Genomic DNA, 57,671 nt, shown 5'->3' on the forward strand with positions numbered 1-57,671 from the left:
TATCAAAAAATAAGGAGCATGATTTCTATGATAAGGTTAATTTAGTAAGTTTTGAGCAACTTATTTTAAAAGTTAAGGATACTAGAAATTATTTGGTCGATTAATAACTGATTAAATTACATGAAGACTTTATTTACTATAGCCGTTTTGTTTTTTATTGTCAATACCAATTTCGCCTATTCGCAGTGCAGAGAATTGGCTAAGAAGGATTGTAAGCCTTTATTGGAGAAATACATACACGACGGAAACTATAATGGAGTTGTTTTAAATGTTGATGAAGAAGTTGAACTTCATAAAGCATTTTTTAGTGGACAAAAGTATAGAATGGTAGTTTGCAAAGAAGATTTTCTACCACCAATTCATTTTAAGGTTCTAAATTCCGATTTCGAAGTTATTTTTGATAATAAAGATGATGGATACAATAACAAATACGACTTTGAAGTGGAAGAATCACAAACTTTAATTATCTCCATGAAATTTGTGACTGAAAATAAAGAATACGATAAAAGTATGAATGGTTGCGTTGTTATGCTTTTTGGATTAGAAATGTAACACCTAAAATCATAAAGAAGACTCCTTAGTAGGAGTCTTTCTTCTATAATTTTTCTTTTAAATATTGTCCTGTATAAGATTGTTTGCATTTGGTAGCTTCCTCAGGAGTTCCTTCAAAAACAATTTTTCCTCCGTTATTTCCACCTTCCGGACCAAGATCGATTAACCAATCAGCACTCTTAATAATTTCCATATTGTGCTCAATAATGATCAGAGTATGTCCTCTTTCTATTAGAGCATTAAACGCATCCATCAATTTGTGAATATCATGAAAATGAAGTCCTGTTGTTGGTTCATCAAAAATGAAAAGGCAAGGTTCTGCTTTTTCTTTTGCAAGGAATGACGCCAATTTTACCCTTTGACTTTCTCCACCACTTAAGGTGCTCGATGATTGTCCTAATTTAACGTATCCTAAGCCAACATCAACCAATGGTTTTAAACGTTGAGCAATTTTCTTTTCAATGCTGCCTTTTGATACACCAAAGAATTCGGTGGCTTCATTTACGGTCATTTCCAATACATCATGAATGTTTTTGCCATTGTATCGAATATCTAAAATATCATCTTTAAACCGTCTGCCTTTGCAGCTTTCACATTGAAGGTAAATATCAGCCATGAACTGCATCTCAACCTTTATAATTCCTTCTCCCTGACATTCATCACATCTTCCGCCATCAATATTAAAAGAGAAGTGTGAAGCTTTAAAACCAGCATATTGAGATGCTTTCTGATCTGCGAATAGCTTTCTGATTTCATCATATGCTTTCAAATAGGTAACAGGGTTCGATCGTGAGGATTTACCAATCGGATTTTGATCAACAAACTCAATGTTTTTCACCAATTGCAAATCACCTTGAAGTAGATCAAAATGACCACTTTTATCGGAGTAACCACCATAGTGTTTTTTAAGAGCAGGATACAAAATTGTTTTCACCAAGGATGATTTACCAGAACCACTTACCCCTGTAATCACAGACATAATATTAAGAGGGAACTTGATATTAAGTCCTTTTAAGTTATTTTCTCGAGCGCCAATAATTTCTATATAATTGTTCCATTTTTTTCTATTTTCAGGAACAGGAATAGTTCTTTCTTGCGAAATATATTGTGAGGTTAAACTTTTGTTTGATTTTTTTAAAGCACTTAAGTCACCTTCAAAAACAACTTCACCGCCAAGTCTGCCAGCATGTGGACCAATATCAATAACATGATCTGCAGCTAGAATAATATCTTCATCGTGCTCAACTACAATTACCGTATTGCCTAAATCGCGGAGTTGTTTTAAAACCTTAATCAACAAATCAGTATCGCGTGAGTGAAGACCAATGCTTGGTTCATCAAGAATGTAGAGAGATCCTACCAGACTGCTTCCCAATGATGTTGCCAAATTAATTCTCTGAGATTCACCCCCAGATAAACTACTTGAAAGTCGATTTAAGGTAAGATATCCCAAACCTACATCGGAAAGAAATTGTAGTCTGTTTCTGATGTCTACCAAAAGCCTTTTGGCAATTTGTTCTTCGGTTTTGCTTAACTCTAAATTTTTGAAGAAATCGTTCAGATCGGCGATTGGCATTAGCACCAAATCTTGAATGTTTTTCCCTTCAATTTTTATGTAACCAGCTTCTTTTTTTAGTCGAGTGCCTCTACAATCAGGGCAAGTGGTTTTGCCTCGATATCTTGATAGCATTACACGATATTGAATTTTGTATTGTTTAGATTCCAGATATTTGAAAAATGTATTTAATCCTTTAAAGTGTTTGTTTCCGGTCCACAATAAAAGCTTTTGTTCATCACTCAATTCAAAATATGGTCGATGAATCGGGAAATCAAATTTATCGGCAGCATAGATTAATTGATTTTTCCACTCCTGCATCTTTTCGCCTTTCCAGCAAACCACCGCATCATCGTAAATGCTTACTGTTTTGTTTGGAATAACCAAGTCTTCATCAATTCCAATTACTTTTCCAAAGCCTTCACATTTCGGACAGGCACCCACTGGGTTGTTAAAACTAAAAGTATGAACATTAGGATCTTCAAATTCGATTCCATCGGCTTCAAATCGATTCGAAAAAGAGTAGGTTTCTCCTTCAAACATTACCAAACATTCACCCTTTCCTTCGTAAAATGCAGTTTGCAACGAATCGGCTATTCTGTTTTGAGTATCTTCATCGGACGAGACACGAATTCTATCGATAACAATATGAATTGACTTGTCTACTGGAATGATTTCAGGAGCTTCAAGTACATCGAAAATTTTATAAATTTTTCCATCAATTTCAATACGCGAAAATCCTTGCTTTGAAAGCACTTCAAGCTGTTCTTTTTTGCTTCTGTCACCATTTAGCATTTCTGCTAAAATCATTACAGGCAAATCTTCTTTTTGCTTTAGAATAAAATTAACAACATCGCTAATCGTATGGCGTTTTACCAATGTATTTGAAATTGGTGAATAAGTTTTACCAATCCTTGCAAAGAGTAACTTTAAATAGTCATATATTTCAGTGGATGTTCCAACCGTGGATCTAGGATTCCTTGTGTTCACTTTTTGCTCAATAGCAATTGCCGGTGGAATACCTTTTATAAAATCTACTTCAGGTTTATCTATTCTCCCAAGAAACTGACGTGCGTAAGCTGATAAACTTTCCACATATCTTCTTTGGCCTTCGGCGTACAAAGTATCAAATGCAAGTGATGACTTTCCCGATCCTGAAAGTCCTGTGATCACAATCAATTGATTCCTAGGAATCTTTAAGTCGATGTTCTTTAAGTTGTGAACTCTTGCACCTTTTATATGAATAAAATCTTCTGAAAATTTCTCTGCCATCTGTCTTTTATATAATTCTATAAGGAGTTGAATTTATATCTTGAAAACGAATTTCCAAAGTTATTTAACTTCTAAAGATTTTCAAATCTCAGGAAAAATTAGTTTATTGCAAACTGTTACCAGTTTATGAAACCCAAATAAAGGAGATACTGCTTATAGAAAAATTTTTACGCTGTTTAAAAAATAAATAGTTGTGAATTTGAGACAAAATAATCCTACCGATTATGATCTCGTGAAGCAGTATATTGATGGTAACCAAGAATGTATTGATAAATTAATCAATCGTCATAAGGATAGAGTTTATACCTACATCTATCTGATCGTAAAAAATCATCAGCTTACCGAGGACATTTTTCAGGACACTTTTATAAAAGTGATCCGATCGTTGCGTTTAGGCAAATATCAAGACAATGGTAAATTTTTAGCCTGGGTTTTGAGAATCGCACACAATCTGATAATTGATCATTTCAGAAGAGAGAAACAAAGTAACACTTTCTCGAAGGATGATTACGAATTGGATATATTCAATTCCAATAAATTCTGTGAAGGCAATTGTGAAGATGATTTGATTCGTGATCAAATTCATGATGATATAAGAGAGTTGGTTAAGGAACTGCCGGCAGATCAGAGAGAGGTAGTAATCCTTAGGCACTACAAGTTTAAGCTTTAAGGATATTGCCGAAGAAACCGATGTGAGTATTAATACTGCTTTGGGTAGAATGCGATATGCATTAATTAATATGAGAAAGATTATGGAAGAAAGAAATATGAGTTTAACTTTTCATTAGTTTTTTATTTGATTTTAGTAGGCCGGAAATATTTTCCGGCTTTTTTTGTTTTTGGAATACTAAATCAAAATCGTAGGCGTTTTAAAATAAAACAAATTAGCTAATGATGCCTATGAATGAAATTTACTCTTTATTACAACATGATGTTTTATTTTCACCTAAAGAAATGCTTAAGTTGCTTGATAGAATTTCGGATTTAAACCTATTTGATTCATCAGATTTATACAATTTATTGGATGACTTTAAAGTGAAAGCGTCAGGAGAGATTGTAGAACGGATAAAAACATTTAATCGGTCAACAGTTAATGTTGATATTAAAATGCCGGATATTAGGGAATTGATGATTGAATTAAAAAAAATGGAACGACCATCGTTCCATTTTTTTTGTGCCTTATTTTGCCAATTCAAAAAAATCCTTGTAAATTGATATCAAAATAATATCAAAAAGATTTAAATATGAAACAAGAACAAACTTTTTCGGCAATCTCTGGTTTTGCAATGGTATTTGTGTGTTTTCTTCTTCTTTTAGGAGGAATTCTAGGTATTATCTTTTTAAGAAATCCCGTATTTGCACTTCTAATCCTATTGTTTATACTTTGTATGCCTGGATTTACAGTGGTTAATCCAAATCAATCTGCAGTATTGATTCTTTTTGGAGCTTATAAAGGCACCATTTTAAACAACGGATTTTTTTGGGTAAATCCTCTATTTGTAAAAAAGAAGATATCTTTACGCGCTAGAAACCTAGACAGTGATCCAATTAAGGTGAATGACAAAATTGGTAATCCAATAATGATTGGGGTTGTTTTGGTTTGGAGAGTTAAGGATACTTACAAGGCAGCTTTTGATGTAAATAATTACGAAAATTTTGTTACCATTCAATCAGAAGCGGCAATTCGAAATATGGCTGGCGCATATCCTTACGACAATTTCGAAGATGAGCAAGCTGAAATTACTTTAAGATCGGGTGGTAATGAAGTTTGTGAGTTGCTAGAAAAGGAATTAACAGAAAGATTAGCAATAGCTGGAATTGAGGTGATGGAAGCAAGAATTAATTATTTGGCTTATGCTTCGGAAATTGCAGGAGCAATGTTAAGACGCCAACAGGCTACAGCTGTTGTAGCAGCAAGATTTAAAATTGTTGAAGGTGCTGTAAGTATGGTAGAAATGGCATTGGAAGAACTTGCCGATAAAGATATTGTAAATTTGGACGAAGATAAAAAAGCTACCATGGTTAGTAATTTAATGGTTGTACTTTGTTCAGATAAAGATGCAACGCCTGTATTAAATACTGGTAGCTTGTATCAATAATTAATAAAATATGACTAAAAAAAAATCATTTGTTTTGCGTTTGAGTCCTGAGATGTTTAAGAAGTTGGAAAAATGGGCTGTGGATGAATTTCGTAGTACTAACGGTCAAATTGAATGGATTTTAAATAAAGCTCTTAAAGAAGCAGGCAGGTTGAAAGAAGAAAAAAAGAGTGATGATCACTCTGAATAAATAGCTAATTCACTTATGCGAAGACCATCTAATATGAAGTGAACCCCAAATATTGGACGGTTATAAAATAAGTTAATGATATTGAGTTCGGTATTTTACCGGACTCAATCCGTTTAAATGCATCTTAATTCTGGTGTTATTGTAATAATACATGTACTTCTTCAATTCCTTCAGAAAGTGTTGCATAGAACTAAACTCCTGCAAATATAACAACTCAGACTTCAGTAGGCCGAAAAAATTTTCAATAACCGCATTATCCAGACAGTTTCCCTTTCTTGACATGCTTTGTCTAACCCCTTTGTTTTTCAGCTTGTGCCTGTATGTAATATGCTGATAATGCCATCCCTGATCGGAATGTAATGTAAGATTGGTATTGTTAGGAATGACCTTAAAAGCTGCATCGACCATATCTGTAACCAAATCAAGCGTTGGTCTGTGAGTTATATTGTAACTGATAATTTCCTTATTGTATAAATCCATAATCGGCGACAGATAACATTTAGTACCAAAAAGAGAGAACTCCGTAACATCCGTGACCCACTTTTGATTAGGCCTATCAGATTTAAAGTTTCTTTCCAGAATATTAGGTGCAATTCTTCCCACATCTCCTTTGTAAGAACGATATTTTTTTATTCTGACCTTACATTTCAAGCCAAGTTCTTTCATTAGCTTAAGAACGGTTTTATGATTTAACTGCAGACCTCTGTTGCGCAGTTCAAGTGTTATGCGCCTATAGCCATATCGACCTTTATTCTGGTGAAAGATTTCTGTAATCAGCTTCTTTTCCAATGCATATTTGTCTTTGGTAGAGAGAAGATTTCGATGATAATAGAAAGTACTTCTAGCCATTCCATCCACATTCAACAGTATTGAAAGTGAGTGTTTCTGCCTTAATTCCTGGATGGTTAAAACTCTCAATTGTTTTTTTGAGTTTTCTGTTTCTGAATTAAGGCTTGTAACTTTTTTAAATAATCATTTTCAGCACGTAATCGTTTATTCTCCTGAAGTAATTTTTCATACTCACTTATAGAATCTATTTGCTTATTTTCTGACTTCTTTTTCATTTTGGGAGGTCTGCCTCTACGAGTTTCTTTAAACAATGCTGATGCTCCATACCTCTCAAAATCTCTTCTCCATTTAGATATAAGGGACTGAGTGATTAGATATTTTGCGGAAATTTGATCCAAAGATAAGCCTGTTTTAAGCATTTCTTCAATTAATTGCAGTTTAAAATCGCCAGTGTAGCGTATTTTATTTCTTAACGATAAACCATTTTTACCATGTAGCTTATAGGCATTAACCCAACGCCCAACTACTTTGGGACAGGTTTGCAATTCTCGTGCAACAGATAGGCAAGATCTTCCTTCGTTCTGTATTTTTAGAACTGCTTGTTCTCTATCCTCAATACTAAATTTGTTTCTCTTTTTTTTAGTCATAAAAACACCCCAAATGTTGTGTCCAACTTTTGGGGTGCAGTTCAATATTAGGTGGTCTTTTTAATTTATATCCATGTGAAAATATTATTTTAAATTAAACAAAAAGCACTTGCTCAAATTTCATTTTACTAATTTTTTGATTTTGTGTATCTTGTATATAAAAGATAGGGGACTTATACTATAGATATGAATAAATTGAGCACGTTTTACAAGAAAAGATTTGATGCATTTTTATTGCATCTGACAGAGGCTAAAAGTCTGAATGAGGATAGTGTACACAAGTTGCGCGTTGACATTAAATATATGAGAAGCCTGCTTTTACTTGTGGATGCGCTAGGCTTGGATACAGACATTATAGGAAAGTTGTTAAAGCAGTTAAGACCTGTTTTTAAATATTCTGGCCGTTTACGAACAATTCAGGTTTGTAGAAGTTTGGTTCTTCAGTGCAATGTAGAGAATCAGGAAAAAGTAATTCAGATTTTAGAAGAGGACCAGTTGATAATATCGAATGACTTCACTTTGGTATTGGAAAAATTCAAGCTAGATAAGTTTAAAAAACGAATGGAAAAGCTCTATCAAGTTATGGAAGGCATTCCTGCAACTGAATTGAGAGAAAAGGCTGATAAAATCATTCTTGATGAGCTTGACTTGATATACAAATTATGGGCATCTTCGCGAGGAGAAGAGAATTACCATGATATTCGTAAGTTTTTCAAAATTATTAAATCCTTACTTCAGTTATTAATTGCTGTGGAAAGTTCGGAAGATCTGGAAAGAGAATATAATATTGTGAATGAAACTGAGTGTACGCTAGGTAATTGGCACGACCGTAATGTTCTGGATGAGAAGTTAGCTAAAATTCAAAGCTTTGCTCCAAATTCAGAATTCAAATCATTGGTACGTGAAATAAAGAATAAAAACAGAAGTGAAAAGAATATTCTAGTTAAAGAATTCAAACAACAAATGCTGACTAACTTTTTAAAGTATTAAGCTGAATTATTCACGGCAAAATTATCTTGTTATTCTACATTAAATTACCATATATGGAGTTTAGCTTCAGTTCTATAGCTAAACTTTGGTAATGCTTGTCATTCTTTGCGCAGCTACTTTGTTGTTACAAGCTTGATTTATCTATTTCTCTTTGTCTTTAGAACTCTTGTATATTAAAGTAGTAACTGGGTTAGTCCTTGTTCTTCTTTTTGAAAATGTTCTTAATTCGTTGATATATCGATTTTCTATTTTCCTTTCTTTTTTCTTTTCTCTGTTTGCGTTCCATAAGCTTATCGCGATCCTTGGCTTTAACACCAAAAATATTCTTGAAAAATCCTGAATCTTTTGGCATGTAGTGTGGAATGTTTAATTGTGCAAGAATATCATTTTCTGGCTTTCTAATGGATGCGTAACTGTAGTTCGAGAAATTTCGATTGCTGCTCATTTTACTCATGAATTTGCCATAAATAGGCAAAGCCATACTTGCACCTTGTCCTAAAGTTAAGGAACGGAAATGCACACGCATGTCATCAGCTCCAACCCAGGCACCAGCAACCAAATTAGAATTGTAGCCAATATACCATCCATCAGCATGAGAATTTGTAGTACCTGTTTTCCCAGCCAAATCTCCTTCTAATTTAAAAACATTTCGCAGTGATTTACCGGTTCCATTATTTACAACAGCCTGCAGCATATGATTGATGATATCTGCGTTCTGAGGAGACAAAACAAATCTGTTTTCACCTCTTTCCTTCGATAAATCAGCAATTAAATTTCCATTTTTGTCTTCAATTTTTACCAGGTAATAGGGCTCAACATGCACACCGCGGTTGGCTAAGGTGGCATATACTTGAATCATTTCGAATAAGGAAATGTTTGCCGTTCCCAAAGCCAAAGATGGAACTTTAGGCAGATTGCTATCTACACCCATTTCCTCAGCCAGAACAATCGCATCTCTAATGCCAGTTTGCAAAAGTACATCTACTGCAATGGTATTTACCGATTCGGCCAAAGCACCTTCCATACTGTAGCTTCCTTCATATTTATTATCGGCATTTCGGGGTGACCAATTATCGTATTCTTCGTAAACTTTTCTCTCGTTTGGAAAATATTCAAATGGAGAAATTCCCTCTTCCAAGGCCGCTGAAAAAACTACAGGTTTAAATACAGACCCAACTTGTCTTTTTGCAGTAACATGGTCGTATTTAAAGTGATTAAAATCGATTCCTCCAACCCAGGCTTTTATTTTTCCTGAATGAGGCTCCATAGCTAAAAAGCCTGTGTTTAAAAGTTGAACGTAGTGTTTTATCGAATCGTTAGGGGACATGCTTACATTCTTTTCTCCAGACCATGTGAATATTTTCATGTCCACTTTTTCATTGAAAATCTTGTTGATTTCTTGTTCCGATTTGCCTGATTTTTTCAGCTCCTTGTATCGATCAGATCGGTGTTTGGCATCGTTAAGAATGTCTTTTCTATTGTCCCAAGGTTTTGAGCTTCCCCAATGCTTGTCAAATAAATTTTGAAGTTGCTTTAAATGTTCACTAACAGATTGTTCAGCATATGTCTGTAGCTTAGAATCCAGAGTTGTAGTGATTTTTAAACCATCTCTATAAATATCATAATAGCTTCCATCTTCCTTCGGATAATCTGCCAAAATCTTATTTGCTTCAATTCTGATTTTTTCTCTTAAATAGGGTGCTAAACCATTTTTCGAAGCCTGATTGTTATACTTTAATTCCAAAGGCAATGCTTTCAGTTGCTTTGCTTGCGATTCTGAAATGTATTCATATTTGACCATTTGATTCAAAACAACATTTCTTCTCTGTTTTGATCTTTCAGGATGTAATCGTGGATTGTAATAGGTTGGAGCTTTAAGCATTCCGATTAATACAGCGCATTCATGTGTTTTTAAAGCAGAAGCCTGTTTGCTGAAAAATTGTCTGGATGCACTCTCAATTCCAAATACATTTTCACCAAAGGAGACGGTATTTAAATACAGCTGTAAGATTTCTTTTTTGGAATAAATTTTCTCCAATCTCGATGCAGTTATGGCTTCCCTGATTTTATTAACAGGCATTGTTAGGGCACCATAATGTTTTCTGTTATAAAGATTTTTTGCAAGCTGTTGACTCAAGGTACTTCCTCCACCTGAGCTACGATCTCCCATGATCAAAGATTTTACCAAAACGCGAAGCATACTTCTTTGATCTACGCCTTGATGTTCGTAAAAACGTGCATCTTCAGTAGCAATTAATGAGTTAATTACATTGGGTGAAATATCCTTAAAACTGACATTGGTTCTGTTTTCAGCATAAACTCTACCCAAAATAGCACCATCTTCGGAGTAGATTTCGGAGGCATCTGCATTTTTAATGTTTCGCAAAGTGTAATAATCTGGCAATTTACCCCATAACCCAAGGTATACCGATGAAAACAACAAGCCAAGCCCAACAATAGCACACGTTATTGCTAGTAATCCCAATCGAATGATGTACGATTTAATACTTCTTTTTTTAGTTTTTCTTTTTGTAGAAGTTCTTCTTTTGGAATTCGGTTTTCTGCTTACTGTTTTTCTTGTTTTCGCCATATTTAAAATTCTTGATGCTACTATTATTCAACGAATAATCACGATAAAGATTATATCTCTTTGTAAAACATTACTCACTGAAAGTTCAAAAATAGTTATAAAAACTAATTTTTTGATTAATTTATGAAACAGACTTTATTATGAATCGTATTAAAATGTTGATGAATAATTTAAAATTCACCATAAAGTGGAATTCTACTACTCATTTATACCTATAGAATGAAAATTGATAAGCTGAGAATTAATTCAATTGATGAATTGTTAAATATTAAGGAACCATGTCTTAAAACAGACTTGATAATTGTTTTTGGATATAGAAAATTAATATTGAACAAAGAATTTACATTAGCGCTGAAGAATCATTATCCTGAAGCAGTTTTATTTGGGTGTTCTTCTGCAGGTGAAATCTCAGGAATTGAAGTTGCAGATGGTTCTGTAGTGATTACAGCAATTGAATTTGAAAATTCTAAGGTAAAATTAGAATCCATTAAAATTGAACAGAATACTGATAATAAGTTGCTAGGTGCAAAATTATTAGAAAAACTAGATAAGGAAGGATTAAAGCATGTGATGATTCTTTCTGATGGATTGAATATCAATGGTGCAGAACTTGTAAATGGCATAGAAAATGCACTGCCAGGAAATGTAACGGTTACCGGAGGTTTAGCGGGGGATGGTAGTGATTTCAACGAAACCGTTGTGTATGATAAATCGGGTAAACCTGTTTCTAATTGTATAGCAGCTTTAGGTTTTTATGGCGAAAAGGTTTCTGTAGGCTATGGTTCAAATGGAGGATGGGATAGCTTTGGCCTGGAAAGATTGGTAACCAAATCGAAAGGAAATGTACTTTATGAATTGGATGGAAAACCAGCTCTGCAACTTTACAAGCAGTTTTTGGGTGAAAAGGCGAATAGCTTGCCGGCATCTGGTTTACTTTTTCCTTTAAGCTTGCGAGAGAATGGTATACAGGAACCAGTGGTTCGTACCATTCTTGGTGTTAACGAAGAGGATCAATCCATGACTTTTGCAGGTTCTATTCCCGAGGGTGCCAATGTAAGGTTGATGAAAGCCAATGTGGACAGATTAATAAACGGAGCCGAAAATTCTGCGATTACCACTACCGAAATATTACCAAAGGACAGAGCCGAATTGGCCATACTTATTAGTTGTGTAGGGCGCAAATTGGTTTTAAAGCAGTTGATTGAAGAAGAGGTAGAAGCTGTTGCTGATGTAATTGGTAATGATGTTTGTATTACCGGATTTTACTCTTATGGAGAGATCTCTCCATTTCGCAAAAACACCCCGTGTAAGTTGCATAATCAAACCATGACAATCACTACAATTTCTGAAAAATAAAGCAATGCATCGACTACTAAAAAGACAAATCAGGAAATTTTTATCAATTGAGGAGCAAGAAAAATTCAAAGACTTTCTTGATGTCATCAATGATGCATATGTTGACTTTGATTCTGATATCAAGCAAATTGAAAATATTCTGGAAGAAAGTTCGCAAGAATTGTTTAATGTCAATCGTGAGCTAAAGAAAAATTTGGAAACCAAATCTGCTGAAATCAAAACAACAAGCTCAAGATTAGAGTCAATTGTTGAAAACATTAAAGAAGTGATTTTCCAAACCAGCTTCGACGGAGAATGGATGTATTTAAATCCGGCCTGGACGAAAATAACGGGCTTTGATTTGTGGTCGAGTGTTGGTACAAATGTTTTTGAATTTATACACCCCGATGATATCGAATTGTGCAAATTGAAATTTAAATATTTGCTGGATAATAAGGAGAAAACCAATCACTTCGAGGTACGCTTTGTGACCAAGTCGGGGAGTTACAAGTGGTGCGAAATAGAGGAGCGATTAATCATAGGAGAAGATGGTAAAGCAACTGGGGTATCAGGTTTTATAAAGGACATTTCGGATCGTAAAACTTTAGAAGAAGAGAAGAATTTAACCACTGAAAAATTCAGGATGATATTTGAAAAATCATCGGTGGCATACCTGATTATTAAAGAATCGAAATTTTTAGATTGCAACCAGGCTTGTTTAGATCTTTTTGGAGTGAAAGAGCGAGGAGACTTTATCGGTAAGTTTGTAAAAGATTTTTCACCGGAATTCCAGCCTGATGGCATTAAATCATCCGATAAGGCAATAGATTTAATTTACCAAGCCAGAGAAAAAGGCTTTAATAAGTTTGATTGGATTCATATGAAGAAGGATGGAATGGAATTTCCTGTTGAAGTCATTTTGAATCCTATACATTTGGCCGAGGGAAATATCCATTTTGTAGCGCTCAACGACCTGTCGGAACGAAAAAGGGTAGAATCGGAGTTGATTGCTGCCAAAGAAAAAGCAGAAGAGGCTACAAAAGCCAAGGCGCAGTTTCTTTCTACCATGTCTCACGAAATACGGACTCCAATGAATGCTGTAATTGGTGTTACGCATTTGTTATCTGAAAATGAGCCAAGAGAAGATCAGCTAAACAACCTGAATATTTTAAAATTGTCAGCTGATAATCTAATGACATTAATAAATGACATTTTGGATTTCAGTAAAATTGAAGCAGGTAAGATTGAATTGGAGAAAATCGACTTTAATTTCAGAAATTTTATCAATAATGTGACTGCCGGATTTTTTATGAAGGCAAAAGAAAAAGACCTCGAGTTTATTGTTGATATTGACCCTAAGATTCCGACATATCTTACGGGTGATCCTACCAGGTTATCTCAAATTATTACCAACCTGTGCTGTAATGCCATAAAATTTACCGATGAAGGTAGAGTAGTTTTAAAGGCTGATTTTAAAGGAAACTCGGACGATAGGGTGAGCATACAGTTTAAAATTAGCGATACGGGAATTGGTATTCCAGCAGACAAAAAAGATCAGATTTTCGAATCATTTTCGCAAGCAGATTCCAATACCACCCGATTGTATGGTGGAACAGGTTTAGGCTTGGCCATTACAGGAAAATTAATAGAGCTGATGAATGGTAGCATTGACGTGGAAAGTGAAACAGGAAAAGGAACCTCTTTCTTTGTAAATGTCGATTTAAAGATCAGCCTGAAATCCAAACCTAAGGTAAATTTTTCAGATGAACATTTTGCAGATTGTGAGAAACTGAAAGGAATGCACATATTGGTGGCGGAAGATAATCCAATGAATGTGCTAATTATAAAACAATTCCTTAAGAAATGGGATGTTACCTACGATGTTGCGAAGAATGGTAAAATTGCTTTGGAAAAAGTGCAGGAAACCGATTATAATATGGTGCTTATGGATTTGCAAATGCCTGTAATGGATGGGTATAATGCTTCTGAAAACATCCGAAAACTGAAAGGAGAAAAGTATCAGAAGTTGCCAATTATTGCGGTTACGGCATCTGCTTTTAACGAAATACGAGCCAAAGTTATTGGTGCAGGCATGACCGATTTCGTAACCAAGCCCATAAATCCTGAAGAGTTGTGCGTGAAGTTGGAGAAGTATGCTGATCGAAGTTACAGGCACTAGGCTTTTACCTTTTAGAGGAAAGCTATAAATATAAATCAAGGATCGAGATAACTGTATTGATTAGGCAATAATGAATTTTAGAGCATTTTCAAGTTGAATTTTTCCTTTTTAGGGAACCGTAGCGAAGCGAAGCTCGTGAACACAATTGAAAATTGAGTTTAATGTGAACAAAATCCCGACAGGGAAAAGGGTGAAAAAAGAAAAATATAACCAAAAATACACCCTTCTGGCTGTAGCCATCTTCCCTAAGAGGGAAGAATTCCTAAATTAAGCTAATTATAAATCCAAAAGCTAAATCTAATTTGTCGAAAGTCTTATTCTTTTGGTAATTTACTCTAGAAACTTGTAGCTAAACAAGAATCCAGTCTTTCAAATCCATCATGATGCACTGATTGGATAGATTTTCCTGTTCTAAAAACGGATATTTAATTTCTGATAGATACAAGCCCTGAGGATAGGCCAGATTTAATGGGGAAGGAGTGATTTGCTGATGCAATTGTTGCTCAAATTCCTCCAGGCTCAGTTTTCCTTGTCCAACTTCGAGCAACTGATGAACAATGATTCGAATCATTCCTTTTAAAAAGCGATTGGCAGTAATCTCGAATCGCAAAGAACCTGCATCAGCACTCTTGTAGATTTGCGCCTTGCTTACCTTACAAATGGTGTGGTTGTGTCGATCGGGCGTTTTGCAGAAGGCACGAAAATCCTTTTCGCCAATCAAGAGTTGGGCAGCCAATTGCATTTTTTTACTGTCCAGATCAAGAGAATAAAGCGAAGAGATATCGCTCAAATAGGGATTCTTGCTGGTGTGAATAAAATAATTGTAAGTGCGCTGACTGGTGCTGTGTTGTGCATGATTTTGTGGCTCAACCTGCTGAAAATCGAAAACAGAAATATCAGGCGGTAGCATTCTGTTAATGGCAAACAATAGCTTTTCATCAATCTGGCGACTCACATCGATATGGAAGTAATATTGCGATGCATGAACACCCGCATCAGTTCTGCCACAACCCATGCAATGTATTTTTTCCTTCAGAAACTTGCTCAATACATCCTCGATGCTTTCCTGTACACTGGTGGCGTTAATTTGCTTTTGCCAACCTCTGTAATTGCTGCCTTTGTAGGCGATATGAAAAAAATACCTGTATTTCGACATGAATTCTTATTTGTGCCCAAAGGTAGAAATAATTCTATTGAACGAGTAGGGAGGGTAATTTCTATACCTAAGCCTAGTAAAAATATCACGCAGATTTACAGGTTTGTTTAGGATTTGGAAAGTGAAAACTTTTAGAGTGAAAGAGTGATTTTTTATCTATCATAGATTTTAATTGCAATGCTTAGGCATATACTATTAAGTTAGTAAAGTCTTGGGATTGCAAAGTGTTTAAGGATGGGGTGAAAAGAGGTGTATCTCTAGAGTGATAATAAAAATAGAATTGGAAATAAGGAAGATAAAATAAGAGTGTGTGATTTGTGAAGTGCTTCGTTTGCTAGTGAATTATGAAATCAAATAAATGATTAAATTACTTTGTTAAATAAAAATAATAATATAAATTTGATAGGCTTGGAGAGTGGAAATTGTGGGAAGTAGGCATGAGAATAAGGAATTTTATGCCATGCTCATTTAGGCAAAGGCCAAAAATTGTCTTTTTGACTCGTACCTGTTTAGGCAAAGCTCAAAAAATAGACTTTTTACCCAATGCCGATTTAGGCAAAGCTCGAAAAATTGATTTTTTGCTCAATGCCAGTTTAGGTAAAGCCCAAAAAATGGATTTTTTGAACGATGCCAGTTTAGGTAAAGCTTGAAAAATTGACTTTTTGACCCATGCCAGTTTAGGCAAAGCAAAAAATGACATTTTGGAATGCCAGTTTAGGAAATGCAGAAATCAAGTTTTGAAATAATCAATAATTACTAACTAAAAATCACACACTATGACATTGATTAAGAAAGTTTCAACAAGTAGTCGCAATGGCGATGTTAGTGCATTGTTAACCCTTATTGTAGCTGCATTTGCAAAGAACGACTGGACTGCCGATACCTATTTAAGCTCGGTAATTAAAACAATTGGCGAATATGATACTTCGCTGACAGAGGCTTTGAAGCGATTGCAAGTTTTTTCGCAGATGGCCGATAAAGACCATGCTCGCGATATGGTTATCCGCTCTTTATTTAAATTGGTTGAGGGATATACTCATATTCCAATAGCAGAAGTACAAGAAGCTGCTGTTGTGGTTTATGATGTTTTGGATCAGTATGGTTTAGGTATTCAGTTTGATGACCAGGCAAAAGAATCGGCTGAAATCAATTCCTTACTCAACGATTTGGCTAAACCTGATATTGCAGCAGCCAATGCCAAATTGCAAGGTGTTGCCGATTTGGTTGCTGCCTTAACTGCCGCTCAAAAGGATTTTGAAACGGTGGCATTGCAACAAGCCGAAGGCGAAGGAGCCAAGCAAGATTTGGCAACAGCCAGTAAGCTAAAGAAAGCTGCACTAAAAGAATTGAACGACAATATGGTGGGCTACATGAATACCATGACAAAGGTTAAGCCTGATACTTACAAGGCTACCGCCCAAACCATTTCAGAATTAATCGATAGTAACAACGAAAAGGTAAAACGCCGCCGTACCGAAAGTGAGACCGAGGCGGATGCCGAAGTGATTTAAATTTAGAATAACAAAGCTTAAGCTTCCACTTGGTGGGGGCTTTTGTTTTTGGGTGAAATGAGGAAAAGCAATCGACTAGATTAGACATTTCAGAGTTAAGTTTGTAACATTTGAATTTATAACAAATAAGTAGAAAATTAAACTAATATAAAATTATATGGAAACTCAATTACATACAGACCCGAATGAACATGACGTTGACGTTGATGAAAGAACTGAAAAAATCGAACAGGAAAAACAAGAACTTTTAAGAAAAGTTTTGAGTGGTAATCTTGAAACTAAACATGATCAGGTTGGTTTCATTTTAAATAATAATAACGCAGCAAGAAATTCAGACATTGAACTGGCATGGTTATATTGGTCGACTTTTGAAAGAGATTTATTTAACGGAGAATATGTTACAAAAAACGATCTGAAAAAATTAACTAAAATTGGGTCTTTAACCCGTTCTAGAGCGCGTATTCAGAATGAGTATAAACTCTTTCAGGCTGATGATAAGGTTAAAAGGTATAGAGGGGTATTGGCTGCCGAAATGAAAGAGGAGGCAATTGATGAGAAGCCAGAAGGTCTTCCAATGTATTCAATATATGTTGATGAAACCGGTAAAACACAAAGCTTTTTATCAGTAGGTAGTTTGTGGGTAATAGATGGTTTTGTGACATTTCAGGCTAATAGAGAAATTAAAGCTTGGGTTGAGCAGAAAGGAATTGATTTTGAGTTCCATTTTACTAGAGTAAGTAGAAATAGAATTGATTTATATAAAGAATTTTTCTTAAAGTTTTTAACACTAAATCCAACAGTTGGTTTCAAAATTATTGTAATTGATAATAGTGGCATTAGAGATGCTAGTAGTGCAATAACTGATCTCACATTTCATTTAATTAATAAAGGTATTAATCATGAGAATAGCACAGGTAGAGCACCATTGCCTAGATTATTGCAAGTTTGGCTAGATGAAGAAGAAAGGGGAAGTGATCAATTAAAAATAGAAAATTTAAAAGAGCGACTTTTAAGTCAACAAATTGAAGGGCTTTATTTAGGTGATTTTTTTGCAGTAGACTCAAAAGATAATTATAACATACAAGCTGTTGATTTATTTACTGCCGCCGTAAATAGAAAAATTCATAACCCTAATAGTGAAGGACATGTTAAAGATGAACTTGCAAATTATATATTAGAACTCCTAAATTTTGATGTTAATAATATTGACTTAAAAAACTCAGATACTGATAAATCAACCGTGTTTAATTTATCTTTTAAGGATTAGGTCCCTTATTCGCCCCCTCGCTGTCGTAAGAATTCTTTCGGGTGGTATTTAGATTTAAGTAGATATATCATGTTTAAAACGAAACCAAAAGATAAATTCCGCTCAGACTATTTCCATTTATCTCAAGCTTTAGCTGAGGGCAGAATATTATAAAAGAAAAATCCCGAACCTGTTCAAAGTTCGGGATTTTCTCTAACCACTATTTACTAACCTAAATCTAATCTATGAAAAAACTTCTCTGTTTTGTGTGTTACAAATGTAGGGAAGAAGAGTGCTAAATGGTTTAAACAAAAGTTAATGAAACTTAAAAGTGATTAGAATATGTGATTTATATCACGGTGCGCTGCACCTTGTATAAAATTCTAATGCGTGGCTCTATAAATATTTCGCAGCTCTGCTGCTTTATTCTTAAAGAAATTTAGGTACGGAGTACCGGAATATTTATAGAAAAATTGCATCAAGAAATTCAATAAAAAACAATCAACTGTTTAATTTTTAAGTTAAGTTTTTCCCTCTTAGGGAAAATGCCGACAGGCAAAAGTGGAGTAAACCCATATCAAATTCAATAAAATTAGAATCTAATTGTTGCCAAAGAAAAATCCCGAACCTGTTCAAAGTTCGGGATTTTCTCTAACCACTATTTACTAACCTAAATCTAATCTATGAAAAAAACTTCTCTGTTTTGTACATTACAAATGTAGGGAAGAAGTATGCTAAATGCTTTAAACAAAAGTTAATGAATCTTAAAAGTGAAGTTTTTTGAGTTTGTTTTGCACCCCTTCGCCTATCGGCACTTCCCCTAGCAGGGGAAGGCTTAAAGTTTATAGGACAGTGCTTGATTTTAAAATGCCATTAATCTTAGGGTTTGCCTTCTAGGGAACCGGAACGAAGAGGAGCTCGTGCAAACATTAATGCGAAAATTGTATGTGAACAAACTGCTGACAGACTAAAGGGTGGAGGAAATATATAATCGGTATTTATTCAAATGGTAAGTTTCCACCAACAAGTAGGGTGTTGAACCCATAAATGCATACTTGTTTAAAAGCATTATCAATCATTTTGTTGTACAATTGGAAGAATAATGAGAATAAATTACTTTTAGAGCTCAATTTTAAAACTGAGGCATACATTTAAACAACAAACACATGAAAAAGTTACTATTCGCAGCATTTGCCATGCTTTGCATATTGCCGGCAAGTGTTGTTGCACAAGGAGTTTTAGATCAGGTAAACGATCCGTTTTTTGGAGAGAGTTGTACCAGTATTATGGTGGGTAAAAAGGCATCAACCGATGGATCTGTAATTACAAGTCATACTTGTGATGGACGATACAGAACCTGGTTAGAGGTTGAAAAAGGACAGAAGTTCGATAACGATACTACCATGGAAGTGTACAAGGGTAGCCTGAAAACTGAAACTGCTTGGGATCGAAGAAAAATGAATGTTGTAGGTACCATTCCACAAGCAAAAGAAACTTACGCATATTTAAATACAGCTTATCCATGTTTGAACGAAAAGCAATTGGCAATTGGTGAAACTACCATTGTTGGTCCTAAAGAATTGGTGAACGAAAAAGGAATGTTCCTGATTGAAGAGTTGGAGCGTATTGCTTTACAGCGTTGTACTACTGCTCGAGATGCCATCAAATTAATCGGCAAATTAATCAAAGAGTATGGTTATGGCGATTGGGGTGAGTGTATCACCATTGCAGACAAGCATGAGGTTTGGCAAATGGAAATTTTTGGCGAAGGTCCTGATAATATCGGAGGGGTTTGGGCTGCTCAGCGTATTCCTGATGATCATGTTGGTGTATCGGCAAACATTTCAAGAATCGGTAAAATCGAGAAAAAGAACAAGGATTACTTCATGTATTCAGATAATGTATTCTCTGTTGCAAAGAACCTTAAAAGATGGGATGGCAAAGAAGATTTCAAATTCTGGAAAGCTTATGGTAAGGTAGATAAGCCATTTAAGATTCGTGAGTTTTTCATCTTAAATGCTTTGGCTCCATCGTTAAAATTGGATTTTGAAGCAGATGAATTGCCATTCTCTGTAAAGCCAGATCAGAAAGTTTCTGTACGCGACGTTATTGCATTGTATCGCGAAACTTACGAAGGGACTGAGTATGATATGACTCAAAACCTAAAAGTGGTGAAGAAAAAATACAACGATAAGAAAGAGGTGATTGGTGCGGATACCATTATCGCTCCGAATGCTCACCCTTGGCCAACAGGAGATCACAGAAACTTGCGCAACTTCCTTAAAGAGGGAACTATCGAGTATCAAAGAACGGTTGCTGTTGCATGGTGTTCTTATTCACACATCATTCAGTTGAGAGATTGGTTGCCTGATGAAATTGGTGGTAGAGCTTGGTTCTCTTTTGATAACCCAGGACAAAGTCCACGTATTCCAATTTACTCTGGAACAACAAAACTTCCTGAGAGCTTTAATTTCTGTGGACAAAAACGCTACAGAGAAGATGCTGCAATCTGGCAATACAGAAAGGCTAACAAATTGGCTACTTTGCAATGGCAAAAAACCAGAAAAGGCATGATGGAAGAAGTTGCTTACTTTGAAGACAAAGGTTTTAGCGATGCTGAATATTTTGAAGCTAAAATCAAGAAGCTTTTAGAAGAAGGCAAGAAAGAAGAAGCAAGTACACTTCTAAATAAATTCACCAAAGACTTTACAGGAGCTACAATGCTGCGCTGGAAAGAATTGGAGAATGAATATTGGGGAAGATTTGGTTTAGGATTCTAAAAAAAGTACAAGACTGCTGGGATATTTCTCGCAAAGGTCGCAAAATGCATTAACGGAAAGAACGCAAAGTTATGAGCTATAAGAATCTCATCTTTGCGTTCTTTGTTTATGACTTAGCGTTTCTTTGCGTGAAACTTTATTTCTAAATATCTTATTGCTCTTCTGCAAACTCTTTAAACATTTGCAGGTATTTTTCGGTTTGCTTTATACTAAGTATTAATTGTAAGCTTCAACAATTAAAGGCATGCTGTTTTCTGTGAGATTTTCCCGTTTAAAATTTCCGAAAAAAGAAATGTTTGTGAATCCTGCTTTTTGCAAAAGTTCTTCCACTTTTGATTTTCTAAGCGCCAATAAAGCAATGCAATTTCGAATGCTGTTCTTGTTCTCTTTAATGCTTAGTATGGTTTCAAAATCAACTTTCTCCTGTGAGGATGATACTTATAGTTGCGTTCAAATTTTATGACATCATTTTCAATGGTAGGCAGGTGGTCAATCTTCTGATCGATGATTCTGTCGTAATTGATGATTTGAAAAAGTAGTTTCCCATCTTTCTTTAAAACGGCTTTTGCATTTTGAAAGAATTGTAATACTTCATCATCTGAATTCAAATGCACCAAGGTATTCCCAAAGCAGGCTATAATATCGAATGAATTTGATTCAAAAGCAGTATCAAGCTCCAACATATTCTGCAAGTGGAACTCAAGGTTTTTGTAATTCTTTCCTTTTCTGATTGCCTGGTCAATCATTCCTTTATCCAAATCGATACCAATTACCTTCTGATAGGTTTTAGCGAGTTCCATCGATAAATCACCAATGGCGCAGCCAATATCCAAAATGGAAAGTTGATCTTTTGCCTGTGGATGGTTTTTGTCCAATAAAATCAAGCTGCATTTTATTCAAAGGAAATATGTATTGGTAATATTTTGAGATACTCTGGTAGAAGTCCATGATGTGATATTCAATTTAAATGTGAAAATTAGAAATATTTGTGAATTCTATTGTCCTGTTTTTAGTTAATCGATGGTTTTTTTCAATTTTTCCGATACAAGGTATTTTGCAAACGCAAAACTACATGTAAAAGCCGGCGACACTGCATTTAGAATATGTAGAGAATTTGAATCTCCTTCTATAATAAAATCCATTTCCAGCTTTAATGTTTTTGTATTGAGCAATTGAGCCCTGATTCCGGGTTTAGACCAGGTATCAAAAGATGTAGGATCACAATTGTGTGATAAATGTTTGGCTAGTCGAACAAAATATTTTCGATTGTACTTTTTAATTTCGGAAATGGCCAAACGTCTAAAATTAAATGAATTGAAAAGAAATAACTTTGACTCATAGTATATAATTTGCAAGAATTCCTGAAGATTGAATCTGGATAATCCCTTGTAATTTTCTCTCCAAAATGCAGGTGTTGATGTTGGTCCCAATTTTAATTTATTGTTTACCGTTAGAGTGTAATGCACACCTAAAAATGGATTTAAAAGATTTGGAACCGGATAGATATGTGTTTTTATTGAATGCTTTTTACTGCCATACACCAGATAATTTCCCCGAAAAGGAATTATTATTCGGTTCTTTGCGAATCCGAATTGTTTGGCAATTTTATCAGCATACAAACCGGCTGCATTGATTAAAAATTTACAAGCGTATTGTCCTTTGTTGGTGTATATGATATTGTTTTTTATTCTCTTACACTTGGTTGAGAAATTGATTTGAACACCTTGTTCTATTAAAATACTCTTAAGTTTCGAGCAAACCAATTTTGGATCAACACTTGCTGTCGTAGGAGAGTAGAGAGCCTTTTGGTAGGTTTTTGCATTCTGATCAATCTCTTTTAGTCTATTTAATTCAATCAACTCAACATCAACACCATTTTTTTGCCTCGCTTTTCCAATTCGTATAAACCTTTTAATTCTTCATCATTGGCAGCAACAACAACTTTACCGCATTGGTTTACAGGAATATTATTTTCCTTACAAAATGATTTCATCAATTGATTTCCTTGTACACAAAATCGAGCTTTTAAAGAGTCCGAAGTATAATAGAATCCTGCGTGTAAAACACCACTATTCAAGCCACTTGCGTGTTTGGCAACATCCTCTTCTTTTTCCAAAATTGCGATAGTTCTTTGCGGATATTTAGATATCAATTCCTTGGCCAATGTTAATCCAATTATACCTGCACCTATGATGATGTAATCGTATTGATAGATTTTATTCATAACAACTGGAATATTTTATAAGCTAAATAAAAGTTACGAAAACTTTGCAATTTAAGAGAGTGTGCAAATCAGTCTGGGCAAATAAATAATAAATCCTATCAGGAAAGCTGTTATAGCACTTAGTAACACGGCTGCAGCTGAAATATCCTTTATTTTCTTGATTTGTTTGTGATCATTTGGTTGAACAAAATCGCATAGATTTTCGATAGCTGTATTGAAGAGTTCTGCTACTACAACAAATCCAATTGAGAAAAGTACCGCAACGATTTCCATTTTTTTTTAGCTTTAAAACAGCAGACAGTATGTACATGATAATTCCAATACCCAAATGAATTTTGGCATTATCTTCTTCTTTAACTACGATTTTTAAACCTCGTAGAGCATGTTTAAAACTATTCAATCTAGCCTTTATGGAGAATTTGCTTTTTTTATTCATTTCTCAATCGGATTTTAAATGGAATTATTCAGCACTCACATGTAATTTGTACCAATTGATATTTCTGGTAAAGAACATGGTTATGGCAAGAATAACTGTCAATCCTATGCTACCCATTAGTAAGGCATAATCAGCAAGTTGAAGCGTTACAAAAAGGAAAGTGTAGATTCCTAGAATGGTAGACGATAGTATAGCCGTAAATTTTAATGACTTAAAAACACTTGTTGAATAAAGAGAAATGAGCAGGGAACTAACTCCCGCAGAAATAAGGTATGCGATATTAAAATTGGTATGTTCCGAAATGGATATCAGCAAAACATAGAAAAGACAAAGCGCTAATCCTACCAAAGTATATTGAAATGGATGGATTTTTTTTCCGTTGAGAATCTCTACCAGGAAGAATACCAAGAAGATTAGAGAGATGGTCATTGCTGCATATTTAGCCGATCGAGTGGCTTTTTGGTAATCATCCAAAGGCATAATTAAATCTACACCAAAACTTGATTCCTGCATTCTGTCGGCCATGTTTCTATCTACATGATTGAGGGTAGTTTCGGTTAAGCAATAAAGCTTTCCACTTGGCTGTAAAGCTTGATCGCTAACTTCACGAGTTTTAGGAATAAAGTTTCCATTAAAACTAGGAGAGGGCCATGGAGATTGCAACTCAACTTGTGTGCTTCCTCCCACAGGTATGAAGGAAAGATTTTGACTACCCTGTAGATTTAAATCAAAGGAAAAGTCAACCATTTTGGTAAAATCTTCTGCCAAATTCGGCACATCAAGACTTACACCAGAGGGCATCATATTGGGTAAACGTGATCCAGGTTGAACAGATATTTTTTCTTTTCCCCATTGGAGTTGAACTTGATCCTCGATTCCCCTTAGGTCAGAAATACCTATGCTTATAAAAGCTTTGTCGAATTGAATCTCTTTCAATCCACTTTGATCAATTTTTGCATTCAAATCAAATTTTCCGGCAATATTTAGCTTACTGAGGTAAACAACCACCTCGTAGATACCACGTTTTAAAGTTTTTGGTTCGATATTTCCATTAACATTTAATTGATCTGGTAGGATGTGAAGGAGTTTGGTTTGCTTAATGATCTCATTTTTATTGTTGAGATATTCATATACCAGAGGAATAGTTAATATAGGGCCATTAATTTGCTGCTCATTGGCCCACTTGGAGCTTACCTCATGAAGTACCGATTTGTTTAAACTTTCTCTTTCGTGAATGATAGATTTAATCATGCTTGCTGGAATAAGAAGCAGAAGCATAAGAATGGTAATTGTAGAAAGTTTTAATCCAACGGATTGTTTTAACCAGCGGCCAAATTTTTCGAATGGTGATTGTTCTGTATTCATGTTTTGTGTTTTTAAAAGTACTTTGAAATACAAAGTAAAATGATAAAAAAAATTATTTCAATAGTTGCTCAATGGCTTTTATGTGTTTTAAGAATGCTGCTTTTCCTTCGTTTGTAGCACTATACTTGGTGTTTGGCTTGCGATCTAAGAATTCTTTTTGAACGCGAATGTACTCAGTCTTTTCCAGAGACTTTAGGTGGCTGGCCAAATTACCATCAGTTACGCCTAAAAGGTTTTTTAAGGCATTAAAATCCAGGTAATCGTTTACCACCAAAGCCGACATGATTCCAAGTCGAATTCGGTTCTCAAAAGCTTTATTTAAATCTTTTAAAATATCTTTCACGACTTGTATTTTACTTCCATTATAATGCCATAAACAATGTGTAGGATTCCAAATCCAATGCACCAAAATATCAAGCCATAACCAATAAAGTATGTAGCAATTAATCCTAATATAATTTCTAGGATTCCAAGACTTCGAACTTCTGTTAGGGTGTATTTACTTGCATTTACCAATGCCAAACCATAAAAAAGCAAAGTTAAGGGTGCAATTAAGCCAATGTAACCTTTAAGTAATATCAACAGACAAAATACTCCACCACTTAAAAGGGGGATAAGTAAATTGATTAGCAATCTTTTGGTTTGAGAATCCCATATGTTTTGCTTGGTCTTTTTGGTTTTTAGGCGAGTAAAGAAAATTCCAAAGGCAACAGCAAGCAGTAAGGTGATTATACCAATCCCTAACAGTTGGATAATTTGTTCCCAACTTAATTTAGCGCGATCAAAATTTTGGTAGCCAGTTTCAGAGTAGATGTTGATCCACGCAAAATAGGCACCTGCCAAGGCGATAATTCCTGCCGAAATTCCTGATAAACCGCTCAATGAAATAAATTTAGATGACTTGTTCATCATCTCTTTAATTTCATTTAAATCATCAATGTATTTTTGTTGATTCATAAGAAGTACTTTGAAATTCAAAGTAAAAATATGTAATTTTTTTTATTCTCCAAAAATAATATTCAAATATGCTTAAAGTTTTTATGATTATAGTTATTCAAAATAGGTGTTAAGGTTTTTGGAATGAGATGCTTCACTGCGTTTGTGTAGTTTGATAAATCAGGATGAGCAAAACCAAATACATGATGCCAAATGGTAATGTATGACTTTAGTTCGTAGAAAATTTCAGGATAAAATTCCATAAGTTATTTTAATTCCACCATTTCAATATTTCGTACATTTGATGTTCTGATTGTACAGATACCACATAATAACAACACTATGAAAACGATTTATTCTATTTTATTAACGGCACTGGTAATGCTTAGTGCCTGTAACAATCAAAAATCAACAAATAAAGAAATTACTTTGGGTGACACCATTCAAACTGCCAGTGGTTTAAAGTATTTCTATTTGAAAAAAGGTGAGGGCCGAAAGGTTGAAACCGGATGCAAGGTAGGTGCCTATTTAAGCCTTCAGGTTGATGGGAAAGTAGTTTGGAATACCAATGAGTTACCTGATTCTTTATTTACTTATATAGCTGATTATTCACGCTTGATTAAAGGTTTTACAGAAGTGAGCATGTTGCTTCGCGAAGGAGATGAAGTTGTTGCGATTCTTCCAGATTCTTTGGCATATGGTTCCAGGGGAGCGGGAGATGTGATTCCTCCAAATGCTACTTTGGTTTACGATCAGTTTAAAGTAATTCAGGTAGAGGCTCCCAAAATGTTTTTGTCTGATTTATTGTATGCCGATATGAATGAGAAATCCTTGGAGGATGCCATTGCAACTTATCAAAGAATTGTTGGAGGCGAGGAGGCCAATCAGTATCATACCGATAGCGAGCAATTAAACAGGGTTTGGGAATTGCTTACAAAGGATAATTTGCATGAGAAAGCAGCCAATTATGCGACAAAAATTGGAGAATTGGCCAAGGATGATAGACTAAAGTACAGAAATGTATTGTCTTTGGAAAGTATGGAAGACTATCTTGCAGCCAAGGATCACTTGGAAATTCTTTTAAAAAGTGATCCTGAAAATAAAATGATGCAGGAAAAGATGATTGAACTGTGTAAAAAGCACTCTAACAATAAGTAAGATCAGGTTTAAAATGATATTTGCCCATCCTTTTGGTTGGGCATCTTTGTTTTATAACTTTTCCAACTCCATATCACCAAAAACTTTTGAGGATACAAACAGGTGGCTATCTTCCGATTTTAAACTGAATTTGCTAGTGAATAAATTGCTTTGAAATTGCAAAGAGTGACAGTCATCTTGCTGTTCTTTACTCAAGTACAATTTAACGAATTTATGAGAGTCGGTTTTACCAGCTTTTTTACCTGAAATGAATTTGATGTTTATGGATTGATCAGGTTCGGTCCAAAAGAAAGAGCAGACTTCTTGCGATTCTACATTTCTCCATTCTCCATGGGTAATTAATTTTATTAGTTCTACGTAATTCATCTGATTAATTCATTGATTGTTGACCAATTATAAGTTACAAAAATCAGTGCATAAGGTCAATTCTCTGTTTCCTAATCTATCTTTTTTTCATAATAGAATATTTTGTTTCAAAAAATGTTGACTAATTACGTATATATGACTTTACGGATAAAATTGAATAATAATCAATTCATAAATACAAACCCCCAAAATACAATTTGATATTTGGGGGTTGTTTTATTATTTAACTTCTTTTACTTCTATGGTTTCCAGCTGTTCAGCTTTATCAAATCCGGAAACGCTTTAGGTTTGTATATTGATTTTTCTTCGAAAACCCTTAAACATTCCTGTACTCCTTCGCTAATACTTGGATGAGGGTGAACATTGTGTCGGATATCCTTTAAGGTACCTTTTTGGGTAATTTGGTATGCAATAGAAGTAATTAATGTAGATGCTTGAGGACCAGCGGCTCTCATTCCTAAAATTCGATCATTGCCATCATCACTTACAATAATTTTAATGAAACCATCAATAGCTCTCATTGCAACTGCACGGTTTACCAAGGAGTTTGAGTAGGTGGCCACCTTGTAAGGAATACCTCTTTTCTGGCAAGCTTTCTCGTTTAATCCAACTGCAGCTACCTCTGGTTTAAAGAACATTAAAGTAGACATGTTCGAATAGTCTAAAGGATATTCCAGGTTTCCATATAAAGCTTCCACAATATATCTTCCCTGAAGTTCTCCAACAGAATAGAGTTGAGCATGACCTGAAACATCACCTGCTGCAAAAATATTACATGCCTTAAAGTCATCGGTTGCACAAACCTCGTTGATATTCAAATAGCCTCGATCTGTTCTTTCAATTCCAACATTTTCAAGACCAATATTGTCTAAATTTGGAATTCTACCAATTGCTACCAGTGCAACATCCACTTCAATTACTTTAGAATGTCCATCCTGATAATCAAGTACAACTTCCAGAAAATCTGGTCGTTTTCGAATGCATCTTAAGTTAGCTGTATGGTGGATAATTACACCATTATTTTCAAGATTTCTCGACACAAAGCTACTTAAATCATCATCTTCGTATGGAATTACCTTGTGCTGTCGGTCGAGTAGGTGTACTTCTGTTTGATTGTAGTTGGAGAAAATGGTAGCGAATTCACAACCAATAATCCCCGAACCTAAAATAATCATCCTTTCAGGAAATTCTTTTAGATTCATAATTCCTTCAGAATCAATAATTCTTTCCTGATCAATTTCAACATCAGGCATTGGGCGTGGTCTCGATCCCGTTGCAATAATAAAGTTATCACCATGAACAAGCTCTGTATTTTTTGCAGATTTAACCTCTACTGTATGCGAATCTATAAATTTTCCCCAACCATGCTTTAAAGTGATATTTCCAAACTTTTCAGTTGGTTCTGCATAAGTTTCAATCTGAGAAAGCATTTGCAATTGCTTTTGTTTCGCTGCTTGCATAATGGTTTTTTGTACCTGCTTGTAATCAACATTTAAACCAGATGCTCGGTACCCCCTCATTACTGATGAGGCAATGGAATAGTCTCTGGATAGTTCCCACATTGCTTTTGAGGTAAGAGCTCCGTTCATAATTCCAGCTCCACCAAGATGTTGTGCCTCGATAAGACAAACAGATTTGCCAAAATCAATTGCACGCATTGCTGCCGAGAAGCCTGCAGGACCACTTCCCAATACAACAAGGTCGTATTTTTCTATACTCATAAAATGCTGTTGTTTATTGTTTTTTGCTGATAATATTTTGTTTGCAATCCAACCTCACATAGGAAAAACTCAGCGATTTTATATACACCTATGCATTTAAAGCATTAAGATAGAAAGAAAAATTCAACTTCAGTAACTAATGATATGTTTTGCAGATAAAAAAGTCTTTTTTTATGAAATGAACTTGCTGTATACAAAAAGAGACGTATGAATTTACGTCTCTGTATTCTAGTACATCAGCTTTATTAATAAACGAATTCTCCTTTTTTCAATTCCTCATAGGTGAATTTATACAGTATTTTATGAAGTAGAAAGGCTTCATTTAAGTTTTCATTGGTAAATTCCTGATCGTGTTCAATCATATTTGCCAACTCCAAAAGAAACTCATCATCACGTAGGTTTGGATAATCTTGTTCAATTAGGTAGATATCCGAAAATTGCATAAATGGCAATCTACTCAGAACCGCTTTTCTTTGCTCGTTGTAAGTATCTAAATCAGTAGCTTTATTATCTGCGAAGTAGAAGTTTTGTAAGCTCTCTACAAAGAAATCATCGAAGCTTTTCATTATTATAATTCTGTCTTTTCTTAAGCGAAAAAGTTCACAATTATCACTTTCAGGCTGCAGGCTTTCTTCCTTGTCAATTGCTTTACTAATATAGAGATATGCAAGATGAGCCAATCCAATATTTTCGTCTTCGTCGTCAAACATATCCCAATGGATCATCATGATAATAGCCTTACCCAATTGGGACACATAAGAGTCTTCCCAAAGTAGAAATGGATCATTCTTAATGGTGGAATAAATATTGCGCAAAGCTGATTTGCAAGCTTTAATTTTTCCACTTTGTCCATTCTCTATTGCGGCAGAGATCAACTCTCTTAACTCTTCTGTATTTTGTGTCATGATCAATTTATAATTTGCAACAAAGGTAGAAAAATAAAAAAAGCCCACTAGGGGCTTTTTTAACTAACAAGAAAATCACAATGCAATTAAATGATTTCAATATGTTTGTGATCAGTAATTTTTTCACAATAGTGGCATTTTAAAGTAATTGGAGTTTTTTCAATTACCTTAAATCTGGTTGTGACAGCCTCTACATTTGTAATACATTTTGGATTCATGCATTTAGCAATGCCAATTACTTTATCAGGAGACTCAACAATTTTCTTTTCAACTACCTGATAGTTCCTGATGATGTTTAGTTTTGCATGAGGAGCAATCAATGAAATTTTATTGATTTCGTCATCTTCAAAGAATTTATCAGCAATTTTAATGATGGCTTTTTTACCCAATAATTTACTTTCAAGATTGTTCCCGAAGGTTACAGAATTATTACAATTGTCTAGTCCAAGTATATTAATTACCTGAAAAAGATATTCTGCTGGGATGTGGTCAATAACAGTTCCATTTTCGATCGCACTTACTTGTAATTCTTTTTTTGCGTTCATATTTTGATGTTCTTTTAAGCGTGAAAAATGTGATTATAAATCAAGAGCTTTTGCAATAATTGCCTGGCGTGCATAAACACCATTAAGAGCTTGTTGGAAATAGTATGCTTTAGGATTTTCATCTACATCAACAGCAATTTCGTTTACTCTTGGCAGTGGATGAAGAATTCTCAGGTTATCTCTGGTATTCTCAAGCATATCATTCTTTAGAATGTACACATTCTTCACTTTCTCATACTCCAACGGATCGGCAAAGCGTTCGCGTTGAACACGAGTCATGTACAAAATATCTGCATCATTAATGATATCGTTGAACTCGGTGTGTTCATGATATTTAATGTTGTTCTTGTTCATGAAAATCTTGTACGCCAAAGGAATTTCCAATTCTTTTGGAGCAATAAAGTGGAAGGTTGGGTTAAAGTGCGACATCGCCATTAGCAAGGAGTGAACGGTACGACCGTATTTTAAATCCCCAACCATGAAGATGTTAAGGTTTTCCAGTGTTCCTTGTGTTTTGAAGATAGAGTAAAGGTCAAGCATGGTTTGGGTAGGATGCTGATTAGCTCCATCACCTGCATTAATTACCGGAACATCAGATACTTCAGAAGCGTAGCGAGCTGACCCTTCAATTGGATGGCGCATAACCACTAAGTCGCAATAATTACTTACCATTTTGGTGGTATCTTTCAAAGTTTCACCTTTGGTAACACTTGACGAAGAGGAATCGGTAAAACCTACAATTTTACCACCCATTCTGCTAATTGCAGTTTCGAAACTTAGGCGAGTACGAGTAGATGGCTCGAAAAAAAGCGATGCAACAACTTTACCTTCCAACAGGTTGCAGTTAGGATTTTTTTCGAATTCGGCTGCTCTGGCCAATACTTCCAGGATTTCTTCTTTTGTGTAGTCGTCGATCGATACTAAACTTTTGTTATCCATTGATTAAAAATTAAAAGTGTATATAAAATGCTTGTTTATTATTCTGCACAAAAAAAAACCAACAATTACCGAAATAAATGGTAATGTTGGTTTTTTTGAAAAATATTTTTGATAGGAATTACCCAAATAACAATCAGGAAAATACGCCTTGTTATTGCGTTTACATCGAAATAAATAATGGAAAATGTGAGCGAAGAAGTAAAGAAACTTACTTCTTTCTGATATAAATGCGGCTCTAGATTGAATAATTATGTACTCCATTCTAGATTACAAATATAGGTATAATTTATTCGAGAAATCAAATGAAAACTTGATTAATTATTAACAATTTTTTAATTCTGGCATTATATTGATTATTAAGTTTTATCTATTGAGTTGATCAATAGTGATCTATGTTGTTCGAATGTATTCAGCTTTTACGCTGGTGATTTTTTCAAATTTTTCAATTAATCTTTCAACTTCGCTTTGGCGGATGCTTAAAGTAATTTTGCAAGTTAAGTTAAAATCTTGTCCAATTTGTTCTGGCTGCTCATCCTTAATGATTTTCATGATGTCATTCATTACCAGGTAATCGAAATGTATGTCATAAATATCATTTACTGTTTTGTCTAATATTTCAGCATTGGAAATGGCATCGGCGGCGGCTGTTTTGTAGGCATGAATTAGGCCACTAGCTCCAAGTTTGGTTCCTCCAAAATAACGCACCACAACAATAAGAATATTGGTAAGATCATTTGATAGAATTTGTCCTAAAATGGGTTTTCCTGCAGTTGAAGAAGGTTCACCATCGTCGTTGGCACGAAAGTTTTTTTATCTGCGCCAAGCTATATGCATAGCAATGATGACGAGCATCGTAATACTCTTTTTTTAGTTGGGCAATGTGTTCTTTGATTTCTTCTTCGGTACTAACCGGATATGCGTACGTTATAAATTTACTGCCTTTTTCTTTGTATAAGCCTTCAGATTGTTGGCTAATGGTTTTATAAGTATCGTTACTCATCAATTAATAAAACTTGGATTCTAATTTGTAAGGATAAAAATAGCAATAATTGCCAGTACTATCCCCAAAAGGTTTATTTTGTTTAGTTTTTCTCTGAAAATACCGATTCCAATTAAAACGGACACTGCTACAATTCCAATATTGATAATGCTAAAAACAATAGAACTGTCGAAGCCTGATTTGTTTAATGATACGATTAAAAAGTGTAGAGAACCAAAGTTAACCAATCCAAGAAGAATACCTCCTATTAATACTTTTGGTTGTACCAGAGCTTTAAAATTTTGCTTTTTGATAGTCAAAACTACAAAACCTGAAATGGCTGCTATAGCGAAGAGTAGGGTAGAGAACATTTCTTGCCCGCCAGATGTAAGGTATTTTTCCTGTGCATATTTTACGAGAGAATCAACAGTTCCTGCAACAAAGAATAATAGTATTGGCAGCCACAAATATTTCCGCTGAGTGCTATCCGCTTGATCTTTATAGATACTTAAAAGAACAGCACTAATGGCCAATACAAATCCGATAATTTTTTGAGTAGAAATTGCCTCCTGGTAAAATACAATGGAAAAAATCATTGGCAATACAAAAGACATCTTACTAGCCAGTGTGGTAATGGATATTCCTGCTTTTTGAGTGGATCTACCAATAATAAAAAAGGCAGTAATAAAAGCAATTCCAATTATAATTGAAATGTTAAACCATGACTGGTGAACCAATTGTGTGAATGCAATATTTGAATCGCTTAAAAGACAACCACAAACTGATGCTGTGATGTAATTGATAATAATGGCAAGCAGAATATCTACTTTAAATCGTTCCAGATATTTAAAACAGACAAAAATTCCGGCAGAGGATAGTATTGCAAATAGTAAGTGTAGCATTGGTTATAATTTTGGCGAAAAATAAGGAATGAAACCCAAAAAGAAAAGCAGATCCAAATTGAATCTGCTTCTCAGGGTAGCAATATAGTATAGTTAGTAATTGAACTACATTTTTAATTTTTTGTCAATTTCATCAATTTGTGTTTTGAATCCTCGATCCGTATCCATTAAGTTGTTAACTGTTTTACAAGCATGCAATACAGTTGCGTGATCTTTGTTCCCAATTTGCGATCCAATTGATGCCAAGGATGCTTTGGTTAAAGTTTTAGAAAAATACATGGCAATTTGTCTGGCCTGTACAATTTCTCTTTTTCTTGTTTTTGCCTGAAGAACATCAATAGGCAATGAAAAATGGTCACAAACCACTTTTTGAATGTAATCGATAGAAAGCTCACGTTTCGTATTTTTAACCAATTTGTCAATAATACTTGTTGCCAACTCTAGATTCAATTCTTTTTTATTTAATGTAGATTGAGCCAATAAGGAAATTAATGCTCCTTCCAACTCTCTTACATTATTGGTAACATTACTTGCGATGTATTCAATAACATCCATGTCAAGCACGATACCGTCTTTATATGCTTTTTGCTGAAGAATTCTAACTCTTGTGTCATAGTCAGGATTCTGAAGATCAGCTGATAAACCCCATTTGAATCGAGATAATAAACGATTCTCCATACCTTTCAGTTCAATCGGAGCCTTATCAGAAGTAAGAATTAACTGCTTACCTGATTGGTGCAAATGATTGAAAATATGGAAGAATGTATTTTGTGTTTTTTCTTTACCTGCCAATTCCTGAATGTCATCAATAATTAGGACATCAATCATTTGGTAGAAGTGAAGAAAATCATTCTTGTTATTATTACGGATTGCCTCGGTAAACTGCGTTTGGAATTTATTGGCACTTACATAAAGTACGGTCTTATCCTGATACAATTCTTTGGTTTTAAGACCAATTGCTTGTGCTAAGTGAGTTTTTCCTAAACCAGAATCTCCATATAACACCAATGGGTTAAAAGCAGTACCTCCTGGATTTTCAGCAACAGCCACACCTGCTGATCTAGCCAATCTGTTACAATCACCTTCAATAAAGTTGGCAAATGAATAATCAGGATTTAACTGAGAATCGATATGTAATTTTTTAATTCCAGGAATTACAAACGGATTTCGAATGGTTTGCTCTTCCTTATCGGTTGGCATATTAACCGGACGATTTTTTGTATTTGCAGGATTATTCCCAGGAACAACAACTGAAATAGGCTTAGCATTAGCAATGTGATTATTCTCCATTACTACATTATACTCCAATTTCGCCCCATTACCAATTTCTTTTCGTAATGTTTTTCTCAGAATATCAATGTATTGCTCTTCCAGATACTCATAAAAGAAATGACTTGGTACCTGTAAAGTCAAGACTTGATTCTCCAAGTTCAAAGGTACGATTGGTTCGAACCATGTTTTGAAGCTAATTGGAGGAACATTGTCTTTTATTACAGCCAAACAATTATTCCAAACCTGGAAGTGATTATCATTCATTTCTATTTCAGTGTTTTAAAAAATTAGGGTGTGTCGATTTTTGCTTATGCAAGATTGTGAAAAAAAAAAAGAAAAAAAAATTATTTTTCTATTGATTTTTTAAAAAGAATGTCTAACCTACTGTAAATCGATGATACAGAAATGAAAAAAAATCTAAATTTTTTAAGTATCACATTATCAGTGTGTTGAATAGATTATTTTTTTAAAAGCCTGACATTTAGCAGGTTTCTATATCATACTTTTTTATCTTAAAATATTGTTTAGAATTAAACAAAAATATAACATAAATTGATGGCTGTTAAAAAGAATTTAATGATCTTTTATTACATCAATAAAATCAGCTAGTTAATAGGTTTTAGTTTAACTATAATTGAAATGGTTAAGTGAAAGGCTAATCCTCGGGTGTTATTTTAATAATAAAGGCATCCGGGAAATCGGCTTTAATTCTTTTAAGTTTTCTTATAATTTCTTTATAGTTCTGAGTATCTTCCAAGGTATATTTAAATAGACCATTATAATATATTTCATCAATTTTCTTGTATCCTTTGAAAATTGAGTCATTCAGATCGACTTGCGCTTTGGAAGAAAGAATTTGAACTCTATAATGAGTTTGTTTCTCCTTGTCTAATTTTTTCTTGGTTTTATTAGAATTCATATATACCGTTTTCCCGGTATCGAATAAGGAGAAGTGCATGTATTTTTTAGGATTGTTTTTTAAATCAATTAACAAATTTGTCAAGCTATTCGAAGCAGCTTCTAAATTCATATACAATGTATCATTGTTTATCAACATTCCCATTGATCCTTGTCCGGAATTAATTTTTTGCAATATTTCGTTGGATTGTTTTAGAGTTAGCTTTGCATTGTTAATGGTTTGTGCAATTTCTACAGCTTTTAATGAATCACTAATAGATGAGAAATTGGTAAGGATATTTGAAATGTTTTTATTGTTCTCCTTCAAATTTGTTGTAATGGAATCAACATTGGAAATGATATTTTCCATATGAGTTTTCTGGCCAGTAACTATGGTGTCCAAAGTTCCTGATGTGTTTTCAAGTTTCTTAAAGGTTTGTTCAATACTTCCAAAGCTTTTTGTGAGATTTTCACGAGTATCCTTATTAAAAATGTATTGTATAACCGATAGAACTGAGTCGACACTAGACATTAGGTTCTCTGCTTTTCTTTTTAAAGGCAGCATTTGCATACTTACCTGTTCTTTTAAATCGCCTTCGATACTACCAAGTAATGTGTCGCCAGTGCTTAAGGTTAATTTTGAATTACCAGGGATCAATTGTATCTCTTTTGTTCCCATGATATCTGAGCTCACAATTCTTGCTTCGCTATCCTTAGGTAATTGGAATTCGTCTGAAATGGAAAATTCAACGATCAGATTATCTGCACTTGAACTAAATTGTATGGATTTAATCTGTCCAATCTTGTATCCTCTTAGCGTAACTGGGCTTGATTTTTTTAATCCGTCAACTCTTTCGTATTTGGCACAAAAACTTTGCTCTGATGACAGCATGTTAAATCCTTTAAGGAAATTTATGCCCCAAATTAAAATTACAATTGCACCTATAACAACTAAGCCAATTATTGAATCTTTTGAAATTTTCATACAAACTGTATTATATAATAGATATTGTACGCAGGAAAAACTGGTTTGTTTAATGTAAAACTAATCATGTTTTTTGAAGTTCCTTCGCTTTTGAAAGAGAAATTCGTTTCCCTTTGTAGAAAGCCACTACAAAACAGTCTTTTATTTTTTTACGTACTGTCTTTTGTAGATTTACTATTTCAGAATAATTTGATGTTGAACCTGTGGTATACTTATAAGTTCCATTTATTTTTCGTTCTGTAATGTTTTTTAAGTTTCTAAAGACTTTAGAGTTTAAAGGAATCTGCTTAATGGATGATTTTAATTGAATGCAATACTCAACTTGTTCAGCAGTATTTTCATGATTCTCAATTTCATTTTCAATTTTTTCCTCATTTTCCTTTTGTTTATGAAGAACAACACTGGTTTGTTCAATCTTGTCTTTGTATGCTCTAAATGCTCTGAAAATTGCACTAGCTAAATAATCTTGTCCTTTTTTAGTTTTTAGAAACTTCTCTTCGGTTGGATTCGAAACAAAGCCTACTTCAACCAAAATAGAAGGCATACTTACTTGCTTAAGTACCCAAAATCCTGCTTCTCGAACACCTCTGGAATGACGTCCCACTCTGTGCTTAAATTGATATTCGGTAAGTTCTGCCATACTAATGCTTTTGTCTCGATTTATGCCTTGCATCAAATTAAAAATAATGTAAGAGGCCGGATTGTTAGGATCAAAGCCTTCATATTTGGTGGACCAATCGTCTTCGTATTGCATAACGGCATTCTCTTTCATCGCTACAGCAAGGTTTTCTTTTGTCTTGTGTAATCCTAAGGTATAAGTTTCTGTACCACTAATCCTGTAATTGTTATTTGCATTGGCGTGGATGGATATAAACAAGTCTGCTTTATTTTTGTTTGCAATTTCCGATCTTTTATTTAGCGGAATAAACACATCTGTCTTTCTGGTATAGACAACATTCACTTCCGGAAAATATTTCTCTATGTATCCACCAAGTTCCAACGCTATATTTAAAACAATATCTTTTTCACGAGATGACTTTCCCAATGCTCCTGGATCTCTTCCTCCATGTCCAGCATCAATAACTACCGTTTTAATATGGTAAGATTGCTCTTGGGCATATAATCCATTTTCAAAACTGCATATAGCTAATAAAAGAATCAACCCAAAGGATGTTCTTGTAAATAATCGTTTTATAATTTTATGGGAGTTAATGTTCATCAGGCAAATTTCATAAAAGAACTTAAAAAATGTTTTCAAGTTCGTTTCGATTAGGGATTATAGTACTTTTATTTGTATTTTTGGCGACTTAAGCACGAACTGCGGTTTAACTAGCAGCACAAAATTAAATCAGAACTTTTCACAAAAATAACAGATATAAATTGCAATTGAAATTACTACAAAAGGTTTTTATTCTTTTCATTGGAACGATAATGCCACTGAACATATTTGCTATTGAGAATTTTAATTACAAAAATTCTAATGACAAGTTACATGCCAACTTTAGCTCTTATGCGCTTGAAAAGATTTTAAAAGAGGAGGTTAGATTACAAAAAGATACACTTGATCTTGCTCAAGATAGTTTGGCGGCTGATTCAACTAAAGCGAAAAAACCACTTTTCGAAACGGTTGTTCAATACAATTGCGATGATACTATAGTTTTTTCATTAACAGGTCAGCAGGTTTTTCTTACCAAAAATGCTTTTGTAAAATATGGGCAGACGGAGTTAAAGGCTTATTATATTGAGCTGGATCTTGAAAAGAAACAAGCTTATGCCTATGGTATTCAAGATTCAACAGGGAATTATGTGTTTACGCCTGAGTTTAAAGATGGATCAGAAGAGTTTTCCTGTAAAGAATTGAAATATAATTTTGATACAGGAAAGGGTTTGGTAAATGAAGTAATAACAGAGCAAGAAGGTGGATTTGTGCACAGTCAAATTACCAAGAAGATAGATGATAAGGTTTTTTATTTGAGAAATGGTAAATATACTACTTGTGATCATGAGCATCCTCATTTTTATGTGAAAATGACCAAGGCAAAGATGATAAAGGATGATAAAATTGTTTCTGGGCCTTTGCATTTGGTTTTAGAAGATGTGCCTTTACCTCTAGGATTGCCTTTTGCAATGTTTCCTTTTAGTTCAACCTATACCTCAGGTATCATAATACCTAGTTATGGTGAGGAACAACGAAGAGGTTTTAATCTGCGCGGAGGTGGATATTATTGGGCAATAAATGATTATCTGGATTTATCGGTTACGGGTGATATTTTCTCCAATGGCTCTTGGGGAACATACGTTCAATCAAAATACAAAAAAAGATATCGATATAGCGGTACTTTGCAAACCGAGTATCACTTTAACAAGTATGGAGACAAAGGTCTTCCGGATTATTACGAAACTACAGACTTTGCAATTCGTTGGAATCACACACAAGATGCAAAAGCAAATCCATACAGAACATTTTCTGCTTCGGTTAATGTTTCTACATCAAATAATGATAGAAATAACTCAATGTCGATTAAGGAGATTACCAATAATCAAAAACAATCGAGTATTGCATATAGTAAGAAATGGGCAGATAGTCCATTTAGTTTGAATGCTAGTTTGCGTCACTCGCAAAATAGTCGTGATACAACCATTTCGCTTACCCTGCCAAATATGTCATTGAATATGACTCAGATTTACCCTTTTAGAAAGAAGGGAAAGAGTTCAAATTTGCGTTGGTACGATAAAATAGGTGTTAGTTATTCTTCTAAATTGGAAAACCGCACTAAGAGTGGAATGAAGGAAAGTGAATTAATGAGTTCATCTTTACAAAAGGATTGGGAGAATGGGTATGAACATAGCATTCCAATTACTACCAATTTTAAGTTGGCTAAAGATTTAACACTTTCTCCTACCTTAAATTACCGAGGAGTGTTGTATACCAGATCTATTCGAAAATCATGGGATCCAGAAGCGGATGGAGGAGATGGAGATGTTCGTGTTGATACCATACAGGGATTTAGGTACGCCCATAATTACTCGACAGGGGCTTCTCTTTCCTTAAGCCCGAAGATTTATGGTATGTATATGTTTAAAGAAACATCAAAAGTGGCAGCTATCCGTCACGTAATGACTCCATCTGTTAGTGTTAGTTATACTCCTGAGATTGGCGTACCGAGAAGTAAATACTACAAGACTTATTATGACCCAATTCAAAAGAGAGATGTGGAGTATTCGATATTCGAGGGAGGTTTGTATAGCACTCCTACAGGAGCTCGAGAGGCTGGGTCTGTTAATTTAAGTTTGGATAATAATATTGAAGCTAAAATTAGAACAGCCAATGATACTACAGGTCTTGAGGATATGAAGAAGGTGAAGATTCTGGAGAGTTTGAAGTTTTCTACTTCATATAATATGTTTGCTGATTCTTTGAATTGGTCTCCTATTAGAATGACCGGTAGAACCAAGATTTTTAATAAAAGATTGGATTTGAATTTCAATGGTACAGTTGATCCTTATAAGTTGAATACTAATGGAACAAGCAAGATTGATGAATTTGGCCCACGTTTAACACAAGCTCTATTGATGTTGGATTTAGTCTTTCGTCGAAGGATTTAAATCCAAATACCAAGAATAATAGTGGAGGTTCTGATGATGATCAACCTGAGAAATGGCGTGACCCTCGATATGTAGACTTTGATATTCCATGGTCGTTTTCGATTGATTATGGATGGACCTATTCGAAACCAACCAGCAGAAAAACCATCAATCAAAATTTAGGTATCAACGGACAGTTTAGTTTAACTCCAAAGTGGAAGGTTAGCTTTTCATCGGGTTATGACTTTACGGATAAAGAAGTAACGGCAACTCAATTCACAATTACAAGAGATTTGCACTGTTGGAAGATGTCATTCAATACCATTCCGTTCGGAACCTATCAGTCCTATAATTTCATGATTAATGTAGATTCATCTATACTTCAGGATTTGAAATACGAGAAGAAGCAAGCTTGGCAGGATATTCAGTTCTAGACAAGTAAAATATAAAGTACAAAATGGAGCCGCAATATTGCGGCTTTTTTTTTTATCCAAGACTCCAATTCTTCAGCATCAAATTTCCTCTTTCTGTCATTATAGATTCCGGATGAAACTGCACACCACATAAATCTAACTCTTTATGTCGTATCGACATGATGACTTCATTTTCATCGGTAGAGGTGATGCTAAGGCAACTTGGAAATTTTTCTCGAGATACAGCCCAGGAATGATATCTGCCCGAGTTAAATGGGTTCGGAATGTTTTTAAAAAGAATTTCGGTAGGTTCTGTAATAATAGTTGCTTTAGGGATTCCATGAATAATTTCAGGTAAATTGTAAATGCTGGCACCGAAATATTCGGCCATATACTGCATTCCTAAGCAAACTCCCAGAATAGCTTTTTGCCCGGCATATTTATCCAGAATTTCTCCCATTACCTTTACCTCTGATGGTAATCCAGGGCCAGGAGAAAAAATAATACGATCGCATTTATCTAATTCTTCCCAATCAACCTGATTGTTTCTCATAACAATGCAATTGTCGCAGTATTGCTCAACAATATGAGATAAATTATAAGTGAATGAATCGTAATTATCTATAATAGCTATTCTCATTAATACTTTTTTCTTTTAACTTAGCGACCGCAAAATAAATGAATTTTTAACAAATACTAATTATTAACTGAAATGAAAAAGTGTATTAATTCAGAAAAAGCGCCAAAGGCAATCGGACCATACAGCCAGGCAGTAGAAGCAAACGGAACTTTATACATCTCAGGACAGCTTCCTGTTGATGTTGCTACTGGTAAATTTGTTGAAGGTGGTGTTAAAGAACAAACTGAGCAAGTAATGAAAAACATTGGTTACATCTTGGAAGAAGCTGGTTATAGCTTTAAGGATGTAGTTAAATCAACTTGTTTGTTGAGCGATATTTCAAACTTTGCTGTAATGAACGAAGTTTATGGTGAATATTACAAAGAAGATTGTCCTGCACGTGCAGCATTTGCTGTTAAGGATCTTCCTCTAGGTGCTTTGGTTGAAATTGAAACCATTGCTGTGAAGTAATTCCATCTACAAAGATATATGAAGGGCTGCCAATTGACGATTGGCAGCTTTTTTTATACCCAGAGCGAAACTGTTAAATATTAATTAATAATCGGTATTAGTTTTTGTCCAATGCCACATATATTGGCAAATGATCCGATGTACCGCCATGATAGGTGTGATACGAATAGGTTCGGTTGGGTTTGTATATTCCAGCTTCCTGATCGAAATACAACAAGCTTTTATCGCCATGAATGGTTAGGCGAGGACTGGTTATTTTTATTCCTTCTCCCTTTAGCATTCCTTTGCTAATGATAATTTGATCGAACATTAGCCAATGTTTTTTGGCAAACAAACTGCCCAATTTCTTTTCGTAAGGAATTGTCGCAAGATTGTAAAACTCGTATGTGCTAATGTTTTTATGCGGTTTGGCATGTAGGTGTTTGCTTATGGATTTGCTTACTGGTAAATCGTTAAAATCACCCATGATAACGATTTTAGCATCTGCATCCTCGCTAAGTATGGTTTTTGCCTTTTGATGCAAACATTCGGCAGCAGCAATGCGTTTGGGGTTCGAAGCTAAAATGCCTTCACCTCTGGATGGCCAATGATTCACAAAAAAATGAATGATGTCATTTTCTATTTTCGTTTTTACATACAAAATGTCTCTTGTGGCAAAATGAGAATTGCCATTCAATTTTACCAGTATTTTTTCGGAAGCTAAAATCTTTACATCTTTTTTGTGGTAGAGTAGGGCTACATCAATCCCTCTTCTGTCAGGACTATCGAAATGTACAAAGCCATACTCTCCTTTGAATGCAGGTTGATAAATCAGATCTTTTAAAACTGTGGCATTCTCAATTTCGGCAACACCAATGGCTATTGGCAATTTGCTATCTTGAATAGATGCGATGGCAGCTGTAATGTGTTCCAACTTGCTTATATATCGATTCTCCGTCCAATGATTGCTGCCATTGGGCAAATAATCATTATCATTCTTTTTCGGATCATTTTTAGTGTCGAAAAAATTCTCAAGGTTATAGAATGCAATGGTGTGTTTGTCTTTTGACATCCGTTTATTCATATCTTAACGATTTTACTGGATCTAGTTTTGATGCTCGGTAGGAATGAGTCAATACTGTTATAATTACCACTATGCTTGCGATAAGAAATGTAAAGATATAAAAGCTCCATTCGATATCCGTTTTTAATGCATAATCTTTTAACCAGATATTCATCGCATAATTGGTTATTGGGATTGAAAGGATGCAAGCAATTGTCACGAATATAATGTTGGTTTTTACAAAAGAGTAGATGATATCCATTTCAGAACAGCCCAAAACCTTTCTGATTCCAATTTCCTTGGTTCTGCTTCGGGCAAAAAAAAGTGTAAGTCCAAATAAACCAAATGAGGCAATAAGCATGGTGAAAAATGCGAATATACTTACAATGGTAAATTTGTTTTTCTCACTCGCGTACATTTGTTTGATAAGATCTTCAACGGTACTTACTTCAAGTTTGGTGTCAGGGGATAATTTGTTCCATGAAGCATGCAAATAGGAGAGAAGGTCTTCTTTTGATTCTTCATGATATTGTATGGCGATTTGAGAAAGGTAATTTTCCGTAATTACAATCATTAATGGTGGAACTTCGGTATGAAAGGAGTGAAGATAAAAATCTTTTACCACACCAATAATTTCGTATGTTTCCAGCTTGTTGCCTATGGCATTTTCTATTCCAAATGCCTTAAGTGCAGTTTCGTTTAAAATACATGCTGATTTGGTATCATTAGCGTTGTTGCTTTTAAAATAACGACCCTCTTTTAATTCTACTCCCATGGTTTCCAAAAATCCAAAATCCACAAAAAAGCCCTCAACTTTTACTTTTTCTTCCTTGTTTTGCTGGTGTGGAAACATCATTGTAGCACTGCTGTAGGATGGTAAGCCGCTAGCAGCACCACCTGCTTTAATGACACTTGAGTGTTGTCTAACTTCATTTAAGAAGGGTTTAAGTAGTTCTCTGTTTCGAACATTTGCCAATAAAACATTCTTGTTGTGAAAGCCGGGATTCTTACTTATGGCAAGTTGGTATTGTGCATTAATCACAAAAGCACAAGCCACAAAAAAACAAAAGATTATTAATTGCAGGATAATTAATGATGAACGTACAAAGTTCTTTTTGTTGCCTTGTACAATCTTTACTTTCAGTATATCCACAACCTTTAATCTTGATAATCCCAAGGCTGTATATAATCCAGCAAGGAAACCAATAAAAATGCTCAAGAAGAGATAAGCTAACAAGTAATAAACCATATTACCTGGTATTATTGGAAGGCTAGTTTCGAATAAATTTTCGGCATAGGGTCTGGCAAGAATCATTAAAAGGATGGCTATGGGTAATACCATTACCGATAAAATAAGCGATTCGGTTAAAAATTGTAGGCTTACTTGTTTGTTAGCTGCGCCAAATGTTTTTCTGATTCCAATCTCTGTAGATCGGTTCGAGGATACGGCTGTTGACAGGATTACGTAATTAATAAGTGCTACAAGGATAATTGCGATAGCTATGGCAATAAATATTTTAATAGAATTCCAATTGCCTTTTAAGTCGTTGGATTGAATATGCTCAGAGTTTAAATAAACATCAGATAGTTTTTGAAGAGAGTAAGCCTTTTGTCCTTTATCTTTCAGGTACTTGCTCTCGAACTCTTTTAGTTGCTTTGTAACTTCCTCTTGATTGCTACCATCGGCTAATTTAATCCAGGTTGTCCAAAAATCTAAATCCCAATTGCTTTCGGCATGTTCGGTGCTAAAATGTTTATTCATTCGTGGAATATTATTTAAGCCATTTATTAAGCAATTAGGTCGAAAGGTTGAATTTTTTGGTAAATCTTTAAAAACAGCAACAACGTTAAAAGCAATTTCTTTTTCATTTATTGTAGCAATTACTTCTTTGCCTACAGCATTACTTGTAGAAAATATCTTTTTTGCCATTGATTCTGAAATGCAGATGGCCTGCAAATCGTCTAATAATTTTCCGTTGTTATAGCCATGTAGTATGGGTATACTAAAAATGTCAAAAATATCCGACTGGCAGCCAAAAACTCTCTTTGTATTAATGCTCTCGTCTTGCAATTGAATGCTAAAAGATCTTGTGTTTTGTAAATTACTTGCTTTCGAAACCTGAGGGATTTCTTCTTTAATGGTTTCGCATAACACGTATGGTGTGCCAGTCATATATGATTTAAAATCGATGTAATGATTAATTACTCTATATACCGACTCCTTGTTTTTATGACATTGATTAAAACTTAGCTGATTAATTACAAAAAGAACAATAATAAATGAGGCTGCCAATGCAATGGAAAGACCAATGGTGTTGATTAAGGTGAATGTAATATTATTCCGCAAGTTGCGAATTGCAGTTTTAAGGTAGTTTCTAAACATTTGGGTTGGGTTTTTGATTTATGCTAAAGCTATATAATAATTTTTAATTTATTATGATATTCAACGTAGAATTTAGTTGTCAAATATTGTTTGCTTGTGTAAGTGTCAGATATGTAAAATATTGAATCCGTTTGGGTTTTTATAGTGATGATCTGATAGTTTGTTATAAGATTCTTTTTAGTTGATTATGAAATGTATCTATTAAAGAATTGGGTAGACTTAAAAATGCTTTAGTATGCCATGTTTATATGTATGCTTGGAAAATAATATTCTTGTTGGTGATAGGTTGAAGATTTGTTTGTGTTGGTTATAGATAGTTGTTGCTTATTAATGAATGGAAATGATAGAATAGTAATTATTATCAAAATAAAAACTAAGTAGCCCCGATGGAAAACTTCAACCGAGCAGCGGAAGATTATAACGGAGTGGTGAAAAACTGTAACCTGATACCGGAACACTGCAACACGCGGGTGGAATAAGGCAACATGTAACTAAAGAATCGCAACCGATTGGTGGAAGATGATAATATGTAGAAGCTTGAGAACAACCGAGTAGTGAGATATCATAACACGATACTACAAAAGATCAACTAGAAGGTGGATAGAGGCAATATAGAGGTGGATCGTATTAAACTATCAGGAGAATGTTTCAATCATTGGTTAAGTGGTATTTATAAGAGAACCACATGAAGCAATATCATGACAGTGAAGTATAAAAGATTCGAGGTAATAGTTTAGTTATGGCATAGAAAATTTTTATGCAGCTTGAAAATCATGAGATATATAATGTAAATCATTTTGAATTTTCTTTAAAGTTTAACTGTAGGTGTAAAAAACAATAGAGATATCATTTGAATAGTAATTATAATATAGGCTTATTTTATTTTTGTTGTGCAATGATAAAATGCCTGTATTTCCAAGTTGATGGCTGTAAAATATTAGTAAATAAGCTATAAGTGGATTTTAATAGATTGCGAAAAAAGTACTGATGTTAAAAAATAATTTTAAAATTATTTGGACATAATAATCTCAGTGTTTAAATTCATACTGCAAATAAAACTTACTTAAATAATATTATAACATGACTAGTACTACAAGACTTTACAACTGTTCCGATGCAGTTTTTGTTAGTTTTTCAAGTCAAATCATAAGTATACTTGAACAAGAACATTCAAAATTTGAATCTTTCTCGACTTACTTTAAGCCGGAATCCTTACAACTAATAAAAGATCAGTATAATGCTGCAAGCAGTATCCCTTCCGATAAGGTGCACATCGATATTCAGGCAAAATCTACCGATAATATTAATAAAGAGGTTGATGAATGTGCAAAGTTGTATCAGCGCTGCAAATTTGATATTGAATTGGTATTTCCGAATGATAAGAACATATGGAATCAGTTTGGCTTTAATGATTACTTGGATGCGCGTAAATCTGCGAAAAACATGTATATGTTTTATTCAGACTTCCAATTCATGGTAAACTTACATAAAGAGGAGTTAATGAAAATTGCCTGGACTGAAGATATGTTTGCCAAAATTGATGAGCGAAAGAATAATTTAAAGGCCTTAATGAATGCTCAGACCAAAAGTATGGTTGAACGTGGTAGAGCAACGGAACAACGGGTTGTGACTTTAAATGTTTTGTATGAAAGTTTGGCGAAGTATGTAAAAGCGGCAAAATATATTTACGAAGGTAATGATGAGATGCTAAAGTGGTTTAAATTTCCGGTTACAACTAATGGTAAAAAGGAAGAAACTACCGAAGAAGTGGTTACAGACGAACAAAATAATGAATAGCTTAAGAATGAAGCTCTGAGGTTCAGCATTTTTGACATGGTTGATTGAGTGTTGAATCCAAACCCCGACTTGGTAACTCGGGGTTTTTCTTTGGCAAAAAAAATCCTCAAACTCCGAAGAGAATGAGGATTACATAAAGGTTCAGCCGTAGTTATTTTTTACTCAAAGTATTTTCAGTTTTTCTGGTATAGGTTAATCTGGCTTGTGGTTTCCAGGTTTTACCTTCGTCGGTTGATACTTTGTTTTCTACGGTAAATTGGTTGTTGTCAATTTGGGTATAGGTAAATTGGCGACACATTCTCGTAGGATTTGCTTTGTCGGAGTAGCTTACCTGTGTATCTTCCATTACCAATACATTGTCTTTTAATTCACCCTGAAACATGTCGAATGTTGATGCAAAATCGTTGAATGCAGCAATTCTGTATTTCTGGGTTCCAGCATCGTATGTAAAGTTAATGCTTAGCTTATTTGGGAAACCATTTTCGTAGCTAATCTGTTCTTGCAACAAGTTGGTCGAAGCAAATTTGATACAAGATTCCGTACTTCCTCGTTCCTGATAGGTACCACGACGTCCCATAAACTCAAGTTTTACATCCCAGTCACCTTCCATAAAAGCCAATTTCGAGATCTCTTTGCGTTTAGGCATCGCAAATAAAGATTTATCGATTTTAGGGTTAAGTTCTACACTCTCGATTTGGGTGATGCGATCGCGTTGCCAAAAAGTGCGTTCAATAAAGAAAGGAACAATAATGCCGTCAACTTCTCTAAAGTCATCAAAATACATTTCGGCTGGCACCGGTTGAGCAAAATCCACCCAAGGCGCTTCACATTTGTACTCAAAATAGGTTTTGGTGTTCAGGTACCATTTTTCCGATTTACCATCCTCACGTGTAAGTTTTAGCACGTACATTTCGTCGCCATCTACATTTTCTTTTCCGATATACTCTACCTGATGACCTTTCTTCTTGTAGTTTAAAAAAGGAGTGAAGAATTCAGCTTTTTGTTTGAAAACATTGGTTTCGCTTGAATTGATGTTTCTTGCATATTCAATCTCTTGCCAAGGATCGATGGTCCAACCGCACTTTCCATTAAATCCTTCGAAAACATGTTTCTCGCCTAAAAACAAATCCGAGTAATAGGCTCCGCATTTTGTTTTGTAGCTTGTAAAGTTCTTTTCAAGACTAAAAGCGGTAAAACGACCCGTTATTTTCAGGGCTTCCACCTTATCCCATTTTTCTGCTCCTCCGTGTGCTTCAATGTGCTTGGCAATAATTTCTTCAGCGGTTTGAGCTACAAGAATACCAGGCGTTAAAAACAAGAAAAACAGAAAGAATACTTGTAGTTTTTTCAGTTTCATTTGGGTATATTTTATTGATTATTTTTTGATTTTACAGACTCAATTTCCGAATTATTTTAATTCGTAGCAAGCCATTTCAGTTAGATTTCTTAAGTAGATTTTTCCATTTGCAAACGAAGGTGCAGTCCATGATTTACCATCAATAGCCTGAATGTTGCCTAGCTCGGTATATGCATCAGGAGTAGCTTTTACCTGAATTAATTTCCCTTTATCTGAAAGCACCAAAAGCTGATCGCCAATGCGAATTAAACTTCCTTTACCATAACCTCTTTTTGTCCACTTTTTTTCACCGGTTTTAACCGAAATACATTGTAGGGCTGCTACATGGAAACCATATACATAGCCATTGTAATAAATTGATGAGCTATAGTCGTTTTTCATACTGGTACCACGTGATATTTCTTTTGCTTTATTGTTGTTTACCTCAAGAACAATAAACCCAGGATTTCTAACGGCCGAAATAAATATCTTGTTGCCATCAAACACAATTGGCATTCCTGTAGGATTGCTAATGGGAGAGTTGTATGTCCAGAGTGTATCGCCTGCAGTAGTTAAAGAGTATACTTTTCTGCCGTTGGCAAAAATGATGCATTCCTTATCGTTAATTTTACCATGCACAGGTGAGTTGTAGGTGGCTATGCCTTCTCCTTTTTGCCATACTTCCTTACCTGTACTTTTGTCGAAGGCCATAAATGCTCTTGAATCGGTACCACCAACTTCAACAATTATATTGTTTCCTACAATTACTGGTGAAGAACTAAAACCCCAACGTGGAACTTTACTTCCATATTCTTTCATAAAATCTACTTGCCAAAGAGTTTTTCCATCTTCTTTCGAATTGGCACTTAGTTTTCCGTAGCTGCTAAGGCTGTAAACATTCTTTTCTCCAATTGCGGGAGTAGATCTAGGTCCATCGCCAAAGGTGTCGAAGAACATGTTATCAACTCTAGTTCTCCATATTTCATCCCCGGTTTTTTCGTCGAAGGCCGCAATAAACTCATCACCGGTAATGCTATCTTTTCTTTCGCTGGTCATGGTGTAAATATTACCTCCGGCAATTGTAAGTTCAGAGAAGGCATCGCCGAGCTTTTTTTTCCAAACCAGTTTGGGTTCTTTGTCAGTGAAACTCGTAAGATCAACATTGTCGGCAGAACCACTTCGGTTAGCGCCTCTAAATTGATTCCATTCCTGGCTTGGAACTTCTTGAGAATGTGCATGATTTAATAGCGCAGAAAACAGTATTGCGCAAATGGTAAAAAATAGATTGGTCTTTTTCATTTGATTATTATTGTTTGATATTAGTCTTTTAGGTTTAGATTAAAATACGATAAAGAATTGAAAATCATATTTATCAACACATTGATATATCAAATACCAAGCCTAAGAATAGAAGTGGCAAGTTATAAGCCAATTAATAAAATGGCAGCTTTTAGAAGTGCCATAAAGTTGTTCGGTAATGAACAATTCATGTCCGTAAATGAATCAATTTTCAACTTAAATTTTAGCTCTATTTAGAATGAGATTTCGATGTTCTTTGTATGAAGGTCGAAAGTTTGGTAGTTCCCTTATTTAAAACTGGTATGAATAGATTAGATGTGTTCCCAAACAGATAATATTTAGGCTTATCAGTAACATAAATATTCAACTTTGCAGAAGCTAAATGAGATACGTGATTACAATTATATCTTATGGATGTTTTAAAGCCAGTTTATACAGAACAGAACGATTGTCAGGATTGCTACAAGTGCATACGTGAATGTACTTTAAAGGCAATTAAGGTAGTGAACAATTCAGCTCAAATTCTTCACAACGATTGTATTTATTGTGGTACTTGTACGCAAATATGCCCTGTAAATGCAAAAAAAGTACGTGACGATGTGAAACGAGTAAAAATGATGATTAATCGAGGTGATCGTATCATTGTTTCCATAGCGCCATCATTCGTAACTGAGTTTCCTAACCTAAAGGATGATCAGTTTATTTCAGCTTTGAAAGAATTGGGTTTTGCTGAAGTTTCAGAAACAGCACTTGGGGCTCAAGAGGTTTCAAAACATGTAGCTAGCTATGTAGATAGTGGAGAGAATGGCGTTTACATTTCATCGGCTTGTCCTTCGGTAGTAGAAATGATTTGTAAGCACTATCCGGAATATAAGCAGAATATTACCCCGTTTTTATCTCCCTTGTTAACTCATGCGAAGTACTTAAAAGAAAAATCGCCTGATTCAAAAGTTGTTTTTATCGGACCATGTATAGCTAAGAAAGTGGAAAGTGATGAATTTCCTGAATTATTGGATGCATCCTTAACATTTACTGATTTGAAAAATTGGTTCGACGAGGAAAATTTGGATCCCTATCTGTTTCCTGAGGATAAAGTCAATAATAAATTTATTCCAGGCAAAGCCGGACGTGGCATTTTATATCCGATTGATGGAGGTATGATCATGGGGATAAAAGAAAATGTTAGCGCTACCGATGCGGTTTACATGACCTTTTCTGGCATTGGAAATATTAAAAATGTTTTAAGCGATTTAAATAAATATGGTAAAACCAACAAACTGTTTTTAGAGTTGTTGGCCTGCGAAGGCGGATGTGTGAATGGTCCTGGTACTGAAAAGGAGTACTCTACGGCCATTAAACGTCTAGAGGTAATTAATAAGTTAGATTCTGATGAAGTAGCTGTTTTGAATGCCGATTTTTCTATTCAGCGTAACTTTGAATCTATTTTGCCAATTCCAAAATATGAACATTCTGAAAATAGTATCAAAGAGGCCTTAACCATGATTGGGAAGTATTCTGACAAAGATGAAATCAATTGTGGAGGATGTGGATACAATTCATGTAGAGAATTTGCAAAGGCTTACTTGGAGGATCGTTCAGAACCGAATATGTGCGTGTCATATATGAGGAAAATCGCACAGGATAAATCTTCTGCTTTGCTGCGTAAAATTCCTTCTGGGGTTGTAATTGTAAACGATGAGTTGAAAATTATAGAGGCCAATCAAAGTTTTGCCGGAATATTAGGAGAAGAGATTGAAGAGGTGTACCAAACCATACCTGGTTTGGTAGATGCTGATTTGAAAAAGATAATCCCATTCCATAAGCTGTTTGCATCAGCTTTAACAACAGGAGTTGATAATTTAGAGCGAGATATAAAACATGAAAATAAAATACTACATGTAAGTATTTTTAGTATCCATAAACATAAAATTGTAGGGGCAATTGTTCGGGATATGTCGCAACCTTACATACAAAGGGAAGAGGTTGTGAACAGGGCAAAAACTGTGAACAGGAAAAATTTGGAAACAGTTCAGAAGATTGCATACCTACTTGGAGAAAATGCATCGGAAACAGAAGAAATGCTGAATTCGATTGTAGAATTTTATAAGCCAGCAGAATAAAAACCAAAGCTAAAGTTGAACGGATATGCAAGATGATTTTTACATAGAGGTTGAATGTCAGCAAAGAAATCAGGTAGGCCAATCGATTTGCGGTGATGTTTTTATGTCGCGAAAGCTTAAAGATGAAGGCCGAACGATACTGGTACTTTCCGATGGTTTGGGCAGTGGTGTAAAAGCCAATGTGTTGGCAACACTTACCGCTTCGATGATTTTGAATTACATGAAGGTGAACAAGGATATCAGAAAAGCTGCTGAAATCATCATGAAAACTCTGCCTGTTTGTAGCAAGCGAAAAGCTGGATACTCTACCTTTACCATTGTAGAAATTGAGTGTGATGGTGATACCCGGATTATTAGTTATGATAATCCTGATTGTTTGATATTAAGGGGATTGGAATCTTATAAGCCTGAATGTGAAGAATTACATCCGGAAGGAGAAGCCAATAAGGGTAAAATACTTTATTCATATCGATTTAAAGCACAAAAGGAAGATCGAATTATATTCTGTTCTGATGGTGTAACCAATTCGGGAATGGGAACCAGACGTTTGCCATTTGGTTGGGGGATGGAAAATGTGGATCAGTTTGCAAAAGCTTTGATTAGAAAGCAACCTTATGTTTCTGCTCGCCGTTTGGGAAATTATATTGTAGAAAGAGCTTGTGCAAACAATAGTAATCAGCCTAAGGATGATACTTCGTGCGCAGTTTTATATTACCGAGAACCTCGTAATTTGATGATTTGTACAGGGCCTCCTTACGAAAAATCGAAAGATGTGCAGCTGGTAAAGCAAATGAGTGAGTTTGAGGGAACAAAAATTGTGTGTGGAGGAACAACCGCTGGGATTGTTTCCAGAGAGTTGCAAAAACCTATAAAAGTTGATTTAAATATTTGCGATAGCGAATTGCCTCCAGTTTCCTTTATTGATGGTGTTGATTTGGTGACCGAGGGAATATTGACATTGGGTAAGGTGAATAGAATCTTAAGCAATTACAATCAAAATACGGTTTTAAGAAATGGCCCCGCCGATAAAATTGTTAAACTTCTACTCGAAAGCGACAAGATATTTATCATTAATGGAACCAAAATCAATGTTGCACATCAGGATCCCAAACTTCCTGTTGAATTGGAAATTAGACGCACCGTTGTAAAGAATATCGTTGCCTTGTTAGAGGAAAAGTTTTTAAAAGAAGTAGATCTTAGCTATATTTAAACTGTACTAGATAACAAAACAATAAACTAGATGGCTGAGAAAATTGAAATCACCATTTGCTTGGGAAGCTCATGTTTTTCAAGAGGTAATGGTAAAGCTCTTAAAGCAATTAATACTTACTTAGAAGAAAATAAATTAAAAGATAAGGTTTTCTTTCACGGAGAACTTTGTACGGGCAATTGCGCCAAAGGACCAATTCTTAAAATTGATGATGAATTATACGAGGAAATTGATCCTGAAGGTGTAATTGAAATATTGAATGGGGTTTTTGGCCTTGTTTAATTTATGCTTTAGTTTCCAATCCTAAAATCCCCGTATTATGCCTTTAATCCTAACCAATAAGGACAAGTGTAATCTTAGTTATACTTGCATTCGTGTTTGTCCCGCCAAAGCGATAAAAATAGAGAATGACTATGCCCATATCATTGGAAATAGATGTATTGGATGTGGAAATTGTGTAACCGTTTGTGCTCAAAATGCAATCGAGTATAGGAATTCCGAAGATCGGGTTAAAATCTTATTGAGTGGTAACGATCCAGTTGTTGCGATTTGTGATCCAAGTATTTCTGGTGAGTTTGATGATATTTTGGATTATAGAAATTTTGTAGGAATGATTCGTGCTTTAGGCTTTGACTATGTGGTTGAAGCTGCATTTGGTGCCGACTTGGTTGCCTATAAATACAAGAATCTTTTCGATAATTTCCATGGTAAATACTACATATCAACCAAGTGTCCGGCAGTGGTAAATCAGGTAGAGAATTTTCATCCAGATTTGGTTGAAAATCTTGCTCCCATTGTGCCTCCAAACGTGGCAATGGCGAAGGTTGTACGTAAAAAATATGGGAAAAATGTAAAGGTGGTTTCTCTATCGCCATGTGTTGCAAGTAAAAATGATTTAAAGTTTTTCAATAGTACGGATGGAGATATTCATGCGGTACTTAGTTTTGTTGAACTCAGAAAATTATTTAAAGAATATGAAATTACAGAGAATTCTGTAGAGTTTTCAGAATTTGATCCTCCCTTTGCTCGTTTAGGTGGTTTGTTTCCAATTAGTCATGGTTTGTTCCAGGCTGCAGACATTGATGTTAGCATGTTAAACGGTGACATAATCAGTACCGAAGGAAGAAATAACTTTTTGCGTTCCATTAATGAATTTAAAACTCAGCATAATTTAAATCAACATTTGGATTTATTTTATTGCGAAGGATGTATCATGGGGCCTGGAACTTCTGTTGGGGGGCGTAAGTTTTCAAGAAGGTCACAGGTTATAAGATATGTTCGAAAGAGGTTGAAGACCTTTGATGAGAAACAATGGCAAAGGGAAATAGATGAATACAAGAATTTAGATCTTAACCGAGGTTTCAAATCGAGAGGACAAAGCCTTCCAACTCCATCGGAAGAGGAAGTGAATCAGGTTCTTGTTGAAATGGGAAAAGAGAAGATTGAAGATCAGTTAGGTTGTGGTTCTTGCGGTTATGAGTCATGCCGTGAGTTTGCCATTGCGAAATGTCAAGGCTTGGCAAATTTTGAGATGTGTTCTTCCTACACCATTAAGAATATGAATTCTGTGATCAAAGAACTCAATACGACAAATTCTAAACTTTCTCAAACTAAAACAGCTTTAAAAGAATCGGAGAGGATAGCCAATGAAGAAAGAGCCATAGCTCAAGAAGCTTCGGAAACGGTATCTGCCATGTTGCAAAAATTGCCTTCTGGAGTTGTAATTGTAGATGAAAACTTAAAAGTTATCGAATCTAACACTAGCTTTATTGATTTATTGGGAGATGAAGCAAAAATGTTAAGTGAAATTATTCCTGGTTTAGTTGACGCGGACTTAAAGAAATTGATTCCATTCCACAAGCTGTTTTCAACAGTTATTCTTAATGGTGAAGATATTTTGAATAAAGATGTTCACTATGGTAATTCTTTATTTAATGTATCGGTATTTACAATTAAGAAAAACAAAATTGTAGGTGGAATTATCCGTGATTTATATGCTCCTGAAGTGAGAAAAGAAGAGGTGATAGGAAGAGCAAGAGCTGTAATTAAGGAAAACCTTCAAACCGTTCAACAAATTGCATTTTTACTAGGAGAAAGTGCCTCCAAGACAGAGAAATTATTGAATTCAATTATCAAATCTCACACTCCGGGTGATAAAGAAAATTCATAAGAATGGAAGATAAATTTCACATTGATATTGATTGTCAGCAGTTATACCATCATGGGGATATGATTTGTGGTGATGTTTTTCTTTCTAGAAGAATAAAAGAGGAAAACAGAACAATTGCAGTTTTAAGTGATGGAATGGGGAGTGGTGTAAAAGCAAATGTTTTGGCAACACTTACGGCTTCTATGGCAATGAATTTTACGGCGGAGCATAAGGATGTAATATCAATTGCCGAAATTATCATGAACACGCTACCTGTTTGTAGTGTTCGAAAGGTTAGCTATTCTACATTCACCATTATAGATATTGAATATGATGGAACAACCAGAATTATAGAGTTTGATAATCCTTGTTGTGTAGTTATGCGTGGAGCTGAAGTTTATGATCCAGGATGGAGAACAATAACTCTTGATAGTGAAGAGAATCAAGGAAAACAGTTAAGAACTTGTTCGTTTACGGCAAGAAAAGAGGATAGAATTTTGTTTTGGTCCGATGGCATTATGCAATCGGGAATGGGAAGTAGAGAGTTGCCATTTGGTTGGGGGCACGAGAATGCATTGAATTACGTAAAGAATATTGTACGAACAACACCATTTATATCTGCAAGAAATTTAGGTTTGCAATTGGTGAAGAAGGCATCCAGAAATGACAATGATGAACCTAAAGATGATACCAGTGCAGGGGTAATATACTATAGAGAGCCAAGAAAGCTTTTAATTTGTACCGGACCACCTTTTGAAAAGGACAAAGATTCTGAATACGCAATGCGTGTTTACCACTTTAAGGGAAAGAAAATTATCTGTGGAGGTACCACTGCTGAGATACTTGCTCGAGAATTGAATTTAAAATTTGCGGCAGGTATGAAAATTACTGATCCTGAATTACCACCAGCATCATATATGGAAGGCATCAACTTGGTTACAGAGGGAATTCTTACCATAGGAAAGGTAGCTCGAATCCTGGACGAATATACTATTGATTATGATTTGGGAGATGGACCTGCTGATCAAATTGTGCATTATTTGTTACAGAGTGATAAGATTTCAATCATATCCGGTACTCGTATAAATTTTGCTCATCAGGATCCAAGCTTGCCTGTAGAACTTGAAATTAGAAGAACCGTGGTAAAGAAGATTGTAGGTTTACTGGAAGAAAAGTTTTTAAAGGATGTAAGCTTAACTTTTATTTAGAAGTACTTATTTATAAGATGTAATAGTTTCTGACTTGAAATTGGTTTAGAAATATAATCGTCGCAGCCAGCAGCGATACTTTTTCCTCTGTCTTCAGCCATAGCATAAGCCGTTTGTGAAATAACCGGAACTTTAGGATTGATTTTTTTGATCGCTCGAGTGGCATCAAATCCATTTAGTAATGGCATTTGTATGTCCATAAGAATTAAATCAATATTGTTTTGCGTAAACATTTCAATGGCATTTTGACCATTTTTAGCCCACAGGATTTTAGCTCCAGTTCTTCCAATTACCTCCTCCAAAAACAGATAATTTGATGCAACATCTTCAGCTATTAGAATAGTTTTTTCAGACCAGTTAAAAGTCTCGGTGCTCATTGGGTGTAATTAGGTTTTCAATATTCGGTTATCAAATTTAATTATTTTTTTTGGAAAAAGAACGTCTTCTTTCATGCATGAAAATATTCTTTAAGCTTAATTATTGAATATTGGCATTAATTAGGGTGACTATATACTTTTACAGATTGACTTTATCAGCTTTATTGTTATTTTTGAGAATCTCTAGAAAAAATCTCATGATATATAAACTAATCAGAACAGGACTTGTATTGAGTCTTTTCATTCTCTCATTTGCTGTAAAAGCACAAATTTCACATGGTGGTAGCCCTTTGTTTAAAAATGGCGGTGCTAATTCCAACCTTAAGCTTGTCGAACTTCCTAAATTTAAATTATTATCGAAATCGGTAGTTGAGAATGATAATAATATTGGAGTTAGGCTCAAATATGCGCAATATGCATATTCTTATAATGTAGATTACAGCATAGATGAAGATGGTGTTTGGGAAGAACTAAGTGATGGAAGAAGAGTCTGGAGATTTTCCGTTAAGTCGGAAGGTGCTTTCTCGTTAGGACTTATGCTTTCAAAGTTTAGGATACCACCAGGATCTAAATTGTTTGTTTACAACGATCAATCCAACCGCGTTTTGGGTGCATATACTCATGAGAATAATAAATTATCAGGAAGATTTGCTATTGAAGCCTTAAAAGGAGATCAACTCACCATGGAGTATATAGAACCAGCGATAGTTGATTTTAATGCTGAAATTGAAATTGGATCAATCCTACATGATTATAAAAACATTTTTAATTTGCTAAAAGGAATTGAATCAACTACAAAAACGTTGGGAGATTCTGGTGATTGTAATGTTGATATTAATTGTGAAGAAGGAAATGCATGGCAAGTAGTGAAAAAATCGGTTTGTCACATTTCTTACGTTGTAAATGGCAGTGGGTATATTGCTTCGGGAGCATTAGTAAATAATACGAATCAAGATGGAACACCATATTTATTAACTGCCTATCATGTTATGCATGAACAAGAGGTTGCTGATGGTGCAATCTTTTATTTTAACTATGAGAATTCTGATTGTAATACTAATGATGGAATTAAGACTCAGTCCATTTCTGGAGCAGTGTTAAGAGCAACAACTGAAAATATAGATTTTACACTACTGGAACT

Annotated in this window: 49 protein-coding genes and 1 pseudogene (1 of these 50 running past the window's edge); 22 read left to right on the top strand and 28 right to left on the bottom strand. The window is 34.7% G+C overall.

The genetic code is table 11. From position 1 onward, the window contains the following. Nucleotides 1-120 precede the first annotated feature (120 nt). A complete protein-coding gene (locus JCM15579_RS10870) occupies nucleotides 121-552 on the top strand; it encodes a hypothetical protein (RefSeq protein ID WP_054719892.1) in 432 nt (143 codons plus the stop codon). A gap of 43 nt (nucleotides 553-595) precedes the next feature. Here JCM15579_RS10870 and uvrA read toward each other — a convergent pair whose 3' ends face one another. Then, nucleotides 596-3,379 (bottom strand): excinuclease ABC subunit UvrA, encoded by a 2,784-nt coding sequence (uvrA, locus tag JCM15579_RS10875; RefSeq protein WP_054719894.1) that lies wholly within the window; start codon nucleotides 3,377-3,379, stop codon nucleotides 596-598. A 193-nt stretch (nucleotides 3,380-3,572) separates the two neighbouring features. Between uvrA and JCM15579_RS10880 the strand changes: the two genes are divergently transcribed. The 4 genes from JCM15579_RS10880 to JCM15579_RS10895 all read left to right on the top strand — a co-directional run bounded on the left by JCM15579_RS10880 (nucleotide 3,573) and on the right by JCM15579_RS10895 (nucleotide 5,668). Continuing rightward, nucleotides 3,573-4,049: an RNA polymerase sigma factor gene (locus tag JCM15579_RS10880; RefSeq protein ID WP_245625876.1), complete on the top strand. Its 477-nt coding sequence runs from the start codon at nucleotides 3,573-3,575 to the stop codon at nucleotides 4,047-4,049. A gap of 230 nt (nucleotides 4,050-4,279) precedes the next feature. Further along, nucleotides 4,280-4,594: a hypothetical protein gene (locus JCM15579_RS10885; protein WP_157471438.1), complete on the top strand. Its 315-nt coding sequence runs from the start codon at nucleotides 4,280-4,282 to the stop codon at nucleotides 4,592-4,594. Nucleotides 4,595-4,623: 29 nt separating this feature from the next. Continuing rightward, a complete protein-coding gene (locus tag JCM15579_RS10890; RefSeq protein WP_054719897.1) occupies nucleotides 4,624-5,478 on the top strand; it encodes an SPFH domain-containing protein in 855 nt (284 codons plus the stop codon). A gap of 10 nt (nucleotides 5,479-5,488) precedes the next feature. Beyond that, nucleotides 5,489-5,668, top strand: coding sequence for a type II toxin-antitoxin system antitoxin (locus JCM15579_RS10895; protein ID WP_054719900.1), 180 nt, complete (start codon nucleotides 5,489-5,491; stop codon nucleotides 5,666-5,668). Nucleotides 5,669-5,740: 72 nt separating this feature from the next. On the opposite strand, the gene JCM15579_RS22305 is transcribed toward JCM15579_RS10895, so the two are convergent. Further along, nucleotides 5,741-7,104 (bottom strand): IS3 family transposase gene (locus tag JCM15579_RS22305; protein ID WP_373280238.1). Its coding sequence is split into 2 segments (ribosomal slippage): nucleotides 5,741-6,621 and nucleotides 6,621-7,104, totalling 1,365 coding nucleotides; the frame shifts between segments, so codons are not numbered across the junction. A 186-nt stretch (nucleotides 7,105-7,290) separates the two neighbouring features. Here JCM15579_RS22305 and JCM15579_RS10910 point away from each other — a divergent pair. Continuing rightward, nucleotides 7,291-8,094 carry a CHAD domain-containing protein gene (locus JCM15579_RS10910; protein ID WP_054719906.1) on the top strand — a complete coding sequence of 268 codons (804 nt, stop codon included), beginning with the start codon at nucleotides 7,291-7,293 and terminating at the stop codon, nucleotides 8,092-8,094. Between the two features lie 190 nt (nucleotides 8,095-8,284). On the opposite strand, the gene JCM15579_RS10915 is transcribed toward JCM15579_RS10910, so the two are convergent. Next, nucleotides 8,285-10,684, bottom strand: coding sequence for a penicillin-binding protein 1A (locus tag JCM15579_RS10915; RefSeq protein WP_054719909.1), 2,400 nt, complete (start codon nucleotides 10,682-10,684; stop codon nucleotides 8,285-8,287). A 219-nt stretch (nucleotides 10,685-10,903) separates the two neighbouring features. On the opposite strand from JCM15579_RS10915, the gene JCM15579_RS10920 reads away from it, so the two are divergent. After that, a complete protein-coding gene (locus JCM15579_RS10920) occupies nucleotides 10,904-12,040 on the top strand; it encodes an FIST signal transduction protein (protein WP_054719911.1) in 1,137 nt (378 codons plus the stop codon). A gap of 4 nt (nucleotides 12,041-12,044) precedes the next feature. Beyond that, nucleotides 12,045-14,198, top strand: a complete 2,154-nt coding sequence (locus JCM15579_RS10925; protein ID WP_054719915.1) for a PAS domain S-box protein — start codon at nucleotides 12,045-12,047, stop codon at nucleotides 14,196-14,198. 349 nt (nucleotides 14,199-14,547) lie between these two features. Here the strand turns inward: JCM15579_RS10925 and truA are convergent, their stop codons facing one another. Next, nucleotides 14,548-15,354: a tRNA pseudouridine(38-40) synthase TruA gene (gene truA / locus JCM15579_RS10930; RefSeq protein WP_054719917.1), complete on the bottom strand. Its 807-nt coding sequence runs from the start codon at nucleotides 15,352-15,354 to the stop codon at nucleotides 14,548-14,550. Between the two features lie 776 nt (nucleotides 15,355-16,130). Here truA and JCM15579_RS10935 point away from each other — a divergent pair. From JCM15579_RS10935 to JCM15579_RS10945, 3 genes are all read left to right on the top strand, one after another. After that, complete coding sequence (locus JCM15579_RS10935; RefSeq protein ID WP_054719920.1) at nucleotides 16,131-16,865, top strand: DUF6261 family protein; 735 nt, start codon at nucleotides 16,131-16,133, stop codon at nucleotides 16,863-16,865. Between the two features lie 157 nt (nucleotides 16,866-17,022). Then, entirely contained in the window at nucleotides 17,023-18,132 is a 1,110-nt protein-coding gene (locus JCM15579_RS10940; protein WP_054719924.1) for a DUF3800 domain-containing protein, read from the top strand. Between the two features lie 1,145 nt (nucleotides 18,133-19,277). Then, nucleotides 19,278-20,891, top strand: a complete 1,614-nt coding sequence (locus tag JCM15579_RS10945) for a dipeptidase (protein WP_054719927.1) — start codon at nucleotides 19,278-19,280, stop codon at nucleotides 20,889-20,891. A gap of 395 nt (nucleotides 20,892-21,286) precedes the next feature. Here JCM15579_RS10945 and JCM15579_RS10950 read toward each other — a convergent pair whose 3' ends face one another. The 7 genes and pseudogenes from JCM15579_RS10950 to JCM15579_RS10975 all read right to left on the bottom strand — a co-directional run bounded on the left by JCM15579_RS10950 (nucleotide 21,287) and on the right by JCM15579_RS10975 (nucleotide 25,873). Next, nucleotides 21,287-21,775, bottom strand: a complete 489-nt coding sequence (locus JCM15579_RS10950; protein WP_054719928.1) for a class I SAM-dependent methyltransferase — start codon at nucleotides 21,773-21,775, stop codon at nucleotides 21,287-21,289. Nucleotides 21,776-21,904: 129 nt separating this feature from the next. Continuing rightward, nucleotides 21,905-23,115 (bottom strand): annotated as a pseudogene (gene lhgD, locus JCM15579_RS10955) (L-2-hydroxyglutarate dehydrogenase). Nucleotides 23,116-23,166: 51 nt separating this feature from the next. Continuing rightward, nucleotides 23,167-23,388 (bottom strand): diacylglycerol kinase, encoded by a 222-nt coding sequence (locus JCM15579_RS21945; RefSeq protein WP_083464646.1) that lies wholly within the window; start codon nucleotides 23,386-23,388, stop codon nucleotides 23,167-23,169. Next, a complete protein-coding gene (locus JCM15579_RS22310) occupies nucleotides 23,288-23,551 on the bottom strand; it encodes a diacylglycerol kinase family protein (protein ID WP_054719931.1) in 264 nt (87 codons plus the stop codon). The genes JCM15579_RS21945 and JCM15579_RS22310 overlap by 101 nt, the downstream gene beginning before the upstream one ends. Before the next feature lie 24 nt (nucleotides 23,552-23,575). Continuing rightward, on the bottom strand, nucleotides 23,576-24,916 hold the full coding sequence (gene creD, locus JCM15579_RS10965; RefSeq protein WP_054719935.1) for a cell envelope integrity protein CreD: 1,341 nt from the start codon (nucleotides 24,914-24,916) through the stop codon (nucleotides 23,576-23,578). A 52-nt stretch (nucleotides 24,917-24,968) separates the two neighbouring features. Continuing rightward, nucleotides 24,969-25,259, bottom strand: coding sequence for a winged helix-turn-helix domain-containing protein (locus JCM15579_RS10970; protein ID WP_054719939.1), 291 nt, complete (start codon nucleotides 25,257-25,259; stop codon nucleotides 24,969-24,971). Continuing rightward, nucleotides 25,256-25,873 carry a hypothetical protein gene (locus JCM15579_RS10975; RefSeq protein ID WP_054719942.1) on the bottom strand — a complete coding sequence of 206 codons (618 nt, stop codon included), beginning with the start codon at nucleotides 25,871-25,873 and terminating at the stop codon, nucleotides 25,256-25,258. Before JCM15579_RS10975 ends, JCM15579_RS10970 begins: the two co-directional genes overlap by 4 nt. 321 nt (nucleotides 25,874-26,194) lie before the next feature. On the opposite strand from JCM15579_RS10975, the gene JCM15579_RS10985 reads away from it, so the two are divergent. Next, nucleotides 26,195-27,010 carry an FKBP-type peptidyl-prolyl cis-trans isomerase gene (locus JCM15579_RS10985; protein ID WP_054719947.1) on the top strand — a complete coding sequence of 272 codons (816 nt, stop codon included), beginning with the start codon at nucleotides 26,195-26,197 and terminating at the stop codon, nucleotides 27,008-27,010. 51 nt (nucleotides 27,011-27,061) lie between these two features. Here the strand turns inward: JCM15579_RS10985 and JCM15579_RS10990 are convergent, their stop codons facing one another. The 11 genes from JCM15579_RS10990 to JCM15579_RS11035 form a co-directional block, all read right to left on the bottom strand. After that, nucleotides 27,062-27,376 (bottom strand): hypothetical protein, encoded by a 315-nt coding sequence (locus JCM15579_RS10990; protein WP_054719950.1) that lies wholly within the window; start codon nucleotides 27,374-27,376, stop codon nucleotides 27,062-27,064. 239 nt (nucleotides 27,377-27,615) lie between these two features. Next, the gene (locus tag JCM15579_RS10995; protein WP_054719953.1) at nucleotides 27,616-29,097 is read right to left on the bottom strand and encodes a dihydrolipoyl dehydrogenase family protein; all 1,482 of its coding nucleotides are present in this window, start codon (nucleotides 29,095-29,097) and stop codon (nucleotides 27,616-27,618) included. 245 nt (nucleotides 29,098-29,342) lie between these two features. Continuing rightward, nucleotides 29,343-30,002, bottom strand: coding sequence for a hypothetical protein (locus JCM15579_RS11000; RefSeq protein ID WP_157471440.1), 660 nt, complete (start codon nucleotides 30,000-30,002; stop codon nucleotides 29,343-29,345). A gap of 86 nt (nucleotides 30,003-30,088) precedes the next feature. After that, on the bottom strand, nucleotides 30,089-30,547 hold the full coding sequence (pyrI, locus tag JCM15579_RS11005) for an aspartate carbamoyltransferase regulatory subunit (RefSeq protein ID WP_054719960.1): 459 nt from the start codon (nucleotides 30,545-30,547) through the stop codon (nucleotides 30,089-30,091). Between the two features lie 33 nt (nucleotides 30,548-30,580). Then, nucleotides 30,581-31,486 carry an aspartate carbamoyltransferase gene (gene pyrB / locus JCM15579_RS11010; protein ID WP_054719963.1) on the bottom strand — a complete coding sequence of 302 codons (906 nt, stop codon included), beginning with the start codon at nucleotides 31,484-31,486 and terminating at the stop codon, nucleotides 30,581-30,583. Nucleotides 31,487-31,876: 390 nt separating this feature from the next. Next, nucleotides 31,877-32,242: an IMPACT family protein gene (locus JCM15579_RS21950; RefSeq protein WP_306305813.1), complete on the bottom strand. Its 366-nt coding sequence runs from the start codon at nucleotides 32,240-32,242 to the stop codon at nucleotides 31,877-31,879. A gap of 25 nt (nucleotides 32,243-32,267) precedes the next feature. Continuing rightward, entirely contained in the window at nucleotides 32,268-32,486 is a 219-nt protein-coding gene (locus JCM15579_RS21955; RefSeq protein ID WP_262493512.1) for a YigZ family protein, read from the bottom strand. Nucleotides 32,487-32,506: 20 nt separating this feature from the next. Next, complete coding sequence (locus JCM15579_RS11020) at nucleotides 32,507-33,367, bottom strand: DMT family transporter (protein ID WP_054719966.1); 861 nt, start codon at nucleotides 33,365-33,367, stop codon at nucleotides 32,507-32,509. A gap of 105 nt (nucleotides 33,368-33,472) precedes the next feature. Continuing rightward, nucleotides 33,473-34,903 carry a chromosomal replication initiator protein DnaA gene (gene dnaA, locus JCM15579_RS11025; protein ID WP_054719969.1) on the bottom strand — a complete coding sequence of 477 codons (1,431 nt, stop codon included), beginning with the start codon at nucleotides 34,901-34,903 and terminating at the stop codon, nucleotides 33,473-33,475. A gap of 391 nt (nucleotides 34,904-35,294) precedes the next feature. Then, a complete protein-coding gene (locus tag JCM15579_RS11030; RefSeq protein WP_054719972.1) occupies nucleotides 35,295-36,521 on the bottom strand; it encodes an MlaD family protein in 1,227 nt (408 codons plus the stop codon). A 64-nt stretch (nucleotides 36,522-36,585) separates the two neighbouring features. Then, the gene (locus JCM15579_RS11035; protein WP_054719975.1) at nucleotides 36,586-37,740 is read right to left on the bottom strand and encodes an N-acetylmuramoyl-L-alanine amidase family protein; all 1,155 of its coding nucleotides are present in this window, start codon (nucleotides 37,738-37,740) and stop codon (nucleotides 36,586-36,588) included. 212 nt (nucleotides 37,741-37,952) lie between these two features. On the opposite strand from JCM15579_RS11035, the gene JCM15579_RS11040 reads away from it, so the two are divergent. Together JCM15579_RS11040 and JCM15579_RS21960 are read left to right on the top strand one after the other, a co-directional pair. Further along, a complete protein-coding gene (locus tag JCM15579_RS11040; RefSeq protein WP_054719978.1) occupies nucleotides 37,953-40,127 on the top strand; it encodes a putative LPS assembly protein LptD in 2,175 nt (724 codons plus the stop codon). A gap of 287 nt (nucleotides 40,128-40,414) precedes the next feature. Then, on the top strand, nucleotides 40,415-40,540 hold the full coding sequence (locus JCM15579_RS21960) for a hypothetical protein (RefSeq protein WP_262493513.1): 126 nt from the start codon (nucleotides 40,415-40,417) through the stop codon (nucleotides 40,538-40,540). Between the two features lie 52 nt (nucleotides 40,541-40,592). Here JCM15579_RS21960 and JCM15579_RS11045 read toward each other — a convergent pair whose 3' ends face one another. Beyond that, nucleotides 40,593-41,159 carry an anthranilate synthase component II gene (locus JCM15579_RS11045; protein WP_054719981.1) on the bottom strand — a complete coding sequence of 189 codons (567 nt, stop codon included), beginning with the start codon at nucleotides 41,157-41,159 and terminating at the stop codon, nucleotides 40,593-40,595. A 72-nt stretch (nucleotides 41,160-41,231) separates the two neighbouring features. Between JCM15579_RS11045 and JCM15579_RS11050 the strand changes: the two genes are divergently transcribed. Further along, nucleotides 41,232-41,609, top strand: coding sequence for a RidA family protein (locus JCM15579_RS11050; RefSeq protein WP_054719985.1), 378 nt, complete (start codon nucleotides 41,232-41,234; stop codon nucleotides 41,607-41,609). A 97-nt stretch (nucleotides 41,610-41,706) separates the two neighbouring features. Here JCM15579_RS11050 and JCM15579_RS11055 read toward each other — a convergent pair whose 3' ends face one another. Both JCM15579_RS11055 and JCM15579_RS11060 read right to left on the bottom strand, forming a co-directional pair. Further along, complete coding sequence (locus tag JCM15579_RS11055; protein ID WP_054719988.1) at nucleotides 41,707-42,672, bottom strand: endonuclease/exonuclease/phosphatase family protein; 966 nt, start codon at nucleotides 42,670-42,672, stop codon at nucleotides 41,707-41,709. Beyond that, entirely contained in the window at nucleotides 42,665-45,034 is a 2,370-nt protein-coding gene (locus JCM15579_RS11060; RefSeq protein ID WP_054719991.1) for an ABC transporter permease, read from the bottom strand. Before JCM15579_RS11060 ends, JCM15579_RS11055 begins: the two co-directional genes overlap by 8 nt. A gap of 1,080 nt (nucleotides 45,035-46,114) precedes the next feature. On the opposite strand from JCM15579_RS11060, the gene JCM15579_RS11065 reads away from it, so the two are divergent. Then, nucleotides 46,115-46,831: a hypothetical protein gene (locus JCM15579_RS11065; protein ID WP_054719994.1), complete on the top strand. Its 717-nt coding sequence runs from the start codon at nucleotides 46,115-46,117 to the stop codon at nucleotides 46,829-46,831. Between the two features lie 151 nt (nucleotides 46,832-46,982). On the opposite strand, the gene JCM15579_RS11070 is transcribed toward JCM15579_RS11065, so the two are convergent. Beyond that, nucleotides 46,983-48,188 (bottom strand): DUF1579 domain-containing protein, encoded by a 1,206-nt coding sequence (locus JCM15579_RS11070; RefSeq protein WP_054719997.1) that lies wholly within the window; start codon nucleotides 48,186-48,188, stop codon nucleotides 46,983-46,985. Between the two features lie 51 nt (nucleotides 48,189-48,239). Continuing rightward, complete coding sequence (locus JCM15579_RS11075) at nucleotides 48,240-49,466, bottom strand: outer membrane protein assembly factor BamB family protein (protein ID WP_054719999.1); 1,227 nt, start codon at nucleotides 49,464-49,466, stop codon at nucleotides 48,240-48,242. Between the two features lie 410 nt (nucleotides 49,467-49,876). Here JCM15579_RS11075 and JCM15579_RS11080 point away from each other — a divergent pair, with 410 nt between their 5' ends. The 5 genes from JCM15579_RS11080 to JCM15579_RS11100 are packed head-to-tail and all read left to right on the top strand — an operon-like array spanning nucleotide 49,877 to nucleotide 56,153. Beyond that, a complete protein-coding gene (locus tag JCM15579_RS11080; protein ID WP_054720002.1) occupies nucleotides 49,877-51,586 on the top strand; it encodes a [Fe-Fe] hydrogenase large subunit C-terminal domain-containing protein in 1,710 nt (569 codons plus the stop codon). Between the two features lie 25 nt (nucleotides 51,587-51,611). Beyond that, nucleotides 51,612-52,796, top strand: coding sequence for a SpoIIE family protein phosphatase (locus tag JCM15579_RS11085; RefSeq protein ID WP_054720005.1), 1,185 nt, complete (start codon nucleotides 51,612-51,614; stop codon nucleotides 52,794-52,796). 30 nt (nucleotides 52,797-52,826) lie between these two features. Beyond that, complete coding sequence (locus JCM15579_RS11090; RefSeq protein ID WP_054720008.1) at nucleotides 52,827-53,078, top strand: NAD(P)H-dependent oxidoreductase subunit E; 252 nt, start codon at nucleotides 52,827-52,829, stop codon at nucleotides 53,076-53,078. Between the two features lie 37 nt (nucleotides 53,079-53,115). Beyond that, a complete protein-coding gene (locus JCM15579_RS11095; RefSeq protein ID WP_054720012.1) occupies nucleotides 53,116-54,966 on the top strand; it encodes a [Fe-Fe] hydrogenase large subunit C-terminal domain-containing protein in 1,851 nt (616 codons plus the stop codon). A 2-nt stretch (nucleotides 54,967-54,968) separates the two neighbouring features. Beyond that, nucleotides 54,969-56,153 (top strand): SpoIIE family protein phosphatase, encoded by a 1,185-nt coding sequence (locus tag JCM15579_RS11100; protein WP_054720015.1) that lies wholly within the window; start codon nucleotides 54,969-54,971, stop codon nucleotides 56,151-56,153. Here the strand turns inward: JCM15579_RS11100 and JCM15579_RS11105 are convergent. Then, entirely contained in the window at nucleotides 56,150-56,530 is a 381-nt protein-coding gene (locus JCM15579_RS11105; RefSeq protein WP_054720018.1) for a response regulator, read from the bottom strand. The two genes, JCM15579_RS11100 and JCM15579_RS11105, sit on opposite strands and share 4 nt — an antisense overlap. A 197-nt stretch (nucleotides 56,531-56,727) precedes the next feature. Here JCM15579_RS11105 and JCM15579_RS11110 point away from each other — a divergent pair, with 197 nt between their 5' ends. After that, on the top strand, nucleotides 56,728-57,671 hold the 5' end (the start) of the coding sequence (locus tag JCM15579_RS11110; protein ID WP_054720021.1) for a T9SS type A sorting domain-containing protein. Its footprint extends 1,147 nt past the window's final position; the window shows 944 of its 2,091 coding nt (coding positions 1-944); its start codon is at nucleotides 56,728-56,730; its stop codon lies off the right edge, out of view.

This window comes from Marinifilum fragile JCM 15579 (assembly GCF_001310955.1).
GTDB classification, from domain to species: Bacteria; Bacteroidota; Bacteroidia; order Bacteroidales; family Marinifilaceae; genus Marinifilum; species Marinifilum fragile.

Coding starts and splice junctions, on each gene's coding strand:
- JCM15579_RS10995 (WP_054719953.1), bottom strand. CDS start 29,097: ATGAGTATAGAAAAATACGACCTTGTTGTATTGGGAAGTGGTCCTGCA.
- pyrB (WP_054719963.1), bottom strand. CDS start 31,486: ATGGATAACAAAAGTTTAGTATCGATCGACGACTACACAAAAGAAGAA.
- JCM15579_RS10920 (WP_054719911.1), top strand. CDS start 10,904: ATGAAAATTGATAAGCTGAGAATTAATTCAATTGATGAATTGTTAAAT.
- JCM15579_RS10895 (WP_054719900.1), top strand. CDS start 5,489: ATGACTAAAAAAAAATCATTTGTTTTGCGTTTGAGTCCTGAGATGTTT.
- JCM15579_RS10935 (WP_054719920.1), top strand. CDS start 16,131: ATGACATTGATTAAGAAAGTTTCAACAAGTAGTCGCAATGGCGATGTT.
- dnaA (WP_054719969.1), bottom strand. CDS start 34,903: ATGAATGATAATCACTTCCAGGTTTGGAATAATTGTTTGGCTGTAATA.
- JCM15579_RS11060 (WP_054719991.1), bottom strand. CDS start 45,034: ATGTTTAGAAACTACCTTAAAACTGCAATTCGCAACTTGCGGAATAAT.
- JCM15579_RS11070 (WP_054719997.1), bottom strand. CDS start 48,188: ATGAAACTGAAAAAACTACAAGTATTCTTTCTGTTTTTCTTGTTTTTA.
- JCM15579_RS10890 (WP_054719897.1), top strand. CDS start 4,624: ATGAAACAAGAACAAACTTTTTCGGCAATCTCTGGTTTTGCAATGGTA.
- JCM15579_RS10910 (WP_054719906.1), top strand. CDS start 7,291: ATGAATAAATTGAGCACGTTTTACAAGAAAAGATTTGATGCATTTTTA.
- JCM15579_RS10915 (WP_054719909.1), bottom strand. CDS start 10,684: ATGGCGAAAACAAGAAAAACAGTAAGCAGAAAACCGAATTCCAAAAGA.
- JCM15579_RS11045 (WP_054719981.1), bottom strand. CDS start 41,159: ATGAGAATAGCTATTATAGATAATTACGATTCATTCACTTATAATTTA.
- JCM15579_RS10870 (WP_054719892.1), top strand. CDS start 121: ATGAAGACTTTATTTACTATAGCCGTTTTGTTTTTTATTGTCAATACC.
- JCM15579_RS11020 (WP_054719966.1), bottom strand. CDS start 33,367: ATGCTACACTTACTATTTGCAATACTATCCTCTGCCGGAATTTTTGTC.
- JCM15579_RS11090 (WP_054720008.1), top strand. CDS start 52,827: ATGGCTGAGAAAATTGAAATCACCATTTGCTTGGGAAGCTCATGTTTT.
- JCM15579_RS10990 (WP_054719950.1), bottom strand. CDS start 27,376: ATGAATTACGTAGAACTAATAAAATTAATTACCCATGGAGAATGGAGA.
- JCM15579_RS10945 (WP_054719927.1), top strand. CDS start 19,278: ATGAAAAAGTTACTATTCGCAGCATTTGCCATGCTTTGCATATTGCCG.
- JCM15579_RS21945 (WP_083464646.1), bottom strand. CDS start 23,388: ATGGAAATCGTTGCGGTACTTTTCTCAATTGGATTTGTTGTAGTAGCA.
- JCM15579_RS11095 (WP_054720012.1), top strand. CDS start 53,116: ATGCCTTTAATCCTAACCAATAAGGACAAGTGTAATCTTAGTTATACT.
- JCM15579_RS10985 (WP_054719947.1), top strand. CDS start 26,195: ATGAAAACGATTTATTCTATTTTATTAACGGCACTGGTAATGCTTAGT.
- JCM15579_RS11075 (WP_054719999.1), bottom strand. CDS start 49,466: ATGAAAAAGACCAATCTATTTTTTACCATTTGCGCAATACTGTTTTCT.
- JCM15579_RS11065 (WP_054719994.1), top strand. CDS start 46,115: ATGACTAGTACTACAAGACTTTACAACTGTTCCGATGCAGTTTTTGTT.
- JCM15579_RS11080 (WP_054720002.1), top strand. CDS start 49,877: ATGGATGTTTTAAAGCCAGTTTATACAGAACAGAACGATTGTCAGGAT.
- JCM15579_RS22310 (WP_054719931.1), bottom strand. CDS start 23,551: ATGAATAAAAAAAGCAAATTCTCCATAAAGGCTAGATTGAATAGTTTT.
- JCM15579_RS11085 (WP_054720005.1), top strand. CDS start 51,612: ATGCAAGATGATTTTTACATAGAGGTTGAATGTCAGCAAAGAAATCAG.
- JCM15579_RS11055 (WP_054719988.1), bottom strand. CDS start 42,672: ATGAATAAACGGATGTCAAAAGACAAACACACCATTGCATTCTATAAC.
- pyrI (WP_054719960.1), bottom strand. CDS start 30,547: ATGAACGCAAAAAAAGAATTACAAGTAAGTGCGATCGAAAATGGAACT.
- JCM15579_RS11035 (WP_054719975.1), bottom strand. CDS start 37,740: ATGAACATTAACTCCCATAAAATTATAAAACGATTATTTACAAGAACA.
- JCM15579_RS11105 (WP_054720018.1), bottom strand. CDS start 56,530: ATGAGCACCGAGACTTTTAACTGGTCTGAAAAAACTATTCTAATAGCT.
- JCM15579_RS11040 (WP_054719978.1), top strand. CDS start 37,953: ATGCCACTGAACATATTTGCTATTGAGAATTTTAATTACAAAAATTCT.
- uvrA (WP_054719894.1), bottom strand. CDS start 3,379: ATGGCAGAGAAATTTTCAGAAGATTTTATTCATATAAAAGGTGCAAGA.
- JCM15579_RS10925 (WP_054719915.1), top strand. CDS start 12,045: ATGCATCGACTACTAAAAAGACAAATCAGGAAATTTTTATCAATTGAG.
- JCM15579_RS11100 (WP_054720015.1), top strand. CDS start 54,969: ATGGAAGATAAATTTCACATTGATATTGATTGTCAGCAGTTATACCAT.
- JCM15579_RS11030 (WP_054719972.1), bottom strand. CDS start 36,521: ATGAAAATTTCAAAAGATTCAATAATTGGCTTAGTTGTTATAGGTGCA.
- JCM15579_RS11050 (WP_054719985.1), top strand. CDS start 41,232: ATGAAAAAGTGTATTAATTCAGAAAAAGCGCCAAAGGCAATCGGACCA.
- creD (WP_054719935.1), bottom strand. CDS start 24,916: ATGAATACAGAACAATCACCATTCGAAAAATTTGGCCGCTGGTTAAAA.
- JCM15579_RS11000 (WP_157471440.1), bottom strand. CDS start 30,002: ATGACACAAAATACAGAAGAGTTAAGAGAGTTGATCTCTGCCGCAATA.
- truA (WP_054719917.1), bottom strand. CDS start 15,354: ATGTCGAAATACAGGTATTTTTTTCATATCGCCTACAAAGGCAGCAAT.
- JCM15579_RS21960 (WP_262493513.1), top strand. CDS start 40,415: ATGTCATTCAATACCATTCCGTTCGGAACCTATCAGTCCTATAATTTC.
- JCM15579_RS21955 (WP_262493512.1), bottom strand. CDS start 32,486: ATGAGTAACGATACTTATAAAACCATTAGCCAACAATCTGAAGGCTTA.
- JCM15579_RS10940 (WP_054719924.1), top strand. CDS start 17,023: ATGGAAACTCAATTACATACAGACCCGAATGAACATGACGTTGACGTT.
- JCM15579_RS10885 (WP_157471438.1), top strand. CDS start 4,280: ATGAATGAAATTTACTCTTTATTACAACATGATGTTTTATTTTCACCT.
- JCM15579_RS10975 (WP_054719942.1), bottom strand. CDS start 25,873: ATGAATCAACAAAAATACATTGATGATTTAAATGAAATTAAAGAGATG.